Origin of the sequence: Janthinobacterium sp. SUN128, from assembly GCF_030587275.1 — a bacterium.
Classification (GTDB): domain Bacteria; phylum Pseudomonadota; class Gammaproteobacteria; order Burkholderiales; family Burkholderiaceae_D; genus Janthinobacterium; species Janthinobacterium lividum.
This window is the reverse complement of record NZ_JAPWHY010000005.1, coordinates 170,788-227,014: the sequence shown is the minus strand read 5'-3', so window position 1 is coordinate 227,014 and position 56,227 is coordinate 170,788. Positions and strand designations below refer to the sequence as shown.

Below are 56,227 nucleotides of genomic sequence, written 5' to 3'. Positions count from 1 at the left end.
GCCTGGGAATTCGTACTTCGACAACAGCTCGCGCACTTCCATTTCAACCAGTTCCAGCAGCTCTGCGTCATCGACCAGGTCGCACTTGTTCAGGAACACGATGATGTATGGAACGCCAACTTGGCGGGCCAGCAGGATGTGTTCGCGGGTCTGTGGCATTGGGCCGTCAGCTGCGGAGCACACCAGGATCGCGCCGTCCATCTGGGCAGCACCGGTAATCATGTTTTTGATGTAATCGGCGTGGCCTGGGCAGTCAACGTGCGCGTAGTGACGCGTTTCCGTTTCGTACTCGACGTGGGCGGTGTTAATCGTGATACCGCGCGCTTTTTCTTCTGGCGCTGCATCGATCTGGTCGTATGCTTTAGCTTCGCCGCCGAATTTCTTCGACAGAACCGTTGCGATTGCAGCGGTCAGCGTGGTTTTACCGTGGTCGACGTGGCCGATGGTGCCGACGTTGACGTGCGGCTTGGTCCGTTCGAATTTACCTTTTGCCATTTTGAACTCCTAATGATTTGATTAGATTGCTCAGGCACACGCCCGACGGTCTGGTTTGAATTGCTTCTGTGCTGCCTGCTGCGAATTCTGGTGCCCTTGACGTGGATCGAACACGTGGCCTCTCCCTTACCAAGGGAGTGCTCTACCACTGAGCTACAAGGGCTGTAATTTGTTGCATGCGATGCATCAAGCATCCGAACGGAAACTGGAGCGGGTGAAGGGAATCGAACCCTCGTCGTAAGCTTGGAAGGCTTCTGCTCTACCATTGAGCTACACCCGCGAGGTATCGTTCACTTTATCTTCACTTGCTTTTTGCTACTACCCAGTTTTCCTTGCAAAAACTTGGTGGAGGGGGCTGGATTCGAACCAGCGTACTCATAGAGAACAGATTTACAGTCTGTCGCCTTTAACCACTCGGCCACCCCTCCGCGGGAACCGCAGAGTATGAAGCATCTACTCACAACTGTCAACCTTATTTACTGATGCCTGACTGCTGCATTTGCTTATAAAGAAGAAGTTGGCTGCTTCGGGGCGTGATTATAAGCTCCCGATTTGAGAATGTGCAAGGGTTGGCGCGAAAAAGTCGACTTTTTTCGCATTTTTTTTATGCCCCCTGCCCGCAAGCCGCATTTTCCCGTCACTCACCCCGCATTTTTTCCATTTACCGGGCATCAGGCGGATGCATCCAGGAGTTGCCAAGGGGCTTATATTTGCGCAATAACTGCTGATGCAGGCCCGACAGTACGGGCAATTTGGGGTTGCGCGGGTCCAGGCGGCGCACGCCGGCGATAAACGTCAGCGCCTGTTGGCCCATGCGCTCATCCCAGCCTTCGTGTTCCAGGCACTTCAGCACGGCCACGGCCGCATTGAACACCACTTGCGGATTATCGGGCAGGCGCGTGACGGCTTCGCCCATCAGGTCGACGGCGCCGCGGAAATCGCCCTCTCCCGCCCTGGCCGCGCCGGCCGCCACCATGTCGGCCACTTCCTGGCGGCTTTGCCGCGCCAATGCCTTGGCCAGCTCTTCGCGCCCCGCCTGTTCGAACACGGCCATGGCGCGCGTCATGGCTGCACTGTCGGGCGCGTTGCGCATGACTTCGCGCATCACCTCGGCGGCGCCATCCTCGCGCCCATGCGCCAGGCAATGGCGCGCCAGTTCCGTTTTCAGCATGTTCGAGCCGCCCACGCTGTGGCGGTTGGCGGCCAGGGCCGCGTCCAGCGATTGCTGCAGACGTTCCGCGTTGCCCGTATGCGCATGCAGCATGGCGCTGCACAGGGCGCTGCACAGTTCCGCATTCTTTTGCCCGCCCATCGACTTGTCGAGGTCGCGGATCACGGCGCCCGCCTGCAGCGGGTCGCCCTTGCGCACCAGGGTCTGCACCAGGCGCACATGGTCTTCCGGGTCGCGGAATTCCGAATACTTGGCCTTGCTGACCACCAATTTGAGGGATTTTTCCGCCATCTCGATATCGTCGGCCGCCAGGGCCGCCTCGCCCAGTCGGCGCAAGCGGCGCACGGCGTGCGGCGACAGGGCCACCGCTTCGCTCAAGGCCGCCTGCGCCAGTTCCGGCTTGCCTTGCGCCAAGTGCGTGCGCGCCAGCCAGTCATAGGCGTCGAGAAAACGCTTGTTGTTTTCCAGCAGCCCTTCCAGCGTGCCCTGCGCCGCTTCGTACTCGCCCAGCAGAAATTGCGTCTTGGCCTGCCCCAGGCGCGCCCAGCCGATGGACTTGCTCTCATACAGGGCCGCGTAGATCGGCTCGGCGTCGGCCGCCTCGCCCAGCAGCAGGTGCAGTTCCGCGCGCAAGCGCAGGAAATCCGTGGCGTAGCGGGGATACAGGCTGGCGCCCTCGGCGCAGGCGGCAATCGCCGCGCGCTCATTGCCCACGTCGATCAGTTCATACACGGGCACGAAGGCATTGCGCTTGTCCAACGCGCGGCCGATGCGCTCGAGCATATTGTCAGCAGTAAACGGCTTGAGGATGTAATCGGTAGGCAACAGCTCGACGGCGCTGACCACCTTGGCGAAGCTGCCTTCGCCCGTGACCATGAAGAACATGGTCGATGCGTGCATCAATTTGTGGTGGCGCAAATCTTCCAGCATCTGCTGGCCATCCTGCCCGCCATCGAGATCGTATTCGCACAGGATCAAGTCATACGATTTGCTGCCCAGCATGCGGATCGCCTGGCCGGAGCTGGCCGCGTCGTCGATCTTCGCCAGGCCGCACAGGTTGAGCATATTGTGCAGGCTGGCGCGCATGCCCGGATGCGGCTCGATGATCAGTGCGCTGAGGCCCTTGAGTTCTTTCATGTCGTGATGTCCGAAAACTCTGCGGCGCGCCACACTGGTGCGTGGCGCCAGCCAGCATGAGGCTGCCGAGTATATGACGGCGACGCGCGCAAGGGAATGGCGGCGCGCCGAAAAATGCCAACGAAGCGGCTACTCAAGCGACGGCGCGCTCCGGATGCCACAGTTGCGGCTCATGGTCGATCAGTTCCAGCAGCGCCGTCACCACTTCCGGATCGAACTGGCTGCCGCTGCGCTGCTCGATGTACTCGCGCACCTGCGGATACGGCCACGGTTCCTTGTAAGGCCGCTCGTGCAGCAAGGCATCGAAAACGTCGACCACGGCAACGATGCGCGCGGCCACGGGAATATCGCGCCCCTTCAGGCCATGCGGGTAGCCGGCGCCATCGAAGTGTTCGTGGTGGCCGCCGGCGATCTGCGCGCCATAGGTCAGATAGCTGACGCCGTCGACCATGTTGGCGGCCCGCTCGAGGATGGTGCGCCCGACGCTGGCATGCAGCTGCATCTGCGCCCGCTCCTCGTCCGTATGCTTGCCCGGCTTGAGCAGCACGGCGTCCGGCGTGGCCACCTTGCCCACGTCGTGCAGGATGCTGGCCAGGCCGATCATGTCAAGCAACTGCGGCGTCAGCTCGTCCGGGTACACGCCGCGCTGCTGCATGCGCCGGGCGATGGCGTCGGACAACAGCTGCACGCGCCGCACGTGGCCGCCCGTGTCGCTGTCGCGGAACTCGGCCAGGTCGGCCAGCGCCACCACGGTCGCTTCCTGCGCCTTGCGCAGCTGGCCGAACATGTACAGGTTGTCGAAGGCGGCGGCGATGCGCTGGCAAAACACTTCCAGCAAGTCGCGCTGGATCTGCGCCAGCGGCCACGGCGGCGTGACGGAGATGGCCAGCTCGCGGTTGCCTTCCGTATGGATGAACAGCACATTGGCCGGATGCTCGAACTGGCTGCGCTTTTCCGCGAACGCCTTGTCGATGGTGGGCGTCAGGGCATGGTCGGCCGGCATGGCTTCCGCCTCGGCCAGCACGGCATACGTGCCCGTGGCGGCCACCACTTCGGGCCGTCCGGCGCCGCCCTGCATCAGGCACAGCACGCCGTCGGCGCCCACGTCGAGGATGGCGCTGACCTGGTTGAGCACGCCGGAAGCGAATTCGCGCAGGGAATGGATCTGGTACAGATTGGTGGCGCCGGCAAGAATCTTGCCCAGGCCTATGCGGCTGCGCTCGAGCATCATCAGGCTCTCGTAGGCGCGCAGGGCCGAGATGACGGTGGTAAACAGCTTTTGCGTCGTCAGTTCCGTCTTGGCCTTGTAATCGTTGATGTCGTATTCGATGATGACGCGCTGCTCGGGCGCCTGGCCCGGCTGGCCCGTGCGCAGCACGACGCGCACGATGGAATTGTTCAGGTCGGCGCGGATGCGCTTGGCGAGGATCAGGCCGGCATCGTCCGTTTCCATCACCACGTCGAGCAGCACCAGCGCGATATCGGGCGTGTCGCGCAGGATGTCGTACGCTTCGCGGCCGCTGTAGGCGGAAAACAGTTCCAGTTCGCGGCCCTTGAAGCTGACATTGCGCAGCGCCAGCCGCGTGACCGCATGCACATCCACGTCATCGTCAACGATCAGGACACGCCACAGGCGCTGGTCGGGCGCGGCCAGCCCGGCAGGACTGGCCACCGGCTCATCTTCGTCGAGCAGCCAGTTATCATCTGCATCGGCTTTGAGGTCGGTCATGAATACTCCTAAGGGATAAGTTCGATGTGGACGCTGCGTTGACGCCTATCAAGCATAATCAGATTAGATGCTGCTTACAACAGGATTCTGCGTAGCGCCGTCTCCGGCGGCCGGCGCCGGCGCGGGTAGCGCTGCACCGCTGCGCGTGGCGCCGCCGCAATTGTCCTGGCCTGGCCCGACAGCTTGGTAACGCACTTCGTACTTGCCCGCGCTGAGCTGCTCCACCGTCAGCTTGTCATTGGCCAGGATGTACAGGTAGCGCACATTCGAGCGCCGCTCTTGGTCATACAGCTTGACGAAGACGGGCGCCGCGTTGCTGCTGTTATCGATGGTCAAGCTCAGTTCCTCGCCCTTGTTACCGATCGGAAAGCCATCCACGTAGCCCGATTGCGCCGGCCATGGCTCGCCATTCGGCGCCACCAGCGCCGCCGACTCGGCCTGGCTGGCGCCATCGCAGGCGGGCCGACTGGCTTTCAGGCTCAGCTGTGAGACGGCCAGCACGCGGATCTCCGGTGCCTTCGCTTGCGCGGGCTCGGCCGCATACGGCTTGCCCACGGCCCAGCTATCGATAGCCATCGCCTCGTTTTTTGCCGGCGGCGTGGCGACGCCATCCGCCGAAGACGTGTCCGGGTGCGCCCTGGCGCCATCGCGGGCCAGGCCGCTCCAGGCCGACGCCAGCGCGGCCGGCATCGGCTGCGAGGTATCGAGCATGAGCAAGGCGCCCAGCCAGCCCAGCAACAGGCAGACAAGCAGACTCAGCCACCAGCGCCAGTTGCGCCAGATGGGCGGCGCCTTGCCCTTCGGCGGCGGCACATCCTGCGCCCAGGCGTGCTCATGCGATTGGGCATGGCCTTTCGCGCGGCCATCGCGGCTCTTGCCTTCCTCGTGGTGGGTGCTTTCCAGCCATTCGATTTCCCACTCCTCGGCGGCGATCCACTCGTCGTGTTCCTTGCGGCGTTGTGGATCGGACAAGGTGCCATAGGCGCTGTTGAGGATCGCCATGATGCGGGCGGCCTTTTCGTCGCCAGGATTCTTGTCCGGGTGGTATTTCTGGCTGAGGGCTTTGTACGCGGCACGTATGACTTCCTGCGGCGCCAGGCGCGCCACTTTCAGGTTGTCATAGTGTGTATGTATCTTTCCCATCGTTCTATCTTGAAATCGGTGCGCGGCGACGGGTTCTTGCAGGATGGAACCGTGCTGTGTCGGTCATCATATACGATATGACAAGATAATAACCACCGGCGGACAGGAAATTGCAGGGCGGCACTGCCCTGCCTTGATATTGCAGGCGCTTACAAGCGGTGACTGCGGTCACTGGACAACAGGGCTTCCGGCAGCTCCACCTGGTGCCCTACCACCAGCACCTTGAACAATTCCCCCATCTCGGCGGGCGACACCAGCTTTTGCACGGCGCTGGCCTGCGGCAAATACGTTTTGACCTGTGCCGGATCGGTGCGCAGCAGCAAGTCGCCGATGCCCGCGCCCAACAGGAAGGACGCCTGGTTCATGTAGGCAAGCACATCGAGACCCGCATCCTGCGCCGCCACCGCCATGGCCGTGAAATCCACGTGGGCCGTGATGTCCTGCAAGCCGGGCAGATAGAACGGTTCCGCGTGGGCGTGGTGGCGGTAATGGCACATCAGGGTGCCCGTGGCGCGCAAGTCCAGGTAATACTCGTGGGCGGGGAAGCCATAGTCGAACAGCACGGCCGCACCGCCCTTGCCATTGGTCAGCATGCGCGCCAGCGAGCGCATGAAGCCGCAGGCCACGCCATGGATCTCGCTGACATAGCCGACGGGCAAGTCCTCGGCGTCCGGCACCTGGGCGGCGATCTGCGCGGCCACGTCGGCGCCGGCCGGACGTTCGACAAACACGAACTGGCCATCGGCAATGCTGACGTCGAGTTCGCACCAGCCGGCGGGCGTCTTGCTGATCAGGTTGACGGGCATGGCATCGAGCACTTCATTGCCGAACACGGCGCCTTCGAAACTGTCGGGGAAGCCGTCGAGCCACACTACTTGCGGGAAGCCGGCCAGGGCCAGCTCCTGGCGCGCGCGCAATTCGCCGGACAGTTCGACGATCGCATACTGCTCGATAGGGATGCCGGCATTCGCCGCTTCCGTCAGGATATCGCAGGCCAGCTTGCCCGTACCGGCGCCGAATTCGAGGATGCGCGGGGCCGTTTGCGCCATAATAGCGGCTGCCACATGGGCTAGGGTGGCGCCGAACAGGGGAGAGATTTCCGGCGCGGTTGTAAAATCGCCATCTTTGCCCAGCTTGGCGGCGCCGCCGCTGTAATAGCCGAGGTCAGGCGCATACAGCGCCAGCTCCATGAAGCGGACAAAGGGAATGGCGCCGTCATTGCGCGCGATTTCGGCGGCAATATGGTGCTGCAAGGCATGGGACGCGGCCAGCGCGTCGCTATCGGGTACGGGAAGAGACATACCGTATTGTAGCGAATCGGCGGCGCGGGCCGCCAGTACCGGCCATGGCAAGCCCGCTCACTCCATATATACAGTAAAGACATGACACCAGCATCGACACTGCCACACAGCACTCCCCGCGTCGCCCTCGTCACGGGCGCGGCGCGACGCATCGGCCGCGCCATCGCGCTGGGCCTGGCGCGCGACGGCTGGGATATCGCCGTCCACTACCGCGACTCGCGCGACGAGGCGCTCAGCCTGGTGGCGGAAATCACGGCGCTGGGGCGCCGCGCGCAAGCGTTCCCCTGCGACCTGGCGCAGGAAGACGCCGTGCGCCAGCTGTTGCCACAGGCACAGGCTGCGCTGGGCGCCGTGACTTGCGTGGTCAACAACGCATCGTTGTTTGAATACGACAATGCGGGCGATTTTTCTTTCACCGCCCTCGACGCCCACATGCATGCCAACCTGGCCGCCCCCATCCTGCTGGCGCAAGCGCTGTACCAGGCCACCCCGACAAGCGGGCAAGCCGTGGTCATCAACTTGCTGGATCAAAAACTGTACAATCTCAATCCTGATTTTTTGTCGTACACCCTGTCCAAGGCGGCGCTGCTGTCGGCGACCACCATGCTGGCCCAGGCGCTGGCGCCGAAAGTGCGCGTGGTGGGCATTGCCCCCGGCATCACCATGGTCTCCGGCGAACAGACGGAAGCGAACTTCGCCAAGGCGCATGAAAACACGCCGCTGGGACGCTCCAGCACGCCCGAGGATGTGGCCGACTGCGTCTGTTACGTGGCCGGCGCGCGCGCGCTGACGGGCACGACCCTGCTGGTCGATGGCGGCCAGCATTTGATCGGCTTGCCGCGCGACGTCATGTTTTTGACCAAATAATCAGCAGCCACACCAAACAACCAGCATTCCAGCATCCCCGAAAAGGTAAAACTATGTCGTCCGCCCTGTCCCACCCTCGCCTGGCCGATTGCCGCCGCCTGTTCCTGCGCAATTACGAAGTCCTCATCAACATCGGCGTCTACGACTTCGAGAAAAAGGGCGAGCAGCGCGTCCTCATCAACGTCGACCTGTACATTCCCCTGGCCCTGTCGACGCCGAAGGATGACCAGCTGGAAGAAGTGGTCGACTACGACTTCATGCGCGAAACCATCGCCAGGCGCATGGCGCAAGGCCACGTGCAGCTGCAGGAAAGCCTGGTCGACGACGTGCTCGCGGCCATGCTGGCCCACCCGCGCGTGCGCGCCGCGCGCGTCTCGAGCATGAAACCGGACGTGTATCCCGACTGCGAAGGCGTGGGCGTGGAAGTATTCAAGATCAAGGATGAAGCATGAACAACATGAATGACACTGCCGTACTGGAAACGATGACAGCCGCCGTGGAAGTGCCGGCCAATGTGGAAGCGCAAAAACTGGCGCGCAAGAAGGCGGAAAAGATCGCCCTGGAGAACAACAAGCTGCACAAGCGCTTGTGCCGCCTGGTGGGCCAGGCCATCGGCGATTTCAACATGATCGAAGACGGCGACAAGGTGATGGTGTGCTTGTCCGGCGGCAAGGATAGCTACGCCCTGCTGGACATTCTGATGACCTTGCGCGAACGCGCGCCTATCCATTTTGACATCGTCGCCGTCAACCTGGACCAGAAGCAGCCGAACTTCCCGCCGGAAATCCTGCCCGCCTACCTGACGGAACTGGGCGTGGCCTTCCACATCGAAAACCAGGATACCTACAGCATCGTCAAGCGCCTGATCCCGGAAGGCAAGACCACCTGCTCGCTGTGCTCGCGTCTGCGCCGCGGCATCCTGTACCGCGTGGCCGACGAGCTGGGCGCCAACAAGATCGCCCTGGGCCACCACCGCGATGATATTTTGGAAACATTCTTCCTGAATATGTTCTTCGGTGGCAAACTGAAAGGCATGCCGGCCAAGCTGCAGTCGGACGACGGCAAGCACATCGTCATCCGCCCGATGGCGTATGTGAAGGAAGAGGACACGCAGCGCTATGCGGAAGTCAAGGGCTTCCCCATCATTCCATGCGACCTGTGCGGTTCCCAGGAAAACCTGCAGCGCAAGCAGATCAAGGGCTTGATGCGCGAATGGGACAAGAAATTCCCCGGCCGCGTGGAAAGCATCTTCTCGGCCCTGTCGAACGTGGCGCCATCGCACTTGATGGATCCGAAACTGTTCGGCTTCAAGGATTTGAAGGCGGACGGCGTGGCCAGCCCCATGGGCGACATCGCCTTCGACGAAGAGCCGTGCTCGACGCCGACCACGTTCGGCACCATTCAGCTGCAGCAAGGCTGACCCTGACGCACGGCGCCATCATGACGATGGCGCCGTTTATGTATTAGCCTGCTTTAAAACTCTTCCCAGTCGTCGCCGGCCAGCGCTTTCGCGGGAGCCGGCGGCTTCGCCTTGACGGGAATGCTGCGCGCGGCAATACGCGGCGCCGGCGCAGGACGCGCGGCTGCCGGCTGTAGCGCCGGACGGCGCAGCAAACCTGGCTGATCGCGCAGCTTGAACACGCTGACCACTTGCGCCAGGCCGTTCGCCTGCTCTTGCAGCGAACCGGCGGCCGCCGCCGCCTCTTCCACCAGGGCCGCATTCTGCTGGGTCACCTGGTCCATCTGGGTAATCGCCTGGTTGACTTGCCCGATGCCGTGCGTCTGTTCCTGGCTGGCGCTGGAAATCTCGCCGATGATGTCGGTCACGCGCTTGACGCTGGACACCACTTCATCCATCGTCGCACCGGCCTGGTCGACCAGCTTGGCACCCACGCCCACCTTGCTGACGGAATCGTCGATCAAGCCCTTGATTTCCTTGGCCGCCGCGGCCGAACGCTGCGCCAGGTTGCGCACTTCGCCGGCCACGACCGCAAAACCGCGCCCCTGCTCGCCGGCCCGCGCCGCCTCCACGGCCGCATTGAGCGCCAGGATATTCGTCTGGAAGGCGATGCCGTCGATCACGCTGATGATGTCGACGATCTTGCGCGACGACTCGTTGATCGACCCCATGGTCGCCACCACTTCGGCCACCACCGAGCCGCCGCGGCTGGCGATGCCGGCCGCCGCGATGGCCAGCTGGTTGGCCTGGCGCGCGTTATCCGCGTTCTGCCTGACGGTGCTGGTCAGCTCTTCCATCGACGAAGCGGTTTCTTCCAGCGAACCGGCCTGCTGTTCCGTACGCGACGACAGGTCCAGGTTGCCGGCCGCGATTTCCGACGATGCCGTGGCGATGCTGTCCGTGCCGCTGCGCACCTGGCTGACGATGCTGACCAGATTGTTGTTCATATTGCCCAGGGCGGTGAGCAACGCCCCCGTTTCATCCTTCGCCGTCGTGGCGACGGTCTGCGTCAGGTCGCCGGCGGCCACCGTTTCGGCCAGCGCCAGCGCCTGGCGCAGCGGACGCGTGATGCCCGTCGTCAGCAGCCACGAGCACAACACGCCGAATGCCACGGCGAACAGCGTCAGCAGGCTGATGACGGTGGTGTCATGCACGGCGGAAGCGTCGATCTGCTTGGCCGTCGCATCGATGCTTTCGCGCTGCAAGGTCACCAGTTCCTGCAGTAAATCCTGGTACACCTTGGCGGCCGGGGTGAACGCGGTATCGAGGATTTTCGCCGCGCCTTCCACGTCGCCATCGGCCTTGGCCTTGACGGCCCCGTCACGCGAGGCGCTGTACACCTTGCGCTGCTCGAGGATCTTGGCAAACAGGGCTTTTTCCTTGTCGCCCGCGACGAGCGGCTCGATCTGCTTGAGCAATTCGGCCGCCTTCTTCACGGACGCGGCCGAGTCTTCCTTGAAGTACGGTCCCAGCGCCGGGTCGCTGCTCTTGACAATGGCGGCCGTGCGGCGGATCGAGGCAAAGTTCAAGCCATACCAGTCGGTAATCAGGCGTTCCTTGGTCAGCGGTTCGGCCATCATGGCCCGCGTCGACGTCGCCACCTCATTGAGGCGCCACACGCCCACTGTAGCGATCAGAACGGTCATTGCCAGGATCAGGACAAAGCCGATGCTCAGGCGCTTGCCGATCTTGATATTTGCGATAAAGCCCATGGTGTCTTTTCTCTCAATAAATGCATCGAAGATATATTTAATTCCATATGGAATTTTTTGCATTGCAGATTATACATTGTTGAAATATATGTAGCTGATTTATTGATTTTGAGAAATGTTTCTGTTAAGTTAAAAATCTCCTCCGCAACTACAGGCGCGCAGCGCTTGTCCGCCCGCCTGTTTCTCAAAGAAATCTATGAAACTTTCCGCATTGCCCCTGAAGAAAATCACCTTTGCCGCCGTCCTCGCCTGTGCCGGCAGCGCCCACGGCGCGGCCCTGCCGCCCGCCATCGCGGCCCAGCTCGCAGCCAATTACCCGGCCGTGGAAAGCCTGTACCTGGACTTGCACCGCCACCCGGAACTGGCGTTCCAGGAAGTCGAGACGGCAAAAAAACTGGCCGAGAAGGTCAAGGCGCTCGGTTTTGACGTGACCACCGGCGTCGGCGGCACGGGCGTCGTCGCCATCCTGCGCAACGGCCCCGGTCCCGTCGTCATGCTGCGCACGGAAATCGATGCGCTGCCCGTGCTGGAAAAGACCGGCCTGCCGTTTGCCAGCAGCGTGGTGACGAAAAACGCGGCCGGCGAAAGCGTGCCGGTGATGCATGCCTGCGGCCACGACGTGCACATGTCGGCCTGGTATGGCAGCGCCAAGCTGATGGCCGACAACCGCCAGCACTGGAGCGGCACCCTGATGCTGGTGGGCCAGCCGGCCGAAGAACCGCTGCTGGGCGCGGCCGCCATGCTGAAGGACGGCCTGTTCACGCGCTTCCCGAAACCGGACTATGCCCTGTCCTTCCACGATGAAGCGACGCTGCCATCGGGCACGGTGGGCTACCACGCCGGCTACTTCCGCGCCGCCGCCGACACCATCAGCATCACCGTGTATGGCCAGGGCGGCCACGGCGCCGCGCCGCACGACACGCGCGATCCCGTCGTGATGGCCGCACGCATCGTGCTGGCACTGCAAACGCTGGTCTCGCGCGAAAACAATCCGATGGACCCCGTCGTCATCACGGTGGGCAGCATCCATGGCGGCACGCAGGCCAACATCGTGCCCGACCAGGTCACCATGCAGCTGACGGTGCGTACCTTCAAGGATGCCGTGCGCAAGCGCGTCCTGGCCAGCATCGCGCGTGAAGTCAAGGGCGAAGCGTTTGCCGCCGGCGCGCCGAAAGAGCCGCTGGTGGAGATTCGTCCAGGCACGGACGCCGTCTACAACGACCCGGACCTGACCCTGCGCATGGTGTCTACCTTGCAAAAATCGCTGGGCGCGGCCAACGTGACGGAAATGCCGGCCAAGATGACGTCGGAAGACTTCGCCAACTACGGCCAGGCCGGCGTGAAAGCCGTGCTGCTGCATATCGGCGCGGTGGAACCAGGCAAGCTGGCGGCGGCCAAGGCCAGCGGCAAACCGCTGGCCGGCCCGCACTCGCCGCAATGGGCACCTGAGTACCAGCCGACCATCAAGGCGGCGATCACGGCGGAAACGTCGATCCTGCTCGATTTGCTGGGCAAGAAGCAGTAATCAGGCAGTGCGCGGGGAAGCTGCTTTTCCCCGCGCCCCTCCCCCTCGTCCGAAATGCTTTCCTTCATCCCCCTGCTGCAGTAAGCTCGTTGTCTGCCGCCACGTTCGTGCCGGCATCCCTTGCAACCAGACCATGAATGGATACTGTATGCCGACAACCGCGCTCAAACGCCCCGTACTGACCCTGCTGGCCCTCGGCTTTGCCATCTCCACCGCCTTCGCCGCGCCGGCGCCCACCGACCGGCAAGCCGACCGCTGGGATTTGACGGCGCTGTATCAAAACGATGCCGCGTTCGACGCCGACGCGAAAAAGCTGTCGGCCCAGCTGCAGCAACTGGGCGCCTGCAAAGGGCAGCTGAAAGCCTCGCCGGCCCGGCTGAAAAGCTGCCTGGACCTGTACGCCGATGCGCGCAAGCGCGTCAACACACTCACCACCTATGCGGCGCAGTACTACGACCAGGATACGGGCGACAGCAAGGGCAACCAGCTGAACCAGCGCGCCGCCCTGCTGGGCAACGATTTCTCCCAGGCGACGACCTTTCTGCAGCCGGAAATCCTTGCCCTGGGCAGCCAGCGCATCGATGCCATGCTGGCGAAGGACAAGGGCTTGCAGCTGTACCGTTTTCAATTGAGCAACATGCTGCGCAGCGCGCCGCATACGCTCGACGCGACTGGCGAGCAGCTGGTGGCGCAGTTTGGCCTGGCAACAAGCTCGGCCGCCAGCGTCTACCGCACCCTGGCCAATGCGGAAATCCCGTGGCCGACCGTCACGCTGTCGGACGGTACACAAGTGCGCCTCGACCAGGCGGCCTACACGAAATACCGCGACGATGACAAACGTGCCGACCGCAAGCTGGTGTTCGACGCCTTCTTCGGCAAGTGGAAGGAATATGAACGCACGTTCGGCGAAACCCTGTACGGCCAGCTGAAGACGGATGCCGCGTATGCGAAGGTGCGCCGCTATGCCGACTCGCAAAGCGCGGCGCTCGACGCCGACCATTTGCCGCCAGCCGTCTACCAGACCCTGATCGCGCAAACCAACGCCAATCTGCCCACCTTGCACCGCTACTTCAAGCTGCGCGCGCGCATGCTGGGCGTCAAGGACCTGGCGTATTACGACATCTATGCGCCGCTGCTGAAAAGCGACCGCACCTTTCCGCTGGCCGAAGGCAAGCAGATGATGCTCGACTCCGTCGCGCCGCTGGGGCCCGACTATGTGAAGGCACTCACCGCCGCCGTGGGCGCGCGCTGGATGGATGTGTATCCGCGCCCGCGCAAGGTGGCGGGCGCGTACATGAATGGCGACGCGTACGACGTGCATCCGTTCGTGCTCCTCAACTACACGGACAATTACGAAGCCGTCAGCACCCTGACGCACGAATGGGGCCACGCCATGCACTCGGTGCTGGCCAACAAGGCGCAGCCATCGATCTATGCACCGTACAGCATCTTTGTGGCGGAAATCGCCTCGACGACGAACGAGGCGCTGCTGCTCGACGCGCGCCTGAAGCAGGCCAAGGATGACGACGAGCGCCTGTTGTACCTGGGCGCGGCGCTGGAAAACCTGCGCGGCACCTTCTTCCGCCAGGCCATGTTTGCCGAATTCGAGGCGGCCATCCACGGCAAGGTGGACAAGGGGGAATCGCTGACGGGCGAAGAGATCACGGCCATCTATGCCGGCATCCTCAAGCGCTACCACGGCGAAGCGCAGGGCGTCATGACCATCGATCCCGCCTACGCGCTGGAATGGGCCTACGTGCCGCATTTTTATCACGGCTTCTACGTGTTCCAGTACGCCACCTCGATCGCGGCAGCGCAGGATTTCGCGCAGCGCATCCTCGACAAGGAACCGGGCGCGCTGGCCGCCTACCTGAAGATGCTCGGCGCGGGCGGCTCGGCCTATCCGTATGAACTGGTGAAGGCGGCCGGCGTCGACCTGGCCTCGCCGAAACCGTACCAGGCGCTGGTGGCGCGCATGAACGGCATCATCGATCAGATCGAGGCGATTGAGAGCCGCCGGGGGAAGTAAGCTTTAGCAAACCCCAAGCGAAGGCTGGGGTCAGACCCCTCTACTGTTAGCGCAAGCCTCTGTGTTAGCGGTGTTGAGGGTCTGACCCCGAAGTTTCAGCCGCCGCAAACGCCGCCGCATCGCTCTCGAACATGTCTTCCAGTTCCTCGCGCGCCTGGCGCGTGAGGGACATGACTTTTTGCTGGTCCTGGAAGTGCGGCGCCACTTCCAGCAGGGTTTTCAGGTTATGCCGGCCAAAGATGCCGGCCGCGCGCTGCGCCCGCTCCGGGCTGAAACCCACCTGCTGCAAGGTCTGCTCGCCCAGCAGCAGCGCCGCGGCGAACGTCTCGCGTTCGATCAGGGTCACGCCCCGCTTCATCAATTCATAGTAATGCGTGACGTTGCGCGCGCGCGCCAGAATCGTCAGTTCGGGCAGGCGCAGGCGCACGGCGTCGACCAGGGCCAGGCTGTCATCCACATTGTCGATGGCGATCACCAGCGCCCTGGCCTTCTCGATGCCGGCCGCCACCAGCAGATCCACGCGCGTGGCGTCGCCATAGAACACCTTGAAGCCGAACTTGCGCAGCAGGTCGATCTGGTCCGGGTCGTGATCCAGCACCGTCACGCCGATTTTATTGGCCGCCAGCAGGCGGCCGATGATCTGGCCGAAGCGGCCGAAACCGGCGATGACGATGGGGTTGTCCTGCGCCTCGATATGGTCGTCGGGGCGGCGCTTCTTTTCGCTTTGCAGGCGCGGCGCGACGAATTTGTCGTGCGCCAGCAACAGCAAGGGCGTGGCCACCATCGACAGGGTCACCACCACGACCAGCAGCGCGGCCGTCTCCGGCGCAAACACGTGCGCCGCCTCGGCGGCGGCAAACACGACGAAGGCGAATTCGCCACCCTGCGACAGCAGCAGCGCAAAGAACAGCTGCTGGCCGCGGGGAATGTCGACAAACTTCGACAGCAGGTACAGCAAGGCGATCTTGACCGCCAGCAGCCCCGCCACCAGGGCCAGGATCAGCAGGGGCTGGGCGCGCAGCACGCCGAAATCGACGGACATGCCGACGGCGATGAAAAACAGGCCCAGCAGCAGTCCCTTGAACGGCTCCAGGTCGGAAATGAGTTCATGGCGGTATTCGGAATCGGCCAGCAGCACGCCCGCCATGAAGGTACCCAGCGCCATCGACAAGCCCACCGATTCCATCAGCACGCAAATGGCGATCACCAGCAGCAGGGCGAAGGCCGTGAAGATTTCGCGCAAGTCCGTCCTGGCGATGAAGCGCAGGATGGGGTTCACCAGGAAGCGCCCGCCGATCACCAGAGCGGCCAGCACGGCGGCCAGCTTGGCCACGCGCAGCCAGCCCGGCTCACCGCTATGCGTGACCAGGCCGCCCAGCAGCGGCACCAGCGCGATCATGGGAATGGCGGCGATATCCTGGAACAGCAAAATGGAAAAGCCCGCGGAACCGGCCGGCGTCGTCATCAGCTTGCGTTCGCCCAGGGTGGCCAGCACGATGGCCGTCGACGACAGCGACAGCCCCAGCGCGCCCACCAGCGCGGTGCGCCAGTCCACGCCAAAGGCCATGGCCACGGCGCACAAGCCCGCGCTGACGACACCCACCTGCGCCCCGCCCCAGCCGAAAATCGGGCGGCGCAGCAGCCACAATCGTTTGGGTTCCAGCTCCAGGCCGATCAGGAACAGCAGCAGCACCACGCCGAATTCGGAAAAGCTGAGGATCACCTCGACATTCTTGATCAGGCCCAGGCCCCAGGGACCGATAACGACGCCGGCCACCAGATAACCCAGCACGGCGCCCATGCCCAGGCGCTTGGCCAGCGGCACCATGATGATGGCGGCAACCAGGTAAAACAGTATGTTGATGAGAAAGCTGTGGTGTTCCATGCGGATTCCGGAAAAACGTGACTGGAATCGCAATCATGCCTGAAGTGGCGCGCCAGCGGGGTATCAGGGTTGCGGCGCATCGATACGTGCGCGTAGTTCGTCGACATTCACGCGCTGGAGGTAGCTTTCGATATTCTTCCACACGGCGTGGTAGCCGTAGCCGCCATTTTTCAGCTCGTCGATCGCTTTCTCGCGCGGCCAACCCTGGTACAGCATGCGGTACATGGCGGCCATCATGCCCGTGCGGTCGGCGCCGTGCAGGCAGTGCAGCAACACGGGACCGTGCTGTCCGGCGGCGCGGATGGCACGCATGGTGTCGATCACATGCCGGTCGCGGATGGCCCAGGTATTGATGGGAATACGGACGGCGCGGATGCCGCTGCCTTCCAGCACCTGCGTATCGGAGTGGAAGGAGCGCAGGCTGATCACCGTCTTCACGCCCAGCGCCTGCAGCTGGGCCACGTCGGCGCTGTCCAGCCTGGCGCTGCGGTACAGGACGGGCGTGACCTGGTGCAGGTTCGACACCTGCGGCAACGGTGTGGCCCAGTCCGGATGGCGTGGCGGCGATGGCTGCGCCCCGGCCGGCGCGGCGGCCAGCCCCAGGGCGAGCGTCAAAAGTACTGCATGCAACATCATGGCTTCCTTGTTATTGATGAATGGCGCCAGCGCGCTGCACCTGCGCCAGTACGTCCAGAGCGGCGCACGGACGGCCCAGGGCCAGCGCTTTCGCGCGCATCGATTGCAACTGTTCAGGATGATCGAGCAGCAGGCGCACGCGGTATTCCAGGGTGACGGCATCGAATGCCTTCAGGGCCACGCCCTGCTCCAGCAGATAGTCGGCATTGCGCTCTTCCTGCCCCGGAATCGGCGAGTTGACGATCATGGGCAAGCCCAGGGCCAGGCATTCCGAGGTAGTCAGCCCGCCCGGCTTGGTGATCACCAGGTCGGCGCACGCCATCAGGCGCTCGACTTCGCTGGTAAAGCCTTGCGCCAGCAGGCGGCCCGGATACTGGCCGGCCAGTGCCTGCAGCGCCGCCAGCGCGGCGGCGTTTTTCCCGGCCAGCACGATCAGCTGGAAGTCGCCCGGCAGCGCCAGCAGGCGCGCGGCGACCGTTTCAAGGCTGCCCAGTCCCGCCCCGCCGCCCATCAGCAAGACCGTCGTGCGCTGCGGGTCGAGGCCAAACGCCTGCGCGCACGAGACGCGGTCGGGCACCTGCGCAAACGCGGGCATGATGGGGATGCCCGTCACGTGGATGCGTTCGGCGGGGATGCCTTCGTGGCGCATGCGGAACGCCACTTCGTCGGTGGCGGCAAAATATCCCTGCATCTGTTCATGCACCCACATGCGGTGCAAGTCGAAATCCGTGACTTGCACCCAGACGGGGCAAGCCAGCTGCTGCTGGCGCAGCGCGCGCGACAGCAGTTCGGCCGGCAGGAAATGCGTGCAGATGATGGCGTCAGGCTGGAAGGCGGCGATCTGCGCCATCAGCGCACGCGTGTTGAGGCGCTCGACGCCACGGCGCAGGCGCTGCATCGTGCTGTCGCGCGGCGCATCGTGGGTGGCGTGATACAGATAGCCCCACAGCGCGGGGGCCTTGTTGACCAGCTTGATATAGAAATCCGTGTACAGCTTGCGAAATGCCGGCGTGACGAAGTCCATCACGTCGAGATGCAGGACCAGCGCCGCAGGGCCTGCGCCGCCATCGCGCGACGCATACGCCTCGATGGCTTGCGCCGCGCGCATGTGGCCGGCGCCGGCCGAGACGCTCAGGAGAAGAATTTTTTTTGTCATGAGCTAGCCAATCACGGGGACAGGCAGGGCCGACACTTTCCAGCTGCCTTTGAGCTTGCGCTCCATCAAAGCCGGCAAGGTGCTGGCGTCGGGCGCGCCTTTTTTGGTGAACTTCACCGGCACCAGCAGATAGATGGTGACCTTGTCATCGTCGGCAATGTCTTCTTCCTCGGGCGCCGGATTCCAGCGCTTGTCGATGGCCAGCAGCGCATCGACGCCGTCCGGCCAGGCCAGGTCCGCCAGATGCGGATCGTCGCGCCGCAGCAGCTCGCCCGCGGCCAGGCTGGCCTGATCGAGCGTGCGCCGTCCCAGGCGTGCCAGCAGCGCCACCGGAAAACGCCATGGGCTGTGTTCCATGAAGCCGTGTACGGTCAGCGGCCAGCGGGCCGGCAGGCAGATGGCCAGTTCGGTCATCGGCGATTGCTGGAACAGGCCGACCGTAAACAGCAGCTTGAAATCGCTCTTGCCATCGATGCAGCTGATCCCCAGCGAAAAGCGCGCGTCGCCGCTGTCCGGGCTGAACACGGCCGGCAGCACCCAGCCGGCGCTGTTGTGCATGAAGGTGCGGATCGATTCCTGCGGCGAGGCGGCCGCCTGCTGCGGCACGTCGAGTATGCTGACGCCGCCGGCGGCAGCGAGCAATTGGGCGATCGCGGGAAAGCCCCAGCCGGTGGCGATATCGACCGGCGCCTGGTTCCAGCGCGTATGCAGGCGGTTCGGATTGGCGCCCCGCTGCAGCAGCAACGCGACCACGTCCTGATGGCCGCCAACGCAGGCGCTGTCCAGCGGCGACAGGATATTGTCCGGCAGGCCATCGACGGCAGCGCCATGCTCGAGCAGCCATCGGCAGGTATCGAGATGGCCATGGCTTGCCGCCGCGTCCAGCGGCGTATGGTTGCGGTAACCGGGCAAGGGCAGATCGATGTCCATGCCCAGCGACACGAGCAGGGCGCAGACGTCGCGGCTGCCGCCGGCCGCGGCCAGATGCAGCAGCGACTCACCGTCATCCATGTTGTAGCGGCGCAAGGTCAACAGCAGCGGCGTGGCCTGGAGCAGGCTGCGCACCTGCTCCACCTGATTCTCGCCCACGGCGTCGCAAAGGCGAAAAAATGTCTCCCGGTGCTGGTTATACAGTGTGTTATTACCCATTCCTCGTCTCTGCTCGTGCTGGCGGCGCCAGCATCGAGCGGAGAATAGCATTTTCTTTCGATTAATCTGCGCGATTTGACAACTCCCGTGTGCGCCGTGCGGCGACGCGCGTATTGAGCGTTACAAATCCATGAAACTGACAGGCGCCACGTCGACGCGCATGACCGGATACAGGTTCAGCCGCTCATCCCACGACGCGTGGCGGCGGGCGAAAAACTCCAGGCGCGCGCGCGGACTCTTTGCAAACTCGGGCTCGTCGGCCAGCTTCTGCCGGAACTGCGCGGCCAGCGCCGGGTCGGCCGCCAGCTGCGCGCGCGCCACATCCTCGGCCACATAGTCCTCCATGTATTCCTTGCGCTCGAACGCCGTGTTGAAGCTGCCCCAGGCCAGCAGCGAGTCGGGCGCGCGCGGCTCGAGCAGCGCCACCACCAGGCGCGCCTTCGGCTGGTTGACGGGCACGTACAGCGCGCCGGCATCGACGAGGCGCTCCTCTTTCTGCCACTCGCCCTGTACCGCCGCCGTCTGGCGTCCCTCGAACGACTGCGCGCCAAACTTGACGGCAGTGGCGCGGAAGACTTCCACATTCTGCCGGGCGAAGATGCTGCGCATTTCCTTGTAGGCGATGCCGTGCTGGCGCAACTTGGCGCCCACCATGGCCGCCTGCGCGCGCGGCACCAGGTAACCGGCCTTCGGTGCGCCCAGCTGCAGGTCAGGCACGATCTCGTCGCGCAGCGGCACGTTCCAGATTTGCGGTGTCTTTTCGTCATAGCGCGTCATCAGGGCGCCCGATACCTCGGACGGCGTGCGCGTGTAGGCATAGCCGCGAAACGCGATCATGCGGCTTTTCTCCGTGGTCTTGTAGCTGAGGGGCAGCGTACTGCCGGCCAGCTGCGTCGCGCGCAGGTCCGCTTCCATGGCGCTCTGCCGCCATGCGGCGCCGTGCTGCGCCATCTGCGACAGCAGGGAAATGATGGTATTGCGCGTGATGCGCACGCGAGTCGGGTAGTCCTTCCACGAGTGGGTTTCCACCAGCACGCCGAAACGGTTACGTAACAGGAAATAGCCGTGCGAAAAGCGCGGGTTCGGCGTCGAATCGACAAAACCCGACTGCGGATTATCTTCTTCGGCAAACGACATGTAGAACGGCTTCGGATCGGAACCCAGCTTTGCCAGGTCGGCCAGCACGCCGTCGCGCAGCGCCGTTCCCGCCGCGCGCAAGGCCGCATCGCCCGCATGCACGGGTTCGACCTGGATCGAGATATCGGGTTCGAACTGCGCGCCGTCCGTCACGTGCAGGTCGACATACGCCAGCGGATCCCAGGCATTGACCAGCGCCAGCATGTGCTGCATCTCGGGAGAATCGGCCTTCATGTAGTCGCGGTTCAAATTGAAATTCTGCGCCGTGCTGCGCCAGCCCATTTCCTGCGGTCCCCGCTGGTTCGGACGGTTCCACGCACCGAAGCGCTCATGGCCATCGACATTAAACACGGGCACGAACAGCACCACCTGCTTGTCCAGCGCGCCGGCGGCCGCCTTGCCTTCCAATACTTCGCGCAGGGCCAGGAAACCCGCATCCTTGCCGTCGATTTCCCCCGCATGGATACCGCCCTGCACCAGCAGCACCGGTATCTTGCGCAGCCTGGCCGCGTCCGGCGTCAGCGCGCCCGTGTTGGAAACGGCCAGCGCCAGCATGGGGCGGTTTTCCGGCGTGCGGCCAAATTCAAAGCAGCGCACCTGTTTCGGATGGTGGTCTTCGAAGCGCCGGCACAAGGCTTCCACTTCCTCGTAGCGGCCCGTATTCCTGAAACCCGAGTACTCGGCCTCCGTCTTCAGGGAAAACAGCCGCATATCGCGTGCGGCGTGCGCGTTGACGGAAAACAGGGAAAACACGGCGGCGGACAGCAGGGCACGGCGTAGCATCGGACTAGCTCCATCAAGAGGGACAAGCGGGCAATTATAGAGTGGCGGTCAGGTAAAAACGCAGCGGCAAATAAAAAAGCCGGAACAGCGTCAGCTGCTCCGGCCTTGCTCTGGCAAGCGTGAGTTACGAGCCGAAGTGGTAGTTGAACTCGACCCACCCCTGGCGTCCCTGCGGGCTGAAACTGCCCACCGGGTAGTACGGCCAGCCTCCGCTCGTGTCGCGCTTGATCTTGTCGAAGACGTTGTTGACGATCAGCGACAAGGTGGCGCGGTCGTTGATGCGGTACACGGTGCTGATATTGGCCAGCGCCGTCGGCGTCAGATAGGCCGTGCTGGCGGCGTTCGGGATCTTGCCGTAGCGGCTGACCAGCAGAGTGTTCGACCAGTCGCCCGCGCTCCAGTTCACGCTCAGGTTCAGCTTGTCGGGCCAATCCATGTTCGTCAGCGATTTCGTCTCGTCGATCTCTTCGTCGCCGACGAATTGCTGCGACTTCTTGCTCAGCACCTTGGCGTAGTTGGCCTTGAAGGCGAAACGGCCATAGTCCGCCGTACGCAGCAGGTACTTCAGGCTCACGTCGATGCCGCTGCTGCTCTGCTTTGCCGCATTGATCGGATTGACGGTGATGGTCTTGATCTCGCCGGCGCGGTTCAGCGCATTCGCCGCGAAGCGCTCGACGCGGCCCAGGGTATCGACGCAGGTCGGCGAATTGATATCCGTCTTGCCCAGGCGGCAATCGGCTTCGTCGCGCAAGATCTTGTCGGAACTCAGGTTCGTCACGAGGTCATCGATCTTGATGTTCCAGTAGTCGACGGAGACGTCGAAGTTCGAGCTGGGCGACCAGACGGCGCCGACGCCAAACGACTTGCCTTTTTCCGACTGCAGATCCTTGCTGCCGTTCTGCACATAATCAGCGCCCGGCGACTTGTTGGCAAATTCGCAGCCTTCGATGGCCTGGCCGGCCGCGCCGCAGCGGTAGTAGTCGGTGGTGCTCGAGTAGTAACCGGTGCCGCGCGCCTTGTAGATGTAATTCATGTCCGGCGCGCGGAAGCTGGTAGCGTAATTGGCGCGGAACAGCAGCTCAGGCGCGGGACGCAGTTCCAGGCCGCCGTTGTAGGTGAACTTGCCCTCATGGCGGCCGGCAAAGCTGTAGCGGTCGTAACGGCCGGCCAGGGTACCGGTCAGCTTTTCATGCAGCGGCAGATTCAATTCCGCCCCCAGCGCATAGCGGGTACGCGTGCCGGCCGTGATATCGGATTTGGTGGCGACGTTGAAGTAACCGTCGTTCAGGCGCGCATCGGGCACATTGCTGAAGCCCTGCTTGCCCACTTCGGCGATGGTGGCGATCTTCGCCACGCCGGCGGGCAGCTGGAACAGGTCGCCATTCGTGGACAGGCTCAGGGTATTCGTCCAGGCCTTGTCGTCGCTGTCGGAATTGCCCGTGATGGTGTCGAATTCGGCCGCCGTCACACGGCGCGACAGGCGGGCAGGATCCGGTGCGTAGATCGGCACGCCGGCAGCGTCGGTGCCCAGTTTCGGTCCCAGGAAGAAGCTGTCGATATTGGCCAGCGCGCGCGGCGTGTGGCTTTCGCTCTTGTACACCGAGGCATTGTAGTTCGCTTCATACTGCCAGGATGACGTGCCGGGAATGCGGCCCTTGGCGCCCAGCGAGATGGCCGTGGCCAGATCGTCCCACTTGCGGTTGTAGCGCTCCACGCCGCCCATTTCCTCGGGCGATATGTAACGCGTCCACGCTTCGTAGCGATTCGTGTTCTGGTTGCGGAAATAGCTGCTGCCCGTCGATGACGACGTCCACGTCGGGCCGCGCGTGTTGTTCTCGGTCGAGTTCTTGCCGATCAAGATGTCGGCGAACAGGGTCGTTTCCGGCGACAGCTCATAGTTGGCGCTGCCGAACACGTTCTGGCTGCGGTTCTTGGTTTGCGTGGTCCAGTAAGTGGGGCCGACTTTCGGGCTGGCGCAATAGCTGCCGTTCTTCGCCTGGTACTTGACGACGCTGCCGCCGAACAGGTCGCCGAACTGGTTGCAGGTATCGCCCAGGTCCACGTAACTGCCGGAGGTGCCTGCCTGTACCACGCGGCGCGAGGCGATATTCGTCGGCGTGCCCGAACGGGTGGCCATGAAGTCGCGCTGCAGGCTCGACAGCGGATCGCGCTGGCTCAGCTCCAAGCTGAACAAGGTATGCAACTTGTCGAAATTGCCGCCGCCCGTCAGTTGCACGCGCTGGTTGCCGGCGCCGCCACGCGTGGTGCCGCCCGCCTTGACATTGATGTCGAAACCTTCCGTCTGCTTTTTCAGGATGACGTTGACCACGCCGGCGATCGCGTCGGAACCATAGATGGCCGAAGCGCCGCCGTTGAGGATCTCGATGCGGTCGACAATGCTCGACGGGATATTCGCCAGGTTGGTGAAGTTGACCGTGCCTTCGTAGGCGACGGGGAAGTCGGCCAGGCGGCGGCCGTTCAGCAGGATCAAGGTGTGGTTCGGACCCAGGCCGCGCAAGCTGATGGTATTGGCCGACGGCGTGAACGTATTGCCGAAGTCTTCGCCTTGCGTAAAGCCGCTGTTCTGTACCTGGTTGGTCAGCGCATCGAAGACGTTCTTGTACCCTTGCTTGGTGATTTCATCCCCCGTCAGGATGGTGACGGAAGACGGGCCTTCCAGGCTGGCGCGGGGAATCCGCGAACCGGTGACCACGACGGCTGGCGGGGTGGCCGCCGGCTGCTGATCCGCTGCGGGCGTTTGCGTTTGCGCGTGCACCTGCCATGCGGAACCGCCCAGGATAGCCAGTACGGCTACGGTGAGCGGTGGTAACTTGAATTGTATAGGCATCTTTGCGCTTCTCAAGGTTAGGGAGAAGGCGAAAGATATCAAAATGCCAGTAATTACAGAACGAATGGATTCATCTTTCTATATATCAAAATTGTTATATAGAAAGATTTATGAGCAGGAAAACGCCACGTGCCTTTTCTGGCACATGGCAGGAACGTGCGCCTTAACGGCGAATGATGGCAATTTCCTTGTAGGTCGGGCGCAGCAGGCGCGTGGCCGTGTCGGCCGGACTCTCGATTGAACCCAGCAGTCTGAGCGCGCCCGTGGCCGGCGTGCAGCTGCCACTGCTGCGGTAGCGCAGCGCCGCCGCCAGCATGCCTTCGGCCGCGTCGCCCAACTGGTGCTGGTAATCGTCCGCCACGTCGCAGGTCGGCGCCATGCCATCGGCAAAGTCGCCAAAGCCCTTGGCATTGACGCCCTGGAACTGCACGGCAAAATACGTGGTGCCGCAATTCGGCGCGGGAAAGAAACCGTAGGGCTTGCCGCACGTCGTGCCGCCGATCAGGTTGACCTGCACGTCCACGCCGCGCAAGCCGTTGATGATCGCTTCGCTGGCCGAACAGGTATTGCCGGTTGTCAGCAAGGTCACGCGCTTGAGACCCAGGGAAGGCAGTGGCGTTCCCTTGGCGAGGGGATTCGGGCCACCGAAGCCCTGGCTTTGCGCATGGAATGGCACGGGCGCTTCCGGCCGGGTCTTGTCATTGAAGAGCACCTGCTCGAAGGTCTTGCCGGTAGTAACTTGCGGGCCAGCAATCATGTAAGCGAGTTCACTGGCGACATCCAGATAACCGCCGCCGTTGTAGCGCACGTCGAGCACCAGGTCGCTGATGCCTGCCGCCTGAAAGCGGGTCATGGTCTCGACCAGCTGGCGTTCGGCCACATTGTTATGCGTATTGAAGGTCAGGTAGCCCACCTTGCCCGTGGGCGTGTCGATGATGCGCTCGTTCTGCACGGCGCTGGTGCTGACCTCCACCGCCTGCAGGCTCACGGAGATGGGCACCCCGTTGCGGCTGAACGCCAGCGTATGCGTGCCTTGCGCTGCAGGGAAGAGGCCCGCGTTGAGGATATCTACGCTGGCTGTGTCGGGGGCATTGACGAAATCGACGCCATCGACGGTTTGCAGCACGTCACCGCGCCGCAAGCCCGCCAGTGCCGCCGGCGAGCCTGGCTCGACAATAGTGACCACCGCCTTGCGCGGCGGCGTGGTGCGCGTCAGCGCCAGCAGCATGCCATAGCCCAGTTCCACGCCATTGAGCGAGGCTTCCCATTCCGCCGTCGTATACGTGAAATGGAACTGGTCCTTCGGCTTGCCGGATGCCGTCGTGGCCGTCGTTTTCAGCACATCGAAGTACGCCTTGGCCGTGGTGAAGCTTTGCGGCAGGTAGGTGGTCGGCACTTCGCGGTACCACAGATACGTTTCATCGATCCAGCTGCGCACCCACGTCTGTTCATTGAGCAAGGTGCCCGGCTTGTCGATGCTGCTGCCGCTGCGCGGCGCCTCGCAGCGGTTCGCCACTGTGGATGAAGCTACCAGCGCCGTCGGCCCCGTCGGCCCGGTTGGAGTCAAGGGCGGGACGACGGGCGCGCCGTCGCTGCCGCCTCCGCCTCCGCCGCAGGCACTCAACACGAATACGAAGGACACAGCGAGGGAACGACGGCGCAGGGAATGCATGACAAACTTTCCGAAAAGAAATTATCTAAAAATTATAATGCGTTTTCCCGGCAGGCGTTGTTTTCTTTGACACAAAAAAATGGCGCCCGCAGGCGCCATTGCTACAACGTGGAGTTCACCCCATCACGCCACGGTGGCCGCCACGGGCGCAGCCACGACGGGCGGCAGCGGCGTCGGCGCATTGAAGGCGATCAGCAAACTGGCTTCCTTCTCTTTCGCCGCCTTCAAATGACGCTCCTTCACATGGCCATAGCCGCGAATGTCTTCCGGAATGCTGGCAATCGCCACTGCTTGCGCCAGCTTGGCCGTCGTCAGTTTCGGCAGCAAGCCGCCTACCGTCGCGCGGTACTCAAGAATCAGCGCGCGCTCCATCTTGCGCTCGGCCGTATGGCCGAACACGTCGAAGGCCGTGCCACGCAAGCCCTTGAACTTGGCCAGCACGCCAAACGCCTTCATCATCCACGGGCCGAATTCCTTCTTCACCAGATGGCCCTGAGCGTCCGTCTTGGCCATGATCGGCGGCGCCAAGTGGAACTTGAGCTTGATGTCGCCTTCGAACATGGCGGCGATCTTCGCCTGGAAGGCGCCGTCCGTGTACAGCCGCGCCACTTCATACTCGTCCTTGTAGGCCATCAGCTTGTAGAAGTAGCGGGCCACGGCTTCCGTCAGGCGCAGCTGCGGGCCATTCAGGGCACTTTCGGCGGCGCGCACCTGGCCGACGAAGTCCAGGTACTGCTGCGCATACGCGCGGTCCTGATAGGCCGTCAGCAGGGCCACCCGTTTTTCGATGATGTCGTCGAGCGTATCGATGCGCTTGAATTCCACCACCTTGGCTGGCGTTGTCATGCGTACCAGGCTGGCCGCATCGTGGGCGCCGGCGCGGCCCCAGTTGAAGGCGGCCTTGTTGAACGCCACCGAGACGTTGTTCAAGTCGATGGCCTTCATGATGGACGCTTCGCTCAATGGCACTTTGCCCTTTTGCCAGGCATAGCCCAGCATGAACATATTCGTCGCAATCGAGTCGCCCATCAGCGCCGTGGCGATCTGGCCCGCGTCGATGAAGTCCACATGGTCGCTGCCGCACGCTTTTTCGATTTCCATGCGCGCGGAAGCGCCGGGGAATTGCCAGTCAGGGTTCTTCACGAAGGCAGCCGTCGACGAACTGGTCGAGTTGATCATGGCCCAGCTGCGTCCTTCACCCATGCGCGACAGGGCGTCGCGGCTGGCCGTGACGATCAGGTCGCAGCCGATGACGAGATCGGCCGCACCGGTGCCGACGCGCGTCGAGTGGATATCTTCCTGGCGGTCCGCCAGGCGCACGTGCGACATGACAGGGCCGCCCTTTTGCGCCAGGCCGCTCATGTCCAGCACGGAACAGCCCTTGCCTTCCACGTGGGCCGCCATGGCCAGGATCTGGCCGACGGTGACGACACCCGTGCCGCCGATGCCGGTGACCAGAATGCCGAACGGCTCGGCCGTCGATGGTATCTGCGGCGTCGGCAAGGCCGGTACTGCTGGCGCATCCTTGTCGGCGGCAGCCGCTTTTTTCGGCTTTTTCAGGCCGCCGCCTTCCACCGTCACGAAGCTGGGGCAGAAGCCCGTCGTGCACGAGAAATCCTTGTTGCAGGACGACTGGTTGATCTGGCGCTTGCGCCCCAGTTCCGTTTCCAGCGGCTCCACCGACAGGCAGTTCGATTGCACGGAACAGTCGCCGCAGCCTTCGCAGACGGCTTCGTTGATGACGGCGCGCTTGGCCGGGTCCGGGTATTCGTTGCGTTTGCGGCGGCGGCGTTTTTCCGAGGCGCAGGTCTGGTCGTAGATCATGGCCGACACGCCGGGCATGTCGCGCAGTTCGCGCTGCACGTCCATCAGTTCCGAACGGTGGCGCACGGTGACGCCTTCGGCCCAGGCGTAATCGTCCGGGTATTTTTCCGGTTCGTCCGTGACGACGATGATCGGGCCCACGCCTTCGGCGGCGATCTGGCGCGAAATGATGGCCGGAGACAATGGTCCGTCGAATTCCTGGCCGCCCGTCATGGCCACCGCATCGTTGAACAGAATCTTGTAGGTGATGTTCACCTTGGCCGAGACGGCCGCGCGGATGGCCAGGATGCCCGAGTGGAAATACGTGCCGTCGCCGAGGTTGGTAAACACGTGCTTTTCATTCGTGAACGGCGCCTGCCCCACCCACGTGACGCCTTCGGCGCCCATATGGGTAAATGTCGACGTTTCGCGGTCCATCCACAGCACCATGTAATGGCAGCCGATGCCGGCCAGCGCGCGCGAGCCTTCCGGCACCTTGGTCGAGCTGTTGTGCGGGCAGCCCGAGCAGAAGAACGGCGTGCGGTCCTTCTGCGGATCGGGTTTGACGCTGATGGCTTTCAGCACATTCTCTTTGGCTTCCAGGTAGGCGATGCGCTCCTTCACGCGCTGCTCGACCGGGTGGCCCGCGTAATAGCGCGAAATGCGGCTGGCAATCGCGCGCGCGATCATGGCCGGGTTCAGCTCATACGTGGCCGGCAGCAGCCAGTCGCCGTGGCCCGTGCCCTTCTGGTTGCTCCATTCGCCCGTGTCGTCGAACTTGCCGACCACGCGCGGACGCTCGCCGTCTTTGAGGTTGTAGAGTTCTTCCTTCAGCGCGTATTCGAGGATCTGGCGCTTTTCTTCCACCACGAGGATTTCATCGAGGCCCTTGGCGAATTCGTGCACGCCGTCCGCTTCCAGCGGCCACGTCATGCCGATCTTGTACAGGCGGATGCCGATGTCGGACGCCGTCTGCTCATCGATGCCGAGGTCGGCCAGCGCCTGGCGCGTATCGAGATAGGATTTGCCGGCCGTGATGATGCCGATGCGCGCCTTTGGGCTGTCCCAGATGATTTTATTGAGCTTGTTGGCACGCGCATACGCCAGCGCCGCATACCACTTGTAGCTGTTCATGCGCACTTCCTGCTCCAGCACCGTGTCGGGCCAGCGGATGTTCAGGCCACCGGCCGGCATCTCGAAGTCGGTCGGCAGGGTGATCTGCACGCGGTCCGGGTCGAAGTCGACGGCGGCGCCCGACTCGATGATGTCGGTCACGCATTTCATCGACACCCACAGACCCGTGTAGCGGCTCATGGCCCAGGCGTGCAAGCCATAGTCGATGTATTCCTGCACCGACGACGGATACAGCACGGGGATGCCGCAAGCGTTCAGGATATGGTCGGACTGGTGCGCCGTCGACGAGGATTTTGCCGCATGGTCGTCGCCGGCCAGCACCAGCACGCCGCCATGCTTGGCGGAACCGGCGTTATTCGCGTGCTTGAACACGTCGCCGCAACGGTCGACGCCGGGGCCCTTGCCGTACCACATGCCGAACACGCCATCGTATTTCGCGTCTTCGAACAGATTCGTTTGCTGCGTGCCCCAGACGGCCGTGGCGGCCAGGTCTTCATTCAGGCCCGGGTGGAATTTGACGTGGTGCTCATCGAGGTATTTCTTGGCCTTGATCGCCGTCATGTCGACGGACGTCACAGGCGAACCGCGGTAACCGGTGATGTAGCCGGCCGTATTCAGGCCAGCCTTCAGGTCGCGCTCGCGCTGCAGCATGGGCAGGCGGATCAGCGCTTGCGTGCCCGTCATGAAGGCGCGGCCACGCTCCAAGGTGTATTTGTCGTTCAGGGAAATTTCAGACGCGTGCGCGCCCGGCTCAAGACTCGAGCCCTTGATTGGTGCATTCATTACTTGTCTCCATTATTCTCTGTGCTACGCGTGCAAAGTCGGTTGAACTCACACGTACCGGCCGCGCTTTGTGAGCATGCCGGTGCGGAAAAATGACTTGTTTGTCGTAGACTACCACAGGAATGCGCGCAGTTCTTTGCTGCGCTGCACTCCCGGGCCGGTACTCTTTTTACTACTATTTGTTACAAAGCAACATTACGCCGCGTTCGTATCTTTCAGCACGCCGCGCTTGATCTGGTCCAGCTCGATCGATTCGAACAGGGCGCGGAAATTGCCTTCGCCGAAGCCCTGGTCGCCCTTGCGCTGGATGATCTCGAAGAAGATCGGGCCGATCACCGTCTGCGTGAAGATTTGCAGCAGCAGTTCGCGTTCGTTTTCCGTGCTGTGGCCATCGATCAGGATGCGCAGGCGACGCAGTTCTTCCAGCTGCTCGCCGTGGTTCGGCAGGCGGCGGTTGACCAGTTCATAGTAAGTTTCAATCGTGTCCTGGAAATCGATACCCGTATCGCGCATGCCTTGCACGGAGCCGTAGATATCATCGGTGCCCAGCGCGATATGCTGAATGCCTTCGCCATGGTACTGGTCCAGGTATTCGGCGATCTGCGACTTGTCGTCCGACGATTCGTTGATCGGGATGCGGATCTTGCCGCATGGCGAAGTCATGGCTTTCGACTTCAGGCCCGTATGCTTGCCTTCGATATCGAAGTAGCGCACTTCGCGGAAGTTGAACAGGTTTTCATAGAAACCGGCCCATTCCTTCATGCGGCCACGGTGCACATTGTGCGTCAGGTGGTCGATATAGGTCAGGCCATGGCCGACCGGGTTGGCGACGGCGCCGGGAATGGCGACGAAGTCGACGTCATAGATGCTGATGTCGCCGATGCCGCCTGGTGCGGCCGCGTCCGGCTTGTCGGCGCCCTTGCCGCGCCAGCGGTCGACGAAGTACAGCAGCGAATCGCCCACGCCCTTGATGGCGGGGATATTCAGCTCCATCGGACCTGTTTTGTTATCGAAACCCCAGGCGCCCAGTTCCAGCGCGCGGCGGTACACGAAGGCCGCGTCGTCGACGCGGATGGCGATGGCGCACACGGACGGGCCGTGATGGCGGGCAAAACGCTGCGCGAACGAATCTTGTTCGGCATTGATGATGAAATTGATGTCGCCCTGACGGTACAGGGTCACATCCTTGTGGCGGTGGCGCGCGATGGCCGTGAAGCCCATGTTCTCGAACAGCTTGCCCAATGCTTTTGGGTCTGGTGCTGCATACTCGACGAACTCGAAACCATCGGTACCCATCGGGTTATCCCAAGGCTGAAATTGCATGATGTCTCCTCCAAGAAGTAGCGCACAGTATAGGCGCGGTCTGTGGGCATTAAATGCCAAAGATCTCCCGAACAATCATGATTTGCGCAATAATATTGCGTGAAACAAGAACCACCGGAGGAAGCATGAGCAAAATTACGCTGGATAAAACGGATCGCAAGATCCTCGCCGTCCTGCAGGCCGATGGCCGCCTGTCGAACCAGGACGTGGCCGAGCAGGTCAGCCTGTCGCCGTCGCCATGCTTGCGCCGCGTCAAACGGCTGGAAGAAGCGGGCGTGATCCGCCAGTACGTGGCCCTGCTGGACCCGGAAAAGATCGGCCTGGGGCTATTGGCCTACGTGAACGTGCGGCTGGAAAAGCACAGCGATGCCACCGCGCACAGCACGGCGCGCGTGCTGGCGCCCAACTTGGTGACGAACACGTCGCCGCGCGCCGACTTCGCCGTGGCCGTGGCGCAATGGCCGGAAGTGGTGGCCTGCTATGCGATGACGGGTGAGATGGATTACCTGCTGCGCGTGCACGTGGAAGACATGGAGCACTTTTCGCGCTTCATGATGGCGACGCTGCTGCGCCACCCGGCCGTGCTGGATGTGAAATCAAGCTTTGCCTTGCAGCGCATCAAGGATACGACGGCCCTGCCCTTATTGTGATGGCGGCCCGGGCTTCTTCTTACGCCCCGGCAAGCGATCCCACAGTTTGAACGCGGCGCGCGCGTTGGCCTTGAACGTGTAGTCGAACATGGCGAACTGTTCCTGCACGGCTTCCTGCAGCATGCTGGTCGGGTTTGGCGGCAACAGTTTCAGGTATGCATCGGCTTCGCCATAGTCGCGCTGGATTTCCATGCCCGCCTTCTTGGCGATATGCATCATCGTCTTGTTGGACGACAAACAATGCATGTACAGGGTATCGACATCGTTGTTGCGGCAGTGAATCGCCGCCCGCTCGAACAGCTTTGAACCGACCCCCATGCCGCGCATGGATTTCGACACGGACACGCCAAACTCGGCCACCTGTTCCTTGTCCGTGACGACACTTTTCGCCGGCGACTTGTCCTTCGGCGCGAACGCCAGATGCCCCACCCCCACCAGTTTGAACAGGCTGTTGTAGACGCCGTAGATCATGTCGCGCGAGAAATCCATCTTCTGCACGTACTGAGCCACCAATTCATCGGGCAAGGCGCTGCCGAAGCGCAGCAGCCGGTCGCTTTTCTCGAGCGACAGGAAATGCTTCATCATGCGGCGCCGGTCGCGCTCATGCAACTGCTTGACGAGCACGGTCGGACGCCCTCCGCCGCTACGGCTGAGCCAGCGGCGAAACGGGTTTTGAAACAGCTTGGGTAAGGTCATGGCAGTTCCCGGCTGCTGATCACGTTCGTGACGGCCTCGACCCGCGCAGCATGGATGACGGCCGGAATGCGCTTCGGTTCCTGTGCGCACGCTTGCGCCAGCGCGCCCGCATCCACGCCGCGCACGGCCAACAGCATGGCTTGCAGCCAGGCGGACTGTGGAAACACGGGATCCCGTGCATGCACATCGCATGCGATGGCGTCCAGCATCTGCACGAAACGCTGCGGCTTGCGCAGTCCGTCACAGCGCTCGCACAAGCTCACCAGTTCCTCGGCGCTCAACGCCAGCGCGCCAGCGACCGCCGCCTGCTCGCGCGCCGCCATCACCGCCAGCTCGCGGCAGTCGTTGGGCACGCGCAGGCGCTCGCTCAGCGCATTGATCTGCGCCAACGGCACAGCCAGCATCAGTACGGCGAAGCGCACGGGCAAGTCATGACCTTGCGCAGCGGCATGGTCGATCACGTGCATCAAGCGTTCGCTCAGCGCGATTTCCCCCATGATGCGCGCCAGGGCACCGCACTCGTGCAGCACCGCCAGCATGCGCGAAGGATGGCTTTCCATCAGCCCCTTGGCCACTTCCTGCCACACGCGCTCGGCCACGAGGGCGTCGACTTCGCCGTCGGCCACCATGCGGCGCATCAGCTCCATGGTGGCGGGTGCGACAGTGAAAGTATGAAAACGGGCGGCAAAGCGGGCCAGGCGCAAGATGCGCACGGGGTCTTCGCCAAACGCGTCGGAGACGTGGCGGAAGATTTTGTTGCGAATATCCTCGATGCCGCCGAACGGGTCGGTCAAGGTCCCGTCTCCGGCTTGCGCGATGGCGTTGATGGTGAGATCACGCCGCACCAGGTCGTCTTCCAGCGTGACGTCGGGCGCCGTGTGGAAGACGAAGCCCCGGTAGCCGGGCGCCGTCTTGCGTTCCGTGCGGGCCAGGGCGTATTCTTCCTGCGTCTTCGGGTGCAGGAAGACGGGGAAATCCTTGCCGACGGGGCGGAAGCCCTGGCGCAGCATGTCTTCCGGCGTGGCGCCCACGACGACGTGGTCGTGGTCTTTCACGGGCAAGCCCAGCAGTTGGTCGCGCACCGCGCCACCGACCGTGTATATCTTCATAACACTCTTTTCTTAATCAGGCAGTTCCGCGTCGTGCTTGGCAGCGACTTCCGTTTCCGCCAGCGCTTCCGTGATCCAGCGGGCCACGGCCGGGTGCGCCTGCACGCGCTCGCAATACGCATTCAGGGCCGGCGCCAGGCTCACGCCGTACGTGCGGAAACGCATGACGACGGGCGCGAAATACGCGTCGGCGATGGAAAAGTCGCCAAAGAGGAACTGGTGGTGGCCAAAGCGGGACAGACACTCTTCCCAGATTTCGCTGATGCGGCCAATGTCGGCCTGCGCGGCGGCCGTGCGGCCCCGTCCCGGCAACTTCGCCTTGATATTCATCGACATATCCGTGCGCAAGCCGGCGAAACCGGAATGCATTTCCGCGCAGACACAACGCGCCATGGCGCGCGCGGCCACGTCTTGCGGCCACATGTGTTTATCGGGAAACTGCTCGGCCAGGTATTCGCAGATGGCCAGGCTGTCCCAGATCGTGATCTCGCCGGCCAGCAGCACGGGGACCCGGCCGCAGGCGGAATACTCGGCAATTTTGGTGGCCGTGTCGCTCTGGTCGAGCAGCACGCGCACTTCCTGGAACGGGATGCCGAAGGCCGTCATGGCCACCCACGGGCGCATCGACCACGATGAGTAATTCTTGTTGCCGATGATGAGGGTCAGGCCGGGTTCGCGCGCGGCGGCCAGGGTTTGCGTCAGGCTGGGATCAAGGATGGTCGTTTGCATGGTCGGCGTGCTTTAGTTGGATGATGGCAAATCGGCAGAAACAGCGCTGTTTTTCGGCCCCACGGTACCCAGGCGCGCTTTCAGCGACTGCGGGCTCTTCTCGAACAGGGCCGCATAATAGGTGGCGTTGGCCATCACGTTTTTCACGTAGCCGCGCGTTTCCGTGTACGGAATGATCTCGGCAAAGACGGCGCCTTCCAGCGGACGCGTCATGGTGGCGCGCCAGATGCGCAAGCGCCCCGGCCCCGCGTTGTAGGCGGCGCTGGCCAGCACTTGCGAACCGTCGAGACCGCCAAGCACCATGTTCAGGTAATTCGTGCCCAGCAACACGTTGGTGCGCACGTCGCTCAAGGTTTCCGTAACGAAATCGGTGAGGCCGATCTTCTTGGCGACATAACGGGCCGTCGACGGCATCACCTGCATCAGGCCGGATGCGCCCACGTGCGACTGCGCATCCATGATGAAGCGCGATTCCTGGCGGATCAAGCCATACACCCAGGCTTTATCCAGGCCCAGGGTTTGCGTGGCCGGATGCATGACGTCGTCATGCGGCGTCGGATAGCGCTGCGTATAGTCCACTTCCAGGCGCGTGCGGTCCGAGGTATTGACCATGCGGTCGAGCACATTGTTCTGGCGCGCAAATTCCGCGGCCGCCAGATGCTGGCGGTCCGTCATCGAACGCAATTCCCAGTTCCACTCGCGCGTGCCTTCGAAGCGCAAGCGCATATTGAAGAATTTCAAGGCGCGCTGCAAGCCCGGATTGGCAGCCATGGCGGCGATTTCCGTGGGCGAAATCGGCTGGCCCGGCGGCGGCAAGACCAGGTGGTTGCCCAGTTCTTCATTGGCCAGCAAGCCATAGAAATTCGATTGCTCGGAAATCGTGCGGTACAGGGCGTCCGCCTGCGGGTTCGGGCGGCCCGGCGTTTCCGCCTGCTGCGCGCGCGCCAGCCAGTAGACCCAGGTGGGATCCGTGCGCAGCGAGGCCGGCATGGCCTGGATGGCGGCTTTCACGAGGGGCCAATTGCCTTCACGCAAGGCGATACGCGCCTTCCACTGCATCTGCTCCTGAGTCAAGGGCGCGCCATTGGTTTTTTGCCAATATTCAAATGCTTCCGGCGCCAGCGAATACGACGCTTGCAAGGCCAGGCTGGCCCAGCCGATGGCCTGTTCCTGCGGCGTCAGCTGCGCGCTGGCCTTTTGCAGGGCCACCACGCCCAGTTTCAAGGTGCTTTTCGCCATGCGGCCGACGGCCACCAGATACATCTCGTGGTCGGCGCGGCTGGCGCCCGGTCCCTTGGCCAGCACCAGCGCCGGCAAATCGATGGCTTGCGCCATCTTCGCGTCGGACGCGCCCAGCAGCAGCGCGATGCGGCGCGCCGGGCCCGTGGCATTGGTCTGGCCCGCCAGGCGGATCTGCGCCCACAGGTCATTCGTGTCAAACTGGCCATTTTGCGCCAATGCCGCGATCAGGCTACCGCACGCTTCGCCATAGCCGGGCGGCGAGACGAGCAGGTTGCGCGCTTCGGCCGCCACGTTCTGGCCCTTGGCCGCGCGCGACATCAGCGCGTAGCACTTGAGCTGGGTATCGTCGTCGAGGGCGAATTGCGGGTATTGCTCATCGAATACGACCCAGTCGCGCTTGCGGCCCAGCTCCAGCAGCCAATCATTGCGGAAACGGTCGGCGATGGCGCTGCCCTTGTAGCGGTTCAGGTAATCGCGAAATTGCGCCTCGGTCAGCAGCTTGATGCGCGGTTTCAGCCGATAATAGTCAACATACGATGGAATCTGGTAATTCGTCAGGCGCCCCGCATAAAAGTCGGCTTTTTCGACGTCATCCTTGCGCGCGGCGTCGCGCAGCAGCAGGAAGGCATCGTCCTCGCTGCGCGTGTCGGGGGCGGCTGGGGCTACGGTGGCCGATACCTGGGCCAGGGCTGCCAGGGGAGACAAGACCGATGCAACACACAGCATCGTGCCGGCAATCCATTTCAGTGGGGAAATCAATGTACGACTCTCAATCTTAACTTGATGGTGATATGAATAGCGACCCTAGAATAACATGCGATCCGGCTGCACGGCCACCCATTGCGCCACAGGACAAAGCCGGCTTGCGCAAGGCCCTGCTGGCGGCCCGGCGCGCCCTGCCCGACGCCACGCGAATAACGTGGGATGCGGCCATCGCACAGCGCCTGCTGGACTGGTGCACACAGGAAAACGTCGAGGAATTGGGCGTGTACTGGCCCCTGCATGGCGAGCCGGACTTGCACGGCGCCTATGCGCAGCTGGCCGCGCGCGGCGTGCAATTAAGCTTGCCGGTGGTGCTGGAAAAACATGCACCGCTGGCATTCAGCGACTGGACGCCGGGCGAAGCCATGGTCAAGGATGGCATGGGCGTGGCTGTGCCGGCCCGATTACGCCTGCGCCCGGCACCCGCCACCCTGCTGGTGCCTTGCCTGGGGTTTAATAAGGAACGCTACCGGCTCGGTTATGGCGGCGGCTATTACGACCGCACCCTGGCGCAGGTCCCCCGTCCGCGCACCCTCGGTATCGCCTATGCCTGCCTGGCAGCAAGCTTTCCCAACGGCGAATACGACATCGCCCTCGATCACATCGTGACCGAGGGCGATCTGTTCTGATAACAGCAGAACGATTTACTTCACCAGGCGCTGCCACAGTGCGGTCGTGGGCGCCGCCTGGTTCATGCTATAGAAATGCAAGCCTGGCGCGCCGCCTTCCAGCAGGCGTTCGCACAAGCCCGTCACCACGTCCAGGCCAAAAGCCTTGATGGACGCGCTGTCGTCGCCAAAGCTGGCCAGTTTCAGACGCACCCAGCGTGGAATTTCCGCGCCGCACATGTCCGAAAAGCGCATCAGCTGCGTGTAATTCGTGATCGGCATGATGCCGGCCACGATGGGCACGTTGATGCCCATCTTCTGCGTCTGCTCGACAAACTGGAAATACGCGTCGGCATTGTAGAAGTACTGGGTGATGGCTGCATCGGCGCCGGCCTGCACCTTGCGCGCAAACGCGTTCAGGTCGTCCTGCGGCGAACGGGCTTGCGGGTGCACTTCCGGATAGGCGGCCACTTCGATATGAAAATGGTCGCCCGTCTCGGCGCGGATGAATTCCACCAGCTCGTTGGCATAGCGGAACTCGCCCGAGGCGCCATAGCCGCTCGGCAAGTCACCGCGCAAGGCCACGATACGGCTCACGCCCGCCGCCTTGAAGTCGGCCAGCACGGCGCGGATCGATTCGCGCGAACCACCGACGCAAGACAGATGGGGCGCGGCCTGTTCGCCGGCCGCCAGGATCTCGCGCACGGTGTCCAGCGTGCCCTGCTGCGTGGTGCCGCCGGCGCCAAAGGTCACCGAGAAATACTTTGGATGCAACTCGGACAACTTGACACGCGTGGCGCGCAGCTTTTCCGCCCCTTCCGGGGTTTTCGGCGGGAAAAACTCAATACTGAAATTATGCTTTTCCATCGTCGTTACTCAAAAGTAAGGTCGACAAGGCCCAGGAAATGATGCTGTACAGAATGGCACCACCCACGGCAGACCAGAAACTGGCGACATGGAAACCATCGATCACCTGCGCCACCAGCCAGAACAGGAAGCCGTTGATGATCAAAATGAACAGACCCAGCGACAGGAACGTCACGGGCAGGGTCAGCAAGATCAGCAAAGGACGGATCAGCGCATTGACCAGCCCCAGCACGGCAGCGGCCAGCAGCGCGGTCAAGCCGCTGCTCATCGTCACCGAGTGCATCAAATAAGGGACGGCAAACAGGGCTGCCGCATTGATAAACCAAATCAGTAGCAAGCGCATTTCTCTAGCCTGTCAAAAATGATAATCGACCGGCGACGGCCGGACTGTTCAGATTACACAAGTGAGTCTCCTTGCCTCGCGAACCGTAGCGAGCGGATGCGCGGCGTGGCCGAGAAGCGCAGCTGTACGAAGGTACAGCGAGCATCGCCGGCCGCGCCCCGCGCCGCGCAGTAGGTTCATGAGGCAACCATCTTAGTAACGGTAGTGCTCTGGCTTGTATGGACCTTCCGTGCGCACGCCGATGTAGTCGGCTTGCTCTTGCGTCAGTTCCGTCAGCTGCGCATTCAACTTTTTGAGTTGCAAACGAGCGACTTTTTCATCGAGGTGTTTTGGCAGGGTGTACACGCCGACCGGGTAGTTGGCCGTGTTCGCGTACAGTTCGATCTGGGCGATCGTCTGGTTGGCAAACGACGAGCTCATCACGTACGACGGGTGGCCCGTACCGCAACCGAGGTTGACCAGGCGACCTTCGGCCAGCAGGATGATGCGGCGGCCCGACGGGAAGATGATGTGGTCGACTTGCGGCTTGATGTTTTCCCACTCGTATTGCTTCAGCGAAGCAACGTCGATTTCATTGTCGAAGTGACCAATATTGCAGACGATGGCCTGGTCTTTCATGCGCGTCAGGTGATCGTGCGTGAGGATATGGTAGTTGCCGGTGCAAGTCACGAAGATGTCGCCGTGTTCGCACGCGTAATCCATGGTCACGACGCGGTAGCCTTCCATCGCCGCCTGCAGTGCGCAGATCGGATCGACTTCCGTTACCCATACCTGGGCCGACAGGGCACGCATGGCCTGGGCCGAACCCTTGCCGACGTCACCGTAACCGGCGATGACGGCCACTTTACCGGCGATCATCACGTCGGTGGCGCGCTTGATGCCATCGACCAGCGATTCGCGGCAGCCATACAGGTTGTCGAATTTCGATTTCGTGACGGAATCGTTCACGTTGATCGCAGGGAAAGCCAGCTTGCCTTCCTTGTGCATCTGGTACAAACGGTGCACGCCGGTGGTGGTTTCTTCCGTCACGCCGAGGATCTCCGGCAGGCGCTTCGAGTACCAGGTCGGATCGGCCAGCAAGTGTTTCTTGATCGAGTTGAACAGGCAGATTTCTTCTTCCGAACCGGGATTCGCCAGCACCGACAGGTCGGTTTCCGCGCGCACGCCCAGGTGCAGCAGCAGGGTTGCGTCGCCGCCATCGTCGAGGATCATGTTCGAGTAGACAGCCTTGCCGTCCACGTTCGGCCATTCGAAGATGCGGTGCGTGTATTCCCAGTAGTCATCCAGCGACTCGCCCTTGACGGCGAACACAGGCGTGCCGGCGGCAGCGATGGCGGCGGCGGCATGATCTTGCGTGGAGTAAATGTTGCACGATGCCCAACGCACTTGCGCGCCCAGTGCTTCCAGAGTCTGGATCAGCACGGCGGTCTGGATGGTCATGTGGATGGAACCGGTGATGCGCGCGCCTTTCAGAGGCTGCGCTGCCGCGAATTCTTCGCGGATGGCCATCAGGCCAGGCATTTCCGTTTCAGCAATCTTGATTTCTTTGTCGCCCCATGCGGCCAGAGTGATATCGGCGATGGTGTAGTCGTGTTGCGATTTGAGTACGGCGTTCATCACGCCCTCCTTTCAGTTGTTGAAAAAGGTACGTGAGCGCAGTTGCAGGATATTCCGAGCCTGGCGAATTTCTTCGTCGCAACGCTCCTCGGACGGGGGATTTTATCATTGTCAAGGCTGGCGCGCCAGCTTGTTCGCCATACATTGCCACGTAACAACACATAAAAAAAGCGCCCGCGGCCAGCAGGCCGGGGCGCTTTTCTTGCAAGTCTGACTAGACTAAATTACTTCAGGCCGGCAGCGTCGCGCAGCAGGGCGACCTTGTCCGTGCGTTCCCACGTGAATTCCGGCTCTTCGCGGCCGAAATGGCCGTAGGCGGCGCTCTTCTGGTAGATCGGGCGCAACAGGTCGAGCATTTGCACGATGCCTTTTGGACGCAAATCGAAATGTTCCAGCACCAGCTTGGCGATTTGCTCATCGGGAATCACGCCCGTGCCTTCCGTGTAGACGGTGATGTTGATCGGCTTGGCCACGCCGATGGCGTAGCTGACCTGCACCTGGCATTGACGCGCCAGGCCGGCCGCGACGATGTTTTTCGCCACGTAGCGGGCCGCGTAAGCTGCCGAACGGTCGACTTTCGAAGGATCCTTGCCCGAGAACGCGCCGCCGCCGTGCGGGGCTGCGCCACCGTAGGTGTCGACGATGATCTTGCGGCCGGTCAAGCCGCAATCGCCTTGCGGACCACCGATGACGAAACGGCCCGTCGGGTTGACGAGAAAAATAGTGTCATTCAGCCATTCGCGCGGCAAGATCGGCTTGATGATCTCTTCGATGACGGCTTCCTTGATCTGCGCGTGCGAAATTTCCGGCGCATGCTGGGTCGACAGCACGACCGTGTGCACGCCGACCGGACGGCCATCGACGTAACGCAGGGTCACTTGCGATTTCGCGTCCGGACGCAGCCATGGCAAACGGCCATCCTTGCGCAGCTGCGACTGGCGCTCGACCAGGCGGTGCGCGTAGTGGATGGCGGCAGGCATCAGCTCGGCCGTTTCATCGCAAGCGTAGCCGAACATCAGGCCCTGATCGCCAGCGCCTTGATCCAGGTCAATCCCCGCACCTTCATCGACACCTTGCGCGATGTCCGGCGATTGCTTGTCGTAGGCCACCAGCACGGCGCAACCCTTGTAGTCGATGCCATATTCCGTGTTGTCGTAACCGATGCGTTTGATGGTTTCGCGCGCAACTTGAATATAATCCACATTGGCGTGGGTGGTAATCTCGCCAGCCAGCACCACCAGACCCGTGTTGCACAGGGTTTCGGCAGCCACGCGGGCGGCTGGATCCTGGGTCAGGATGGCGTCAAGGATGGCGTCGGAAATTTGATCGGCAACCTTGTCGGGATGGCCTTCCGAAACGGATTCGGAAGTGAAGAGATAGTCGTTTGACATTGCAAGCTCCTGTTTACTATGTGAATGTTCTGTCGCAGTAAAGAGGATTTTGCCTGCGACGCTTTAGCGAGATTTATATTCCGCATCGCAAGTTGTCTATTAACTCAGCGGTTACTGCATACGTGGTATTTTACGCTTCTTAAAAAATTTTGGCACGGCAACACGCCATTCCTGGAAACCGCTTATACATGTTAGTCCCAATTTTCCGCTTCCTGTCCATCTTTCCCCTGCCCGTCCTGCATGCCCTGGGCACTGCGCTTGGCTGGGTGATTTACGCCATTTCCCCGTCCTACCGCCGCCGCATGCGCGAGAACATGCAAGGTGCGGGGTTTTCGCAACACTTGCACGCGGCCGTGGCTGAAGCGGGCAAGAGCGTGCTGGAATTGCCCTTCATCTGGTGCGCGCCAGCCGAGCGCGTGGCGCGCCATGCGACGGTGGAAAACTGGGAACTGGTGGAAAAAGCGCTGCAGCACGGCCGCGGCATCGTCTTCCTGACGCCGCACCTGGGCTGCTTTGAAATTGTCGCCCAGCAAATCGCGCTGCGCACACCGCTCACCGTGATGTACCGTCCGCCCAAGCGCGCAGCCTTGAAACCGCTGATCGAAGGGGCCCGCGCGCGCGAAAACCTGATGCTGGCGCCGGCCAATATGTCGGGCGTGCGCATCTTCGCCAAATGCCTGAAAAAAGGCCAGCCCATCGGCCTGCTGCCCGACCAGGTGCCGCAGGAAGGCGAAGGCGTGTGGGCCGATTTCTTTGGCCGTCCCGCCTATACCATGACCCTGCCGGCCAAGCTGGCGCAGATGGGCGGCGCCGAAGTCATCATCACCTACGCGGAACGCCTGCCGGGCGGGCGCGGCTATGTCGTGCATTTCGTGCCCTTCACCGAGTCCCTCGACAGCACCTCGGCGGAGCAGGCGCGCACCATCAATGCCGCAATGGAACAATTGATCGCGCGCAGCCCGGCGCAATACCTGTGGAGCTACAACCGCTATAAAGTGCCGCGCGGCGCGCCGCCGCCCACGCCCGCGACGCCGAATGCCGCCGGGGAGCAGGCATGAGACTGCTGATCGCCTTCATGTGGCTGCTGCACTGGCTGCCCCTGCCCATCCTCGGCCGTTTCGGCGTGGCCGTCGGCAGCCTGCTGTTCATCGCCATGCCCACGCGGCGCAAGATTGCCCTGACGAATCTGCGCCTGTGCATGCCGGAATTGACGGAAGCCCAGCGCGTGGCGCTGGCGCGCCAGCATTTCCAGGCCTATTCGCGCAGCGTGTGGGAACGCAGCATTCTGTGGTGGTCGTCGGAAGCGCGCCTGAACCGCCTGATCAAAAAGGTGCCCGCCTTCCCGGGCCAGCAGATCGCGGCCAAGCCGACCATCCTGCTGTGTCCTCACTTCGTCTGCCTCGACGTGGCCGGCGCCGCCACGGCCATGGAAATTTCCGCTTCGTCGATGTATGTGCAGCAAAAGAACGCCGCCTTTGACCAGGCCTTGCGCAACGGGCGTTCGCGCTTCAAGCCGCCCAAGCTGTTTACGCGCCAGGACGGCATCAAGACGATTCTGCGCGCGCTGCGCGACGGCTTGCCGTATTTCATGCTGCCGGACATGGATTTCGGCGAAAAGGATGCGGAATTCGTGCCCTTCTTCGGCGTGCCCGCCGCCACCCTGACAGCCACGGCGCGTCTGGCGCTGGCCGCCAAGGCGCAAGTCATTCCCGTCATCGCCACCTTCCTGCCCAATTACCAGGGCTGGCAAGTGACCTACTATCCAGCGTGGGATGACTATCCGGGCGACGACATCACGGCCGCCACGCGCCGCATGAACGCATTCATCGAGGAGCGCGTGCGCGAAGCGCCGGCCGAGTATTTCTGGACGCATAAACGCTTCAAGACGCGTCCGGAAGGCGAAGCGTCGTTCTATAACCAGCACAAGTGATACGGCAGACCATGAAACTCCAATTTACCAAAATGCATGGCGCCGGCAATGACTTCATCGTCATCGACGCCATCCATCAAGATATCGACTTCACGCCGGCCCAGTGGCAGCGCCTGGCCGACCGCCGTTTCGGCATCGGCGCCGACCAGATCCTCGTGGTGGAAAAACCGCGCCTGCCCGGCTGCGATTTCCGCTACCGCATCTATAACAACGATGGCGGCGAAGTCGAGCAGTGCGGCAATGGCGCGCGCGCCTTCGTCAAGTTCGTCAGTGAAAAAGGGCTATCCAGCAAGGACAGCATCCGCGTGGAAACCATGGCCGGCGTCATCGCGCCACGCCTGGAGCCCGATGGCAGCATCACGGTCGACATGGGCGCGCCCGTGCTCGAACCCGCGCTGGTGCCGTTCGATGCGAACGGCCTGGACGGTGTAGTGCAAGGCAACGACACCGTGTGGCCGCTGGACCTGGCGCTGCCAGGCAACGATACCACCGTGCTGGTGTCCGTCGTCTCGATGGGCAATCCGCACGCCGTGCAAGTGGTCGACGATGTCGATGCGCAAGACCTGGAAGTGACGGGCCCGCGCATCGAGCATCACCCGCGCTTTCCCCGCAGGGTCAACGCCGGCTACATGCAGATCGTCGACCGCCAGCACGTGAAACTGCGCGTGTTTGAACGGGGTGCGGGCGAAACCCTGGCGTGCGGCACGGGCGCCTGCGCCGCCGCCGTGGCCGGCATCCTGCGCGGCTTGCTCGATTCCCCCGTGCGCATCAGCGCGCGTGGCGGCGAACTGTCGATCGCCTGGCAGGGCCCCGGCCATCCCGTTCTGATGACGGGCCCGGCCGTGACCGTGTTCGAGGGCACGATCGAGCTGTAGACGGGTGAAAGTGAGCAGTCAAAGTCAGGCCGCCAGGAACTGCTGTTCCTGTGCGACATCGAGTTCGGCCAGGTAGCACTTCAGGCGGTACAGGCGCTGCCGGTAATTGCCTTCCGGCCCCGCCACACCGCAATCGACGCGCTCGAACAGGCGCACCACCTGATCGAGCAGCTGGCGTTCCTGCGCCGTACGGATCAGCACCAGGCGCCGCTTGCCTCGCCCATGTGTGGCACTGATATCGATCAACAGACAATGCCCCTGGTCGGCCGCGTGAATATCGAGCAGCAGCGCCTCGGCACGCGACAGATGGAAGCAGCGCGCCAGTTCCAGCCGCGCCGCCAGCAAGGGGTGGCTCTGGCCCAATTGCCGCAAGTGCCCATCGGCCTGCATGGCGGCGCACTGGCCCCAGTCGCCGGCTTCTCCCTGCGGCGCGATCTTTGCCAGCGCCGCCTCCGCTTCGCGGCTGCCTTGCGCCTGCGCCTGCAGCAGCCAATACGCGGCCCGCACATCATTGTTGACGCCATCGCGGCGATTGCGCCAGGCATGCATGCCACACTCGAGCTGGGCAGGGCCATGCCCCAGGTCGGCGGCACGCTCCAGGCAGGAATGGGCTTCGACCACATTGCGCTGGGAAAATTCCGGTTTCGTGTAGATGCGCGACAGCACGAACCAGGCTTCGGCCAGCCCCTGCTCGCCAGCCTGCGTCAGCCAGCGCACGGCACGCTTGAAATTGGCCGCGCCATTGCGCGTGGCCAGCCGCTGGCCATGCGCATCCATGCGCGCATAGCCGAGCCCCAGCTCCAGCTGCGCCGTACGGTCGCCGCCATGCGCTGCCAGCTCGCAACACTGCCAGCCTTCGGCGTCGCCGCCAGGCGCCAATGCCTGGGCACAACGCGACAGCAGCAGCACCTGCTGCGCGTCGAGGGCAATCGTGCGCGCACCGGCCGCCGCCTGGCGCTGCAGCAACTCGCGCGCCAGCGGCAAGCCTTGCGACAGGAATTCGGCATGGTTGCCCTGGCGCCATGCCTGCTCCAGCCAGGCGTGCAGCGGCGCGTCGCCATCGATGACTTTCTCGCCAGCCAGGCCGGTATCCCGCCCGCAAGCTGCAGCCGAGCCTTCTTGCATGGATAACAACCATTGTGCATCGGGCAAGCCGGCGTGCACGGCGGCGTCCAGCGCCACGCGCGCCTTGGCGCGCAAGGATTCACAGTGACTGGCGGCATTGCCCAGCACCAGCTGCGCCAGCACCAGGCCCGCCTGCACCAGGCCTGCATCGAACGCCTGCGCGTAATAGGGAATCAGCGCCTTGGCTGCCGGTTGCGCCACTTCGAACGGCACGTGCGTGCCAATCAGCAAGCACGCTTCCTCGCTATCCTCCTGGGCCGCCCGCGCCAGCCAGTGCAAGGCCGTGGGCAGGCTTTGCGGCACGCCCTGTCCAAACAGATACACCCGCCCCAACGCCAGTTGGCAGGCAACATCGCCCGCACGTGCGCCCTTGATCAATCCTAATGTTTCGCGATTTGCCATCGATTCTCGATATTGAGTCAATGATTCTAATAATAGTGAGCCGTCTCCAGGCCCATCAACGCAGGCCTTCCCTTAGTGTACCGTCCTTGTGTCATAAATCCGCCAAAGCCGCCTCAAGAACTTGATTCAACGCAACAATGTCCTGGCACGGACATGCCAATATAGCAAGGCACCGCCAGCGTGGCGGTGGGAGAACGCTTGCCCTCGGCGCAGGATCGGCAAAAACCGCGCGTTACAAAAATACAACAGGGGCATGCAGTTATGCCGCTTTTCACCAATCTTTTCACGCACATTTGACCAATCCCGCACGTCTTGCGCGCCGACGAATTAAGGTTCATTCATCGAAACGCGACAGTTAGCGTGTTTCAATCTGCTCGGATCTCGGACGGAACTCACTTTTAATAGGGAATAAGACATGAAAAAATCACTCGTTGCCCTCGCACTCTTCGGCGCCTTTGCCGCAACCGCACAAGCGCAGTCGTCCGTCCAAATCTACGGCACGATCGATGCAGGCCTGGGCAAAGCGACTGGTTCCACCACCGCTGTCACCAAGCGCGATAACAACAAGCTGGGTTTCAAGGGCACGGAAGATCTGGGCAATGGCTTGAAAGCCATTTTCCAACTGGAAATTCGCTATGAATCCGACACCGGCACCGTAGAAAACACGTCGGGCGCCAATTCGCGTCCGCTGTTCCAGGGTCAAAGCCGCGTCGGCCTGCAAGGCGACTTCGGTACCGTGCGCCTGGGCCGTGGCCTGACCGCATTCCAGGAAACGAGTACCGGTTTCGAACCATGGTCGGGCATGCCTACGCCAGCCGGTTTCCAGACCGACCTGACCGTTGCCGGCTACACCAGCGATCCGCTGAGCGCGCCAGGCAACTCGCGTAACCGCTTCTCGAATGCCGTGTTCTACAACTCGCCAGTCATCAGCGGCTTCCAGTTCAACGCCACCGTGGCCGCCAAGGAAGCGAATAGCAATAATGTCTTCCTGGCTACCGTACCTAACGCAACGACGAATGCTTCCGGCAACTTCGGCGTGCCTGCCAATGTCGTGCCTGCATCGAATCCGTACTCGGTATCCGTGACATACGCCTCGCCAGGATTTGCAGCCATGGCCGCCTACGAGCGTAATGGCCTGCAAGCCAAGCTGTGGTCGGTCGGTGCGTCGGTGAATCCGATTCCTGAACTGAAAGTCATGCTGTCGATTCAGCACCAGAAAGATGAGGACTTCAAAATCATCAATACCGGCACCAAATCGTGGGTACTGGGCGCCAACTACGACGTCGGCCCAGGCAAGATCCGCGCTGGCTATGGTCAAAAAACGCCAGATGGCGTAGTCAAAACCAAGCAAGCATCGCTGGGCTACGACTACAATCTGTCGAAACGTACCTACCTGTACGCAGATATTTCGAACAAGAAAGCTGCTAGCACGACCAACTACAACGTTTCGACTACGACCAACTACGTCGGCCTCGGCTTGCACCACAACTTCTAATGCTGTCGCATGTCACCCGCTGAGGGTGACATAAGCTGCACATGGAAAACAAAGCGGCATGGGCAACCATGCCGCTTTTTTCATGGGCACGCGGAAAATGCACGGGCGCCATGCCCTTTGCGCCTATGCCGGCGCACTCTCGGTTAGAATGAAGTGTTCAACTTTCACTGACAGATATTCTCAATGACCGCCACACTCGATTCCAGCACCGTCGCCCAGTACCTGAGCGAGCACCCGAATTTCTTCGAAGAGCATACCGCTCTGCTCGGCGAGGTCAAACTGAGCAGCCCGCTGACGGGACGCACCATCTCGCTGCAGGAGCGGCAGATGGAAGTGATGCGCGACAAATACAAGGCGCTCGAACTGCGCATGTCAAAGCTGAGCCGCGTGGCCGAGGAAAATGGCGACATCGCCAGCAAGTTCCACGGCTGGAACCAGGCCATGCTACAAGTGCGCAACGATGCGGACATGCCGCGCGTGCTGGTCGACGCCTTGCAAAGCAATTTCGACGTGCCCTACGTCAGCCTGCGCCTGTGGCAAGTGCTGCCGGAACACGCCAACGGCTGGTTCACGGAAGATGTCACGGCCGATGTGCGCATGTTCGCCAACAGCCTGCAAACGCCGTACTGCGGCAGCAACCGCGATTTCGAAGCCGTGCACTGGCTGCAGGCCGATAAGATCGAATCGACCGTCATGATCGCCCTGCGCGCGCCAAACACCACGGGCACCTTCGGCTTGCTGGTGCTCGGCTCGCCCGACAGCGAACGTTTTACGTCCAGCATGGGCACGGACTTCCTCGTGCATATCGGCGCCACGGCCAGCGCCGCCCTGGCCGCGCTGCGCGCCGGCACGCCTGCCTGAGAACGCCATGGGCGACACGCGCGGCAAGGCCGAGTGGCTCGACGCCTATCTGGCGCAGCTGGCCACGCAGCGCAAGCTGTCGCCGCATACGCTCGACGCCTACGGGCGCGACCTGCGCGCCTTGCTGGAACTGAGCGGCAACACGCCCTGGACGGCTCTTGCGCACAACGAAGTGCGCCGCTACACGGCCAAGCTGCACGCTGGCGGCCTCGACCCGCGTTCCATCGCCCGCAAGCTGTCGTCGTGGCGCGGCTTCTTCAACTGGCTCAGCGGCGAGACCAAGCTGGACGCCAATCCTGTCGACGGCATCCGCGCCCCCAAGCGGGCCAAAACCTTGCCGAAAGCCCTGTCGGTGGATGACGCCGTGCGCCTCGTGGCGCCCGCGCAACACCAGCAAGGCGCCGCCGAGCCGGAACAACTGTGCAACCGCGCCATGTTCGAACTGCTGTATTCGAGCGGCTTGCGCGTGTCCGAACTGACCAGCCTGGACACCCATTACTGCAAGGCCGACGGCGGCCGGCCCGCCTCGCTGAGCTGGCTCGACATGGCCAGCTTCGAAGTCATCGTCACCGGCAAGGGCAGCAAGATGCGCAAGGTGCCCGTCGGCAAGGCCGCCCTCGTGGCCTTGACGGCCTGGCTGGGCGTGCGCCCGCCGGCGGCCGACGGCAGCGCTGCCTTGTTTTTAAGCACGCGCGGCACGCGCATCTCGCCGCGCGTGCTGCAGCTGCGCCTGAAGGCGCATGCGCTGGCGACGGACATTCCCGCCAACGTGCACCCGCACGTGCTGCGCCACTCGTTTGCCTCGCACGTGCTGCAATCGTCGGGCGACTTGCGCGCCGTGCAGGAAATGCTGGGCCATTCCAGCATCACCTCGACCCAGGTTTACACGGCCCTCGATTTCCAGCACCTGGCGCACGTGTATGACCAGGCGCACCCGCGCGCCAAACTCAAGTAGGCAGCCGCTCCTGCTGGACGGCCTGATCCATATCAAGCGGATGGGCGCGCATTTGCAAGCTTTTGCAAAATTCCGGCATAATCGTCCGCATTCTTCCGCTTGCGCGGCGGCACCACCGATTACAAGGCATCTCTCATGGCACTGATTCCAACCACCATCCTCACCGGTTTCCTGGGCGCCGGCAAAACCACCTTGCTCAACCGCATACTGCAGGAAGACCATGGCATGCGCATCGCCGTGATCGAGAACGAGTTTGGCCAGGAAAACATCGATAACGAGATCCTGGTGCAGGACAGCAACGAACACATCATCGAGATGAACAACGGCTGCATCTGCTGCACCGTGCGAGGCGACCTGATCGTGGGCCTGACGGAACTGGCGCGCAAGCGCGACGCCGGCTTGCTGGCATTCGACCGCGTCGTCATCGAAACGACGGGCCTGGCCAATCCCGGCCCCGTGGCGCAAACCTTCTTTGTCGACGAAGAAGTGGGCAGCCACTACATGCTCGACGCTATCCTCACGGTAGTCGACGCCCGCCATGCCATGAAGCAACTGGACGAATACGAGGAAGCCCAGCGGCAAGTGGGCTTTGCCGACAAGCTGCTGCTGTCGAAAACCGACCTCGTCAGTGAAGAGGACGTGGCCACCCTGACGCGCCGCCTGAAACGCATCAACCCGCGCGCGCCCATCGCCAAGGTCGATTTCGGCCGCGCGCCGCTGGCCGAAGTACTCGACATCCGCGGTTTCAACCTGAATGAAAAACTGGAACTGGACCCGGATTTCCTGGCGACGGAAACGGCGCACGTGCATGATCACGACAAGGCGCACGAGCACGCACATGAACACAAACATGAACACGCACACGAGCACAGCGACGCCTGCGCCACCGATTGCGGCCATGCCGACCACCACCATGCGCAGCACAGCGACGATATCGCCGCCTTTATTTTCAAGAGCACGCAACCGTTCGACAGCGCCAAGCTCGACGAGTTCCTCGGCGGCCTGGTGCAAGTGTATGGCCCGCGCATGCTGCGCTACAAGGGTGTGCTGCTGATGCAAGGCGCCGAGCGCAAGGTGGTCTTCCAGGGCGTGCACCAGCTGATGGGCAGCGACCTGGGCGCCAAATGGGGCGAAAACGAGGTGCGTGGCAGCAAAATGGTATTTATTGGCAAGAATCTACCAAAAGACATTTTTATTCGCGGACTCGAACAATGTTTGGTATAAACTAGCCGGGTTTTGCAAAGTATCCGTTGCAAAGCAGAAACAAAAGGGAAAGTTAAGCACGCTTTCCCGCTGTCCGACACCCATCTTGCTGGCATAAACCAACAAGTAGCCGTTTCTGATCGGCTAGTCAACAAATCGGGATGGCAATATAAAGCAAAGCGTGCCAAAATCAGCGACGAAAACGGCCCATGTCGTTCGCCTGTCATGAAATGCTGGCAAACTGCCGCTGGCCGCATGCCAGGCATGCAACCGATCCACCCAACACGCCTGTTGACGCGCGCATAGCGCGACTGGCATAGAGCGGTAAAAAGTTATCAACATGGCACCTTAGCCGGCCGGTAGTCCTGGCTTTCGCCGGCAAGCCAAGGTCGCACGCAGTACAGCGGGACAGCAATGCCAAGCGGAACCTGTACAGTTGCTCGGTATCGCCGCATCAACTGATCAATTTGAAAACTCTGTCGTATCGAAGGTAAGCGAAGTTATGACCAAAACTAATAAATCGACCCCGGCCGCCAACCAAGACATCCCTCTCATCAGCGAAGACCAAATTCGCGCCATGAGCGAAGATGACTACATGAATCCGGCACAACTGGCATTCTTCAAGGCGCGCCTGCAGCAGCTCGAAAAAGATCTGCTGAAAAACGCCGGCGAAACCACGGAACACTTGCGTGAAACCGTGCTCGTACCGGATCCTGCCGACCGTGCCACCATCGAGGAAGAGCATGCGCTGGAACTGCGCACGCGCGACCGCGAGCGCAAATTGCTGAAGAAAGTGCAGCAATCGATCGCCAGCATCGACGCCGGCGACTATGGCTGGTGCGAAGAAACGGGCGAGCCTATCGGCATCCCGCGCCTGATCGCCCGTCCAACCGCCACCCTGTCGCTGGAAGCCCAGCAACGGCGCGAACTGAAGCAAAAACTCTACGGCGACTGATCGCCCCTCCCTTGCGCGGTCGCCCGGCGGCCCCGCGATGGCGCATAAAAAAGCACACAACCTTCGGTTGCGTGCTTTTTTTTCGTCCCGCGCCGACTACACTGAAGCAGGCACTGCCGCTTGCAATTGCCTTTTCCATCCCCACTTTTGAAGCATGGGCGCGCAATCGCATGGCCTTGCACGCATCGGCACGAATCTTTTGAGGTCACTATGGAACAATTTCACGGCACCACCATCCTCTGCGTCCGGCGCGGCAAGCAGGTCGCCCTGGGCGGCGACGGCCAGGTAACGCTCGGCAACATCGTCATGAAGGGCACGGCCCGCAAAGTGCGTAAGTTGTATCAGGGCAAGGTCCTGGTCGGCTTTGCCGGCGGCACCGCCGACGCCTTCACCCTGCTCGACCGATTTGAAGGCAAGCTGGAAAAACACCAGGGCAATCTGCTGCGCGCCTCCGTCGAACTGGCCAAGGACTGGCGCACCGACCGCGTGCTGCGCCGCCTGGAAGCGATGCTGCTGGTGGCTGACAGCGAGTCGACCCTGGTCATCACGGGCAATGGCGACGTGCTGGAACCGGAAGACGGCATCGGCGCCATCGGCTCGGGCGGCACCTACGCCCAGTCCGCCGCCAAGGCGCTGCAGGAAAACACGGACTTGTCGCCGGCCGAGGTGGTCAGGAAATCGCTGACCATCGCCGCCGAGCTGTGCATTTACACGAATATGTCCCACATTATCGAGACCTTAGACTAAACCTAAGCGCGCCTGAGCAAAGAATAGAAAGCCAACTATGATCATGAACATGACCCCGGCGGAAATCGTCACCGAACTCGACAAGCACGTGGTGGGCCAGGCCAAGGCCAAGCGTGCCGTCGCCATCGCCCTGCGCAACCGCTGGCGCCGCCAGCAGGTGGCCGAGCCCCTGCGCCATGAAATCACGCCCAAGAACATCCTCATGATCGGCCCCACGGGCGTCGGCAAGACGGAAATCGCGCGCCGCCTGGCCAAGCTGGCCGAGGCGCCGTTCATCAAGATCGAAGCGACCAAATTCACGGAAGTCGGTTATGTGGGGCGCGACGTCGACACCATCATCCGCGATCTGATCGACATCGGCATCAAGCAGACGCGCGCGCTGGAAATGAAGAAAGTGCGCGCACGCGCCGAAGACGCGGCCGAAGACCGCGTGATCGACATCCTCGTGCCGCCGGCGCGCGACTTCGGCTTCACGCCGAATACGGCGGCGGCCGTGGACAGCGGCAGCGGCGACAGCACGCGCCAGACCTTCCGCAAGCGCTTGCGCCAGGGCGAGCTCGATGACAAGGAAATCGAGATCGAGCTGGCCGAGGCGGGTCCGCAGATGGAAATCATGGCGCCGCCGGGCATGGAAGAAATGACGGAGCAGATCAAGTCCATGTTTTCGGGCGTGGGCGGGCAGCGCAAGAAGGCGCGCAAGGTCAAGATCCGCGAAGCCTTGAAACTGCTGCTCGAGGAAGAAGCGGCCAAGCTGCTCAACGAGGATGAACTGAAACAGAAGGCGATCCAGAACGTCGAGCAGAACGGCATCGTCTTTTTGGACGAGATCGACAAGATCGCCTCGCGTTCGGAATCGGGCGGCGCCGACGTCTCGCGCGCCGGCGTGCAGCGCGACCTGCTGCCGCTGGTCGAGGGCACGACCGTCAACACCAAGTACGGCATGATACGCACGGACCACATCCTGTTCATCGCTTCGGGCGCCTTCCACCTGTCGAAGCCGTCGGACCTGATCCCGGAACTGCAGGGACGCTTCCCCATCCGCGTGGAACTGGAATCGCTGTCGATCTCGGACTTCGAGCGCATTTTGACGAGTACCGACGCCTGCCTGACGATGCAGTACGAAGCCTTGCTGGCGACGGAAAACCTCACATTGCAATTCGCGCCGGAAGGCATCACCCGCCTGGCGGAAATCGCCTATGCGGTGAACGAGCGCACGGAAAACATCGGCGCGCGCCGGCTGCACACGGTGATGGAAAAACTGCTGGAAGAAGTGTCGTTTACGGCCAGCGAAAACAGCAGCAGCACGGAAAACCTGCTGGTGATCGATGCCGCGTATGTCAACGAACGCCTGGAAGCGCTGTCGGTCAACGAGGACCTGTCGCGCTACGTGCTGTAGGAAAGAAGGGGGAAACCGATGGCAAACAAGGCATTGGCGACGCGGCAGAAAATGCAGTTCCGCGTCGAACCCTCGCAAAAACCGCGCAACCCGGTCGCCACTGCCGCCCTGCAGCGCGCCGCCGGGGCACACGTGAAAACCGTGTCAGGCCAGCGCCAGCAGGAAAAACGCCTGCTGGCGAAATTGCTGCTGAAGGTTGACGTCAAAGACTGATCTGGAAATGTCCATGGCAAGGCGCATGGACGAAGACAGTATGAGCAATACGGCGAGGCCGTGCAACGCCGCCATGGACATTTCAGGCCGCCCGCGGACACCCCGTTCAGGGGCGTCCGCCATCAGGCCACTCTGTGCCGCAGCAGCATCCCCTTAGAAACGGTAGGACGCGCCCAGCGAAAACATGTCGACCTTGGTCGTTTGCTTGCTGTTGTACTTGACGGGCACGCGGTCCCAGTCGAGGTGCAGCGACCAATTCTTGTTCAGTGCATACGCCGCGCCGATGCCGTAGGTCAGGCCGATCTTGCTCTTCTTGTCCGAACCGCCGCCCAGATAATCGACCTTGCCCTGCGTGTATGCCGCGCCGGCGCGGCCACTCAATGTAAACGCGTCAAACTGGTAACCGAGCACGCCCTGCATGCCGAGGCCCGTGAACTTGCCGCGGCCAGCGCGCTTGCCCGCGTCCGTGTCGAAGCCGGACTTGACCTCGCCGCCCATGTACCCCACCAGCTCAATCGAAGGCAGGGCCACGCCGCCCTGAAACGGCAGCGCGTCGAAACTGTAACCCAGGTAGGCCTTGCCATTGCGCTTGCTGCTTTTGTCGCAATCGCTTTGTCCGGCGATGCAATCGAGGCCGCTGCTGGCGCGAAAGCCATAGCTGGCGCCCGCATAGAACGGACCCGGTGCCGGTTCAGCTGCGACGGCATGCAGGGGGGCGATGGTGGCCAGCGCCAGCAGCGCTGCGGGGAAACGGAAAGATGGGAACATGGATAACCTCTACAAGTGGATGGATTGCCTGGTTGTAGCGCGCTGCGCGAGCCACAAGCGGGAGTGTCATCGTTTTTGCCGAAAAGTACTATCACCTTGTGCAAAGTGCCATTAACGGCTACATTCGGTACCGTCATCCGCTACCAAACTTGCATAAAGGAACTATCGTGAGTTCACCTGAACTGGTTTTGCGCGTGCTGCGCACCCAACTGCGCGCCGCCGGCATCACCTACAAGGTACTGGCCGAACGCATCGGCATGAGCGAATCGAGCGTCAAGCGCATGTTTGGCCAGCACGACATGTCGCTGTCGCGCCTGGCCCTGATCTGCAAGGCTTCGGGCATCGCCATGGAAGACGTGCTGCGCGGCGCGGCCGACATCACGCCCCATGCCGACACGCTCACGCTGGTGCAGGAAAAGTCGCTGGTGGCGCATCCGCGCTTGCTGCTGGTGGCGATCTGCTGCCTCGGCCACTGGAGCCTGGAGCAGGTGGTGGAAACGTATGCGCTGACGCAGGCCGAATGCATCGGCTGCCTGGCCGAGCTGGACCGGCTGGGCTTGATCGAACTCAAGCCGCTGAACCGCTACAGCCTGCGCGTCTCGAACGCCTTCCACTGGCTGGCCGACGGTCCGGTGCAGCAGTACTTCCGCGAACACGTGGTGGCCGATTATTTCAGCGGGCATTTTGACGGCGCCGGTGAAACCCTGATGTGCGTCCCGGCGCGCCTGTCGCTGTCGAGCGCGCAGGAGCTGGTGCAAAAGATCCGCCAGCTGGCCGAGGAACTGGCGCGCCTGCACCAGAACGACCGGCGCCTTGCGCCTGCCGAGCGCGATGGCTTTACCCTGCTGCTGGGCTTTCGCTCATGGGAATTTGCCGCCTTCACGGCCCTGCGCCGCAGCACGGCGTCCGCCTCGTCCACCGCGCCAGGCGCCGTTTACCAGACCGGTCCCAGGAACAGATAGAAGGTGCTCTCGCCGCCCTTCGACGCGCCCGATGCCACGTACACGGGACCGAAGCGCGTATCGACGGAGATGAAGGCACTGCTGGCCTGCGTGAACTTGCTGGCTTTCCAGCGCTCGCTCTGATCGAAGCCGCCGCCCATTTCCAGTGAAAAACCGGCCCGCACGACGCCGCCCAGAGTGCTGGGCAGGGAACCGATGCGGCGCGCCATGACGAAGCGCGCGAAGGCGATACTGCGTCCTCTCACCGAGTCAAATTCCGTGCCGGACAAGCGCAGGAAACCACCGAGATTGAGCGGCGCTTCGTCACGCTGCGAGCGCGCCCATTCGCCATACACGTGACCGGCCCAGTTGCCGCGGCCAAAGGCCTTCAACCCCGTGATGGACGATTGGCCCAGAGCCGCCTCGCCCACCCCCGTGGTCGTATCGCGCGCCCAGATGGCCTCAAGCAGGACGCCGCGCGTGGGAAAGCCCGGCGAATCGAGCGTATCGGCGCGGAATCGCACGAACTGCGTGGTGCCCAGCGCGCGCGACTCCGGCTGCGTAGGGTCGGCCGGAATCGCCAGCTTGCCCTTGACTTCCGTACGGGCGACGCCGAACTGCAGATCGCCCCAGGTACCGAACTGGCGCCCCAGCACCAGTGCAGCTGTCTGGCCGTTATACGCCAGGCGCGCGCTGCGCCGGCCCTTGTCGAACAAATCCATCGCCGACGAAGTGTATTGCAACTGCGGCGCGATATACCACGGGTTGCCGGCGCCCAGCGGCTGCCAGAACTGCACGCCATAGCCGCGCGTATTACCGATCTGCGCCGTGCTGCGCAACTCGCCGCCCCAGCTGTTCAGGTTCGAGCGCGCATGCAGCAGCTTCAGGGCGAAATTATTGCTGTCCCTGAAATCGCTGGCCAGTTCCAGGCCCACGCGCAGGCGGTTGCTGGCCCACGGCGCTTCGACCGCCTTGATGGTGACGGCGCGCTGGTCGCCCGCGTCGACCACGTCCGTCTCCACGCGCGCCACGTCGCCGCGGCCATACAGCCTGGCCGCCGCCTTGAGCACATCCTCCTGGCTGACCGACTGCCCTTCCTCCAGCCCGGATTGCGCCTGCAGGATGCGCGGATTGATATCGCCTTCGCTCTCCACGGCCAGGCGCGTGAGCGGCAGGGCTACGTCCAGCAGGGCCGGCGCGGCCAGGCGCAGCTGCTCGCGCGCCGCATACTGTTCCGGCGGCAGGGCCAGCGGCGCCAGGCGGGCGGCCAAGGCCTGCGCCGCCTGCTCGCCGGCGCGCATGGCGCGCGCATAGTTTTCAAAGTCGAGGAAGCTGACGCCCGTCAAATCGGGCGCCACCAGGATATCCTGCGGCCGCAGCTCCTTGAGCGAACGCTGCACGTTCTGCTCCGTGAGAATCTGCAGCATCTGCTGCGCCACGCCGATGGCGCTGCCCAGATCTTTTTCCGGC

Annotated in this window: 45 protein-coding genes, 3 tRNA genes and 1 riboswitch (1 of these 49 cut by a window edge); of the genes, 19 read left to right on the top strand and 29 right to left on the bottom strand. The window is 62.6% G+C overall.

Annotation, left to right across the window (positions count from 1 at the left end):
- From O3297_RS26110 to O3297_RS26075, 8 genes are all read right to left on the bottom strand, one after another.
- The coding region (locus O3297_RS26110) for a GTP-binding protein (protein WP_305050837.1) at window positions 1-495 on the bottom strand (495 nt) is incomplete at its 3' end.
- A gap of 88 nt (window positions 496-583) precedes the next feature.
- Window positions 584-658 (bottom strand) — tRNA-Thr (locus O3297_RS26105).
- A 43-nt stretch (window positions 659-701) separates the two neighbouring features.
- Window positions 702-775 (bottom strand) — tRNA-Gly (locus O3297_RS26100).
- Window positions 776-838: 63 nt separating this feature from the next.
- Window positions 839-923 (bottom strand) — tRNA-Tyr (locus O3297_RS26095).
- Window positions 924-1,156: 233 nt separating this feature from the next.
- Window positions 1,157-2,803 (bottom strand): tetratricopeptide repeat-containing response regulator, encoded by a 1,647-nt coding sequence (locus O3297_RS26090; protein WP_305050836.1) that lies wholly within the window; start codon window positions 2,801-2,803, stop codon window positions 1,157-1,159.
- A gap of 133 nt (window positions 2,804-2,936) precedes the next feature.
- Entirely contained in the window at window positions 2,937-4,532 is a 1,596-nt protein-coding gene (locus tag O3297_RS26085) for a DUF3369 domain-containing protein (protein ID WP_070258612.1), read from the bottom strand.
- A 63-nt stretch (window positions 4,533-4,595) separates the two neighbouring features.
- Entirely contained in the window at window positions 4,596-5,675 is a 1,080-nt protein-coding gene (locus O3297_RS26080) for a J domain-containing protein (RefSeq protein ID WP_305050835.1), read from the bottom strand.
- 149 nt (window positions 5,676-5,824) lie between these two features.
- Window positions 5,825-6,976, bottom strand: a complete 1,152-nt coding sequence (locus O3297_RS26075) for a class I SAM-dependent methyltransferase (RefSeq protein ID WP_305050834.1) — start codon at window positions 6,974-6,976, stop codon at window positions 5,825-5,827.
- Between the two features lie 81 nt (window positions 6,977-7,057).
- Between O3297_RS26075 and O3297_RS26070 the strand changes: the two genes are divergently transcribed.
- Genes O3297_RS26070 through ttcA form a run of 3 tightly spaced genes read left to right on the top strand, consistent with a single transcriptional unit; the run spans window position 7,058 to window position 9,263 of the window.
- On the top strand, window positions 7,058-7,843 hold the full coding sequence (locus tag O3297_RS26070) for an SDR family oxidoreductase (protein WP_305050833.1): 786 nt from the start codon (window positions 7,058-7,060) through the stop codon (window positions 7,841-7,843).
- Window positions 7,844-7,896: 53 nt separating this feature from the next.
- On the top strand, window positions 7,897-8,295 hold the full coding sequence (locus O3297_RS26065) for a dihydroneopterin aldolase (protein ID WP_034783508.1): 399 nt from the start codon (window positions 7,897-7,899) through the stop codon (window positions 8,293-8,295).
- 32 nt (window positions 8,296-8,327) lie between these two features.
- The gene (gene ttcA, locus O3297_RS26060) at window positions 8,328-9,263 is read left to right on the top strand and encodes a tRNA 2-thiocytidine(32) synthetase TtcA (protein WP_052140234.1); all 936 of its coding nucleotides are present in this window, start codon (window positions 8,328-8,330) and stop codon (window positions 9,261-9,263) included.
- Window positions 9,264-9,316: 53 nt separating this feature from the next.
- Here ttcA and O3297_RS26055 read toward each other — a convergent pair whose 3' ends face one another.
- Window positions 9,317-11,014, bottom strand: a complete 1,698-nt coding sequence (locus O3297_RS26055; RefSeq protein WP_305050831.1) for a methyl-accepting chemotaxis protein — start codon at window positions 11,012-11,014, stop codon at window positions 9,317-9,319.
- Between the two features lie 196 nt (window positions 11,015-11,210).
- Between O3297_RS26055 and O3297_RS26050 the strand changes: the two genes are divergently transcribed.
- Both O3297_RS26050 and pepF read left to right on the top strand, forming a co-directional pair.
- Complete coding sequence (locus O3297_RS26050; RefSeq protein ID WP_070258600.1) at window positions 11,211-12,539, top strand: amidohydrolase; 1,329 nt, start codon at window positions 11,211-11,213, stop codon at window positions 12,537-12,539.
- Window positions 12,540-12,687: 148 nt separating this feature from the next.
- Window positions 12,688-14,568 carry an oligoendopeptidase F gene (gene pepF, locus O3297_RS26045; RefSeq protein WP_305050829.1) on the top strand — a complete coding sequence of 627 codons (1,881 nt, stop codon included), beginning with the start codon at window positions 12,688-12,690 and terminating at the stop codon, window positions 14,566-14,568.
- A 64-nt stretch (window positions 14,569-14,632) separates the two neighbouring features.
- Here the strand turns inward: pepF and kefC are convergent, their stop codons facing one another.
- The 9 genes from kefC to hppD all read right to left on the bottom strand — a co-directional run bounded on the left by kefC (window position 14,633) and on the right by hppD (window position 30,877).
- Window positions 14,633-16,453, bottom strand: coding sequence for a glutathione-regulated potassium-efflux system protein KefC (gene kefC / locus O3297_RS26040; protein ID WP_305050828.1), 1,821 nt, complete (start codon window positions 16,451-16,453; stop codon window positions 14,633-14,635).
- A gap of 63 nt (window positions 16,454-16,516) precedes the next feature.
- Window positions 16,517-17,089: a dual specificity protein phosphatase family protein gene (locus O3297_RS26035; RefSeq protein WP_244517505.1), complete on the bottom strand. Its 573-nt coding sequence runs from the start codon at window positions 17,087-17,089 to the stop codon at window positions 16,517-16,519.
- A 10-nt stretch (window positions 17,090-17,099) separates the two neighbouring features.
- Complete coding sequence (locus O3297_RS26030; protein ID WP_305050826.1) at window positions 17,100-18,245, bottom strand: glycosyltransferase; 1,146 nt, start codon at window positions 18,243-18,245, stop codon at window positions 17,100-17,102.
- 3 nt (window positions 18,246-18,248) lie between these two features.
- Entirely contained in the window at window positions 18,249-19,394 is a 1,146-nt protein-coding gene (locus tag O3297_RS26025; RefSeq protein WP_070280047.1) for an ankyrin repeat domain-containing protein, read from the bottom strand.
- Window positions 19,395-19,514: 120 nt separating this feature from the next.
- Window positions 19,515-21,314 carry a M14 family metallopeptidase gene (locus tag O3297_RS26020; RefSeq protein WP_305050824.1) on the bottom strand — a complete coding sequence of 600 codons (1,800 nt, stop codon included), beginning with the start codon at window positions 21,312-21,314 and terminating at the stop codon, window positions 19,515-19,517.
- Window positions 21,315-21,438: 124 nt separating this feature from the next.
- Entirely contained in the window at window positions 21,439-24,162 is a 2,724-nt protein-coding gene (locus O3297_RS26015) for a TonB-dependent siderophore receptor (RefSeq protein ID WP_305050823.1), read from the bottom strand.
- A gap of 163 nt (window positions 24,163-24,325) precedes the next feature.
- Window positions 24,326-25,834 (bottom strand): S41 family peptidase, encoded by a 1,509-nt coding sequence (locus tag O3297_RS26010; RefSeq protein ID WP_305050822.1) that lies wholly within the window; start codon window positions 25,832-25,834, stop codon window positions 24,326-24,328.
- 123 nt (window positions 25,835-25,957) lie between these two features.
- Window positions 25,958-29,554: an indolepyruvate ferredoxin oxidoreductase family protein gene (locus tag O3297_RS26005; protein ID WP_305050821.1), complete on the bottom strand. Its 3,597-nt coding sequence runs from the start codon at window positions 29,552-29,554 to the stop codon at window positions 25,958-25,960.
- 195 nt (window positions 29,555-29,749) lie between these two features.
- Window positions 29,750-30,877, bottom strand: coding sequence for a 4-hydroxyphenylpyruvate dioxygenase (hppD, locus tag O3297_RS26000; RefSeq protein ID WP_034783523.1), 1,128 nt, complete (start codon window positions 30,875-30,877; stop codon window positions 29,750-29,752).
- Window positions 30,878-31,002: 125 nt separating this feature from the next.
- Between hppD and O3297_RS25995 the strand changes: the two genes are divergently transcribed.
- Window positions 31,003-31,527: an Lrp/AsnC family transcriptional regulator gene (locus O3297_RS25995; RefSeq protein WP_034753092.1), complete on the top strand. Its 525-nt coding sequence runs from the start codon at window positions 31,003-31,005 to the stop codon at window positions 31,525-31,527.
- Here the strand turns inward: O3297_RS25995 and O3297_RS25990 are convergent.
- Genes O3297_RS25990 through O3297_RS25975 form a run of 4 tightly spaced genes read right to left on the bottom strand, consistent with a single transcriptional unit; the run spans window position 31,519 to window position 36,029 of the window.
- Window positions 31,519-32,223, bottom strand: coding sequence for a GNAT family N-acetyltransferase (locus O3297_RS25990; RefSeq protein ID WP_305050819.1), 705 nt, complete (start codon window positions 32,221-32,223; stop codon window positions 31,519-31,521). The genes O3297_RS25995 and O3297_RS25990 overlap by 9 nt on opposite strands.
- Window positions 32,220-33,332: a multifunctional CCA tRNA nucleotidyl transferase/2'3'-cyclic phosphodiesterase/2'nucleotidase/phosphatase gene (locus tag O3297_RS25985; RefSeq protein WP_305050818.1), complete on the bottom strand. Its 1,113-nt coding sequence runs from the start codon at window positions 33,330-33,332 to the stop codon at window positions 32,220-32,222. The genes O3297_RS25990 and O3297_RS25985 overlap by 4 nt, the downstream gene beginning before the upstream one ends.
- A gap of 12 nt (window positions 33,333-33,344) precedes the next feature.
- Window positions 33,345-34,061 carry a glutathione S-transferase family protein gene (locus tag O3297_RS25980; protein ID WP_034783529.1) on the bottom strand — a complete coding sequence of 239 codons (717 nt, stop codon included), beginning with the start codon at window positions 34,059-34,061 and terminating at the stop codon, window positions 33,345-33,347.
- A gap of 12 nt (window positions 34,062-34,073) precedes the next feature.
- Window positions 34,074-36,029 (bottom strand): lytic transglycosylase domain-containing protein, encoded by a 1,956-nt coding sequence (locus O3297_RS25975; protein WP_305050815.1) that lies wholly within the window; start codon window positions 36,027-36,029, stop codon window positions 34,074-34,076.
- A gap of 137 nt (window positions 36,030-36,166) precedes the next feature.
- Here O3297_RS25975 and O3297_RS25970 point away from each other — a divergent pair, with 137 nt between their 5' ends.
- Window positions 36,167-36,694: a 5-formyltetrahydrofolate cyclo-ligase gene (locus O3297_RS25970; RefSeq protein WP_305050813.1), complete on the top strand. Its 528-nt coding sequence runs from the start codon at window positions 36,167-36,169 to the stop codon at window positions 36,692-36,694.
- 15 nt (window positions 36,695-36,709) lie between these two features.
- On the opposite strand, the gene metF is transcribed toward O3297_RS25970, so the two are convergent.
- The 4 genes from metF to metK all read right to left on the bottom strand — a co-directional run bounded on the left by metF (window position 36,710) and on the right by metK (window position 40,891).
- The gene (gene metF, locus O3297_RS25965; RefSeq protein ID WP_305050812.1) at window positions 36,710-37,540 is read right to left on the bottom strand and encodes a methylenetetrahydrofolate reductase [NAD(P)H]; all 831 of its coding nucleotides are present in this window, start codon (window positions 37,538-37,540) and stop codon (window positions 36,710-36,712) included.
- The gene (locus tag O3297_RS25960) at window positions 37,527-37,883 is read right to left on the bottom strand and encodes a phage holin family protein (RefSeq protein WP_305050811.1); all 357 of its coding nucleotides are present in this window, start codon (window positions 37,881-37,883) and stop codon (window positions 37,527-37,529) included. The genes metF and O3297_RS25960 overlap by 14 nt, the downstream gene beginning before the upstream one ends.
- A gap of 192 nt (window positions 37,884-38,075) precedes the next feature.
- The gene (gene ahcY, locus O3297_RS25955) at window positions 38,076-39,500 is read right to left on the bottom strand and encodes an adenosylhomocysteinase (protein WP_070258574.1); all 1,425 of its coding nucleotides are present in this window, start codon (window positions 39,498-39,500) and stop codon (window positions 38,076-38,078) included.
- A gap of 27 nt (window positions 39,501-39,527) precedes the next feature.
- Window positions 39,528-39,596: riboswitch (S-adenosyl-L-homocysteine riboswitch) on the bottom strand.
- A gap of 128 nt (window positions 39,597-39,724) precedes the next feature.
- On the bottom strand, window positions 39,725-40,891 hold the full coding sequence (gene metK / locus O3297_RS25950) for a methionine adenosyltransferase (protein ID WP_305050810.1): 1,167 nt from the start codon (window positions 40,889-40,891) through the stop codon (window positions 39,725-39,727).
- A 188-nt stretch (window positions 40,892-41,079) separates the two neighbouring features.
- Between metK and O3297_RS25945 the strand changes: the two genes are divergently transcribed.
- From O3297_RS25945 to dapF, 3 genes are read left to right on the top strand one after another with little or no spacing between them, the layout of a single operon-like run.
- Window positions 41,080-41,949 carry a lysophospholipid acyltransferase family protein gene (locus O3297_RS25945; RefSeq protein WP_034783538.1) on the top strand — a complete coding sequence of 290 codons (870 nt, stop codon included), beginning with the start codon at window positions 41,080-41,082 and terminating at the stop codon, window positions 41,947-41,949.
- Window positions 41,946-42,821, top strand: a complete 876-nt coding sequence (locus tag O3297_RS25940) for a lipid A biosynthesis acyltransferase (protein ID WP_034783539.1) — start codon at window positions 41,946-41,948, stop codon at window positions 42,819-42,821. The genes O3297_RS25945 and O3297_RS25940 overlap by 4 nt, the downstream gene beginning before the upstream one ends.
- Before the next feature lie 11 nt (window positions 42,822-42,832).
- Window positions 42,833-43,696 (top strand): diaminopimelate epimerase, encoded by an 864-nt coding sequence (gene dapF, locus O3297_RS25935; RefSeq protein ID WP_305050809.1) that lies wholly within the window; start codon window positions 42,833-42,835, stop codon window positions 43,694-43,696.
- Window positions 43,697-43,720: 24 nt separating this feature from the next.
- Here the strand turns inward: dapF and O3297_RS25930 are convergent, their stop codons facing one another.
- Window positions 43,721-45,223 (bottom strand): hypothetical protein, encoded by a 1,503-nt coding sequence (locus tag O3297_RS25930; RefSeq protein WP_305050807.1) that lies wholly within the window; start codon window positions 45,221-45,223, stop codon window positions 43,721-43,723.
- 415 nt (window positions 45,224-45,638) lie between these two features.
- Between O3297_RS25930 and O3297_RS25925 the strand changes: the two genes are divergently transcribed.
- The 8 genes from O3297_RS25925 (at window position 45,639) to O3297_RS25890 (ending at window position 53,048) form a co-directional block, all read left to right on the top strand.
- A complete protein-coding gene (locus O3297_RS25925) occupies window positions 45,639-46,718 on the top strand; it encodes a porin (protein WP_305050805.1) in 1,080 nt (359 codons plus the stop codon).
- Between the two features lie 183 nt (window positions 46,719-46,901).
- Window positions 46,902-47,579 (top strand): DUF484 family protein, encoded by a 678-nt coding sequence (locus O3297_RS25920; RefSeq protein ID WP_034783545.1) that lies wholly within the window; start codon window positions 46,902-46,904, stop codon window positions 47,577-47,579.
- A 7-nt stretch (window positions 47,580-47,586) separates the two neighbouring features.
- A complete protein-coding gene (locus O3297_RS25915; RefSeq protein ID WP_305050803.1) occupies window positions 47,587-48,534 on the top strand; it encodes a tyrosine recombinase XerC in 948 nt (315 codons plus the stop codon).
- 135 nt (window positions 48,535-48,669) lie between these two features.
- Window positions 48,670-49,758, top strand: coding sequence for a GTP-binding protein (locus O3297_RS25910; protein WP_305050801.1), 1,089 nt, complete (start codon window positions 48,670-48,672; stop codon window positions 49,756-49,758).
- A 481-nt stretch (window positions 49,759-50,239) separates the two neighbouring features.
- Window positions 50,240-50,692 (top strand): RNA polymerase-binding protein DksA, encoded by a 453-nt coding sequence (gene dksA, locus O3297_RS25905; RefSeq protein WP_034753066.1) that lies wholly within the window; start codon window positions 50,240-50,242, stop codon window positions 50,690-50,692.
- Between the two features lie 210 nt (window positions 50,693-50,902).
- On the top strand, window positions 50,903-51,439 hold the full coding sequence (gene hslV, locus O3297_RS25900) for an ATP-dependent protease subunit HslV (RefSeq protein WP_076565072.1): 537 nt from the start codon (window positions 50,903-50,905) through the stop codon (window positions 51,437-51,439).
- Between the two features lie 43 nt (window positions 51,440-51,482).
- Entirely contained in the window at window positions 51,483-52,835 is a 1,353-nt protein-coding gene (gene hslU, locus O3297_RS25895; protein ID WP_099395595.1) for an ATP-dependent protease ATPase subunit HslU, read from the top strand.
- A gap of 18 nt (window positions 52,836-52,853) precedes the next feature.
- On the top strand, window positions 52,854-53,048 hold the full coding sequence (locus tag O3297_RS25890; RefSeq protein WP_077398720.1) for a hypothetical protein: 195 nt from the start codon (window positions 52,854-52,856) through the stop codon (window positions 53,046-53,048).
- A gap of 153 nt (window positions 53,049-53,201) precedes the next feature.
- On the opposite strand, the gene O3297_RS25885 is transcribed toward O3297_RS25890, so the two are convergent.
- Window positions 53,202-53,816, bottom strand: coding sequence for an outer membrane protein (locus tag O3297_RS25885; protein ID WP_034783555.1), 615 nt, complete (start codon window positions 53,814-53,816; stop codon window positions 53,202-53,204).
- A 167-nt stretch (window positions 53,817-53,983) separates the two neighbouring features.
- Here O3297_RS25885 and O3297_RS25880 point away from each other — a divergent pair, with 167 nt between their 5' ends.
- Window positions 53,984-54,778: a helix-turn-helix transcriptional regulator gene (locus O3297_RS25880; protein WP_305050795.1), complete on the top strand. Its 795-nt coding sequence runs from the start codon at window positions 53,984-53,986 to the stop codon at window positions 54,776-54,778.
- On the opposite strand, the gene O3297_RS25875 is transcribed toward O3297_RS25880, so the two are convergent.
- On the bottom strand, window positions 54,751-56,227 hold the 3' portion of the coding sequence (locus tag O3297_RS25875; RefSeq protein ID WP_305050794.1) for a patatin-like phospholipase family protein. It continues 785 nt past the right edge of the window; only the last 1,477 of its 2,262 coding nucleotides appear in the window; the start codon falls outside the window, past its right edge; its stop codon occupies window positions 54,751-54,753. The two genes, O3297_RS25880 and O3297_RS25875, sit on opposite strands and share 28 nt — an antisense overlap.

What these genes read in the sequence shown, in the direction of transcription:
- ahcY (WP_070258574.1), bottom strand. Translation starts at nt 39,500, where the DNA reads ATGAACGCCGTACTCAAATCGCAACACGACTACACCATCGCCGATATC.
- O3297_RS26080 (WP_305050835.1), bottom strand. Translation starts at nt 5,675, where the DNA reads ATGGGAAAGATACATACACACTATGACAACCTGAAAGTGGCGCGCCTG.
- O3297_RS26015 (WP_305050823.1), bottom strand. Translation starts at nt 24,162, where the DNA reads ATGCCTATACAATTCAAGTTACCACCGCTCACCGTAGCCGTACTGGCT.
- O3297_RS26090 (WP_305050836.1), bottom strand. Translation starts at nt 2,803, where the DNA reads ATGAAAGAACTCAAGGGCCTCAGCGCACTGATCATCGAGCCGCATCCG.
- kefC (WP_305050828.1), bottom strand. Translation starts at nt 16,453, where the DNA reads ATGGAACACCACAGCTTTCTCATCAACATACTGTTTTACCTGGTTGCC.
- O3297_RS26055 (WP_305050831.1), bottom strand. Translation starts at nt 11,014, where the DNA reads ATGGGCTTTATCGCAAATATCAAGATCGGCAAGCGCCTGAGCATCGGC.
- O3297_RS26050 (WP_070258600.1), top strand. Translation starts at nt 11,211, where the DNA reads ATGAAACTTTCCGCATTGCCCCTGAAGAAAATCACCTTTGCCGCCGTC.
- O3297_RS26025 (WP_070280047.1), bottom strand. Translation starts at nt 19,394, where the DNA reads ATGGGTAATAACACACTGTATAACCAGCACCGGGAGACATTTTTTCGC.
- O3297_RS26065 (WP_034783508.1), top strand. Translation starts at nt 7,897, where the DNA reads ATGTCGTCCGCCCTGTCCCACCCTCGCCTGGCCGATTGCCGCCGCCTG.
- O3297_RS25925 (WP_305050805.1), top strand. Translation starts at nt 45,639, where the DNA reads ATGAAAAAATCACTCGTTGCCCTCGCACTCTTCGGCGCCTTTGCCGCA.
- O3297_RS26020 (WP_305050824.1), bottom strand. Translation starts at nt 21,314, where the DNA reads ATGCTACGCCGTGCCCTGCTGTCCGCCGCCGTGTTTTCCCTGTTTTCC.
- O3297_RS25930 (WP_305050807.1), bottom strand. Translation starts at nt 45,223, where the DNA reads ATGGCAAATCGCGAAACATTAGGATTGATCAAGGGCGCACGTGCGGGC.
- O3297_RS25960 (WP_305050811.1), bottom strand. Translation starts at nt 37,883, where the DNA reads ATGCGCTTGCTACTGATTTGGTTTATCAATGCGGCAGCCCTGTTTGCC.
- O3297_RS25940 (WP_034783539.1), top strand. Translation starts at nt 41,946, where the DNA reads ATGAGACTGCTGATCGCCTTCATGTGGCTGCTGCACTGGCTGCCCCTG.
- hslU (WP_099395595.1), top strand. Translation starts at nt 51,483, where the DNA reads ATGAACATGACCCCGGCGGAAATCGTCACCGAACTCGACAAGCACGTG.
- pepF (WP_305050829.1), top strand. Translation starts at nt 12,688, where the DNA reads ATGCCGACAACCGCGCTCAAACGCCCCGTACTGACCCTGCTGGCCCTC.
- O3297_RS26070 (WP_305050833.1), top strand. Translation starts at nt 7,058, where the DNA reads ATGACACCAGCATCGACACTGCCACACAGCACTCCCCGCGTCGCCCTC.
- O3297_RS26010 (WP_305050822.1), bottom strand. Translation starts at nt 25,834, where the DNA reads ATGCATTCCCTGCGCCGTCGTTCCCTCGCTGTGTCCTTCGTATTCGTG.
- O3297_RS26030 (WP_305050826.1), bottom strand. Translation starts at nt 18,245, where the DNA reads ATGACAAAAAAAATTCTTCTCCTGAGCGTCTCGGCCGGCGCCGGCCAC.
- metF (WP_305050812.1), bottom strand. Translation starts at nt 37,540, where the DNA reads ATGGAAAAGCATAATTTCAGTATTGAGTTTTTCCCGCCGAAAACCCCG.
- O3297_RS25910 (WP_305050801.1), top strand. Translation starts at nt 48,670, where the DNA reads ATGGCACTGATTCCAACCACCATCCTCACCGGTTTCCTGGGCGCCGGC.
- O3297_RS25990 (WP_305050819.1), bottom strand. Translation starts at nt 32,223, where the DNA reads ATGACCTTACCCAAGCTGTTTCAAAACCCGTTTCGCCGCTGGCTCAGC.
- O3297_RS25985 (WP_305050818.1), bottom strand. Translation starts at nt 33,332, where the DNA reads ATGAAGATATACACGGTCGGTGGCGCGGTGCGCGACCAACTGCTGGGC.
- dksA (WP_034753066.1), top strand. Translation starts at nt 50,240, where the DNA reads ATGACCAAAACTAATAAATCGACCCCGGCCGCCAACCAAGACATCCCT.
- O3297_RS26075 (WP_305050834.1), bottom strand. Translation starts at nt 6,976, where the DNA reads ATGTCTCTTCCCGTACCCGATAGCGACGCGCTGGCCGCGTCCCATGCC.
- O3297_RS25945 (WP_034783538.1), top strand. Translation starts at nt 41,080, where the DNA reads ATGTTAGTCCCAATTTTCCGCTTCCTGTCCATCTTTCCCCTGCCCGTC.
- O3297_RS26085 (WP_070258612.1), bottom strand. Translation starts at nt 4,532, where the DNA reads ATGACCGACCTCAAAGCCGATGCAGATGATAACTGGCTGCTCGACGAA.
- O3297_RS25890 (WP_077398720.1), top strand. Translation starts at nt 52,854, where the DNA reads ATGGCAAACAAGGCATTGGCGACGCGGCAGAAAATGCAGTTCCGCGTC.
- ttcA (WP_052140234.1), top strand. Translation starts at nt 8,328, where the DNA reads ATGACAGCCGCCGTGGAAGTGCCGGCCAATGTGGAAGCGCAAAAACTG.
- hppD (WP_034783523.1), bottom strand. Translation starts at nt 30,877, where the DNA reads ATGCAATTTCAGCCTTGGGATAACCCGATGGGTACCGATGGTTTCGAG.
- O3297_RS25885 (WP_034783555.1), bottom strand. Translation starts at nt 53,816, where the DNA reads ATGTTCCCATCTTTCCGTTTCCCCGCAGCGCTGCTGGCGCTGGCCACC.
- O3297_RS25995 (WP_034753092.1), top strand. Translation starts at nt 31,003, where the DNA reads ATGAGCAAAATTACGCTGGATAAAACGGATCGCAAGATCCTCGCCGTC.
- O3297_RS25920 (WP_034783545.1), top strand. Translation starts at nt 46,902, where the DNA reads ATGACCGCCACACTCGATTCCAGCACCGTCGCCCAGTACCTGAGCGAG.
- O3297_RS25975 (WP_305050815.1), bottom strand. Translation starts at nt 36,029, where the DNA reads ATGCTGTGTGTTGCATCGGTCTTGTCTCCCCTGGCAGCCCTGGCCCAG.
- dapF (WP_305050809.1), top strand. Translation starts at nt 42,833, where the DNA reads ATGAAACTCCAATTTACCAAAATGCATGGCGCCGGCAATGACTTCATC.
- O3297_RS26005 (WP_305050821.1), bottom strand. Translation starts at nt 29,554, where the DNA reads ATGAATGCACCAATCAAGGGCTCGAGTCTTGAGCCGGGCGCGCACGCG.
- metK (WP_305050810.1), bottom strand. Translation starts at nt 40,891, where the DNA reads ATGTCAAACGACTATCTCTTCACTTCCGAATCCGTTTCGGAAGGCCAT.
- hslV (WP_076565072.1), top strand. Translation starts at nt 50,903, where the DNA reads ATGGAACAATTTCACGGCACCACCATCCTCTGCGTCCGGCGCGGCAAG.
- O3297_RS26035 (WP_244517505.1), bottom strand. Translation starts at nt 17,089, where the DNA reads ATGATGTTGCATGCAGTACTTTTGACGCTCGCCCTGGGGCTGGCCGCC.
- O3297_RS25980 (WP_034783529.1), bottom strand. Translation starts at nt 34,061, where the DNA reads ATGCAAACGACCATCCTTGATCCCAGCCTGACGCAAACCCTGGCCGCC.
- O3297_RS25915 (WP_305050803.1), top strand. Translation starts at nt 47,587, where the DNA reads ATGGGCGACACGCGCGGCAAGGCCGAGTGGCTCGACGCCTATCTGGCG.